Annotated in this window: 40 protein-coding genes, 1 rRNA gene and 1 riboswitch (1 of these 42 running past the window's edge); of the genes, 6 read left to right on the forward strand and 35 right to left on the reverse strand. The window is 50.9% G+C overall.

Translation table 11 applies throughout. The features are described 5' to 3' along the window. The 7 genes from H581_RS0100005 to H581_RS0100035 form a co-directional block, all read right to left on the reverse strand. Positions 1-307, reverse strand: a 16S ribosomal RNA gene (locus H581_RS0100005); the annotation flags it as partial. Positions 308-649: 342 nt separating this feature from the next. Continuing rightward, the gene (ligA, locus tag H581_RS0100010) at positions 650-2,641 is read right to left on the reverse strand and encodes an NAD-dependent DNA ligase LigA (RefSeq protein ID WP_051250375.1); all 1,992 of its coding nucleotides are present in this window, start codon (positions 2,639-2,641) and stop codon (positions 650-652) included. Between the two features lie 60 nt (positions 2,642-2,701). Continuing rightward, positions 2,702-5,098 (reverse strand): DNA helicase PcrA, encoded by a 2,397-nt coding sequence (pcrA, locus tag H581_RS0100015; protein WP_211231428.1) that lies wholly within the window; start codon positions 5,096-5,098, stop codon positions 2,702-2,704. A gap of 380 nt (positions 5,099-5,478) precedes the next feature. Continuing rightward, the gene (pcrB, locus tag H581_RS0100020) at positions 5,479-6,201 is read right to left on the reverse strand and encodes a heptaprenylglyceryl phosphate synthase (RefSeq protein ID WP_028608203.1); all 723 of its coding nucleotides are present in this window, start codon (positions 6,199-6,201) and stop codon (positions 5,479-5,481) included. 22 nt (positions 6,202-6,223) lie between these two features. Next, complete coding sequence (locus H581_RS0100025; RefSeq protein WP_028608204.1) at positions 6,224-8,746, reverse strand: U32 family peptidase; 2,523 nt, start codon at positions 8,744-8,746, stop codon at positions 6,224-6,226. 157 nt (positions 8,747-8,903) lie between these two features. Further along, positions 8,904-10,823, reverse strand: a complete 1,920-nt coding sequence (locus H581_RS0100030; protein WP_028608205.1) for a stalk domain-containing protein — start codon at positions 10,821-10,823, stop codon at positions 8,904-8,906. Between the two features lie 54 nt (positions 10,824-10,877). Beyond that, a complete protein-coding gene (locus H581_RS0100035) occupies positions 10,878-11,993 on the reverse strand; it encodes a S1C family serine protease (protein WP_028608206.1) in 1,116 nt (371 codons plus the stop codon). Positions 11,994-12,302: 309 nt separating this feature from the next. On the opposite strand from H581_RS0100035, the gene H581_RS0100040 reads away from it, so the two are divergent. Continuing rightward, positions 12,303-13,271: a sugar phosphate isomerase/epimerase family protein gene (locus H581_RS0100040; RefSeq protein WP_028608207.1), complete on the forward strand. Its 969-nt coding sequence runs from the start codon at positions 12,303-12,305 to the stop codon at positions 13,269-13,271. Between the two features lie 130 nt (positions 13,272-13,401). Here the strand turns inward: H581_RS0100040 and H581_RS0100045 are convergent, their stop codons facing one another. Then, entirely contained in the window at positions 13,402-13,617 is a 216-nt protein-coding gene (locus H581_RS0100045) for a hypothetical protein (protein WP_028608208.1), read from the reverse strand. A gap of 283 nt (positions 13,618-13,900) precedes the next feature. Here H581_RS0100045 and H581_RS0100050 point away from each other — a divergent pair, with 283 nt between their 5' ends. Together H581_RS0100050 and H581_RS32585 are read left to right on the forward strand one after the other, a co-directional pair. Next, positions 13,901-15,511 (forward strand): nitrite/sulfite reductase, encoded by a 1,611-nt coding sequence (locus H581_RS0100050; protein WP_028608209.1) that lies wholly within the window; start codon positions 13,901-13,903, stop codon positions 15,509-15,511. Positions 15,512-15,794: 283 nt separating this feature from the next. Beyond that, positions 15,795-16,616, forward strand: a complete 822-nt coding sequence (locus H581_RS32585) for a class I SAM-dependent methyltransferase (protein ID WP_051250351.1) — start codon at positions 15,795-15,797, stop codon at positions 16,614-16,616. 167 nt (positions 16,617-16,783) lie between these two features. Here H581_RS32585 and uvrA read toward each other — a convergent pair whose 3' ends face one another. The 3 genes from uvrA to H581_RS0100070 form a co-directional block, all read right to left on the reverse strand. Beyond that, on the reverse strand, positions 16,784-19,666 hold the full coding sequence (gene uvrA, locus H581_RS0100060) for an excinuclease ABC subunit UvrA (protein WP_028608210.1): 2,883 nt from the start codon (positions 19,664-19,666) through the stop codon (positions 16,784-16,786). 17 nt (positions 19,667-19,683) lie between these two features. Next, positions 19,684-21,684, reverse strand: coding sequence for an excinuclease ABC subunit UvrB (uvrB, locus tag H581_RS0100065; protein ID WP_028608211.1), 2,001 nt, complete (start codon positions 21,682-21,684; stop codon positions 19,684-19,686). Positions 21,685-21,952: 268 nt separating this feature from the next. Continuing rightward, positions 21,953-23,101, reverse strand: coding sequence for a response regulator (locus H581_RS0100070; protein ID WP_245599855.1), 1,149 nt, complete (start codon positions 23,099-23,101; stop codon positions 21,953-21,955). Positions 23,102-23,380: 279 nt separating this feature from the next. Here H581_RS0100070 and H581_RS0100075 point away from each other — a divergent pair, with 279 nt between their 5' ends. Further along, on the forward strand, positions 23,381-27,091 hold the full coding sequence (locus H581_RS0100075) for a collagen binding domain-containing protein (protein WP_051250352.1): 3,711 nt from the start codon (positions 23,381-23,383) through the stop codon (positions 27,089-27,091). Between the two features lie 70 nt (positions 27,092-27,161). On the opposite strand, the gene H581_RS0100080 is transcribed toward H581_RS0100075, so the two are convergent. From H581_RS0100080 to ftsE, 5 genes are all read right to left on the reverse strand, one after another. Next, the gene (locus H581_RS0100080; RefSeq protein ID WP_028608214.1) at positions 27,162-28,472 is read right to left on the reverse strand and encodes a PDZ domain-containing protein; all 1,311 of its coding nucleotides are present in this window, start codon (positions 28,470-28,472) and stop codon (positions 27,162-27,164) included. Positions 28,473-28,562: 90 nt separating this feature from the next. Continuing rightward, positions 28,563-30,020 carry a S41 family peptidase gene (locus tag H581_RS0100085; RefSeq protein WP_028608215.1) on the reverse strand — a complete coding sequence of 486 codons (1,458 nt, stop codon included), beginning with the start codon at positions 30,018-30,020 and terminating at the stop codon, positions 28,563-28,565. A gap of 168 nt (positions 30,021-30,188) precedes the next feature. Further along, positions 30,189-31,448, reverse strand: coding sequence for a murein hydrolase activator EnvC family protein (locus H581_RS0100090; protein ID WP_028608216.1), 1,260 nt, complete (start codon positions 31,446-31,448; stop codon positions 30,189-30,191). A gap of 12 nt (positions 31,449-31,460) precedes the next feature. After that, positions 31,461-32,378: a permease-like cell division protein FtsX gene (gene ftsX / locus H581_RS0100095; protein ID WP_028608217.1), complete on the reverse strand. Its 918-nt coding sequence runs from the start codon at positions 32,376-32,378 to the stop codon at positions 31,461-31,463. Continuing rightward, positions 32,368-33,054, reverse strand: a complete 687-nt coding sequence (gene ftsE / locus H581_RS0100100) for a cell division ATP-binding protein FtsE (RefSeq protein ID WP_028608218.1) — start codon at positions 33,052-33,054, stop codon at positions 32,368-32,370. The genes ftsX and ftsE overlap by 11 nt, the downstream gene beginning before the upstream one ends. Before the next feature lie 242 nt (positions 33,055-33,296). On the opposite strand from ftsE, the gene H581_RS0100105 reads away from it, so the two are divergent. Further along, entirely contained in the window at positions 33,297-34,736 is a 1,440-nt protein-coding gene (locus H581_RS0100105) for a VanW family protein (RefSeq protein ID WP_156889457.1), read from the forward strand. Positions 34,737-34,898: 162 nt separating this feature from the next. Here H581_RS0100105 and argH read toward each other — a convergent pair whose 3' ends face one another. The 18 genes from argH to fliD all read right to left on the reverse strand — a co-directional run bounded on the left by argH (position 34,899) and on the right by fliD (position 56,018). Next, the gene (gene argH, locus H581_RS0100110) at positions 34,899-36,314 is read right to left on the reverse strand and encodes an argininosuccinate lyase (RefSeq protein ID WP_028608220.1); all 1,416 of its coding nucleotides are present in this window, start codon (positions 36,312-36,314) and stop codon (positions 34,899-34,901) included. A 26-nt stretch (positions 36,315-36,340) separates the two neighbouring features. Continuing rightward, the gene (locus H581_RS0100115; RefSeq protein WP_028608221.1) at positions 36,341-37,570 is read right to left on the reverse strand and encodes an argininosuccinate synthase; all 1,230 of its coding nucleotides are present in this window, start codon (positions 37,568-37,570) and stop codon (positions 36,341-36,343) included. Between the two features lie 49 nt (positions 37,571-37,619). After that, complete coding sequence (gene argF, locus H581_RS0100120) at positions 37,620-38,579, reverse strand: ornithine carbamoyltransferase (RefSeq protein ID WP_028608222.1); 960 nt, start codon at positions 38,577-38,579, stop codon at positions 37,620-37,622. A gap of 31 nt (positions 38,580-38,610) precedes the next feature. Next, positions 38,611-39,816 (reverse strand): acetylornithine transaminase, encoded by a 1,206-nt coding sequence (locus H581_RS0100125; RefSeq protein ID WP_051250353.1) that lies wholly within the window; start codon positions 39,814-39,816, stop codon positions 38,611-38,613. Positions 39,817-39,821: 5 nt separating this feature from the next. Then, a complete protein-coding gene (gene argB, locus H581_RS0100130) occupies positions 39,822-40,607 on the reverse strand; it encodes an acetylglutamate kinase (RefSeq protein ID WP_036717308.1) in 786 nt (261 codons plus the stop codon). A gap of 50 nt (positions 40,608-40,657) precedes the next feature. Then, positions 40,658-41,899, reverse strand: coding sequence for a bifunctional ornithine acetyltransferase/N-acetylglutamate synthase (gene argJ / locus H581_RS0100135; RefSeq protein WP_028608225.1), 1,242 nt, complete (start codon positions 41,897-41,899; stop codon positions 40,658-40,660). A gap of 163 nt (positions 41,900-42,062) precedes the next feature. Then, positions 42,063-43,112 (reverse strand): N-acetyl-gamma-glutamyl-phosphate reductase, encoded by a 1,050-nt coding sequence (gene argC, locus H581_RS0100140; protein ID WP_028608226.1) that lies wholly within the window; start codon positions 43,110-43,112, stop codon positions 42,063-42,065. 325 nt (positions 43,113-43,437) lie between these two features. Continuing rightward, positions 43,438-44,331 (reverse strand): YitT family protein, encoded by an 894-nt coding sequence (locus tag H581_RS0100145; protein ID WP_028608227.1) that lies wholly within the window; start codon positions 44,329-44,331, stop codon positions 43,438-43,440. Positions 44,332-44,436: 105 nt separating this feature from the next. Further along, a protein-coding gene (gene prfB / locus H581_RS0100150; protein ID WP_156889458.1) for a peptide chain release factor 2 occupies positions 44,437-45,544 on the reverse strand; the annotation gives its coding sequence in 2 pieces (ribosomal slippage) (positions 44,437-45,471 and positions 45,473-45,544; 1,107 coding nt in all). Between the two features lie 68 nt (positions 45,545-45,612). Further along, complete coding sequence (gene secA, locus H581_RS0100155; RefSeq protein WP_028608229.1) at positions 45,613-48,120, reverse strand: preprotein translocase subunit SecA; 2,508 nt, start codon at positions 48,118-48,120, stop codon at positions 45,613-45,615. Positions 48,121-48,359: 239 nt separating this feature from the next. Further along, positions 48,360-48,905 (reverse strand): ribosome hibernation-promoting factor, HPF/YfiA family, encoded by a 546-nt coding sequence (hpf, locus tag H581_RS0100160; protein WP_028608230.1) that lies wholly within the window; start codon positions 48,903-48,905, stop codon positions 48,360-48,362. Positions 48,906-49,150: 245 nt separating this feature from the next. Further along, on the reverse strand, positions 49,151-49,348 hold the full coding sequence (locus H581_RS0100165; protein WP_028608231.1) for a cold-shock protein: 198 nt from the start codon (positions 49,346-49,348) through the stop codon (positions 49,151-49,153). Positions 49,349-49,467: 119 nt separating this feature from the next. Continuing rightward, positions 49,468-50,703, reverse strand: a complete 1,236-nt coding sequence (gene fliB, locus H581_RS0100170) for a flagellin lysine-N-methylase (protein ID WP_028608232.1) — start codon at positions 50,701-50,703, stop codon at positions 49,468-49,470. 100 nt (positions 50,704-50,803) lie between these two features. Next, the gene (locus H581_RS0100175) at positions 50,804-53,698 is read right to left on the reverse strand and encodes an IPT/TIG domain-containing protein (RefSeq protein ID WP_028608233.1); all 2,895 of its coding nucleotides are present in this window, start codon (positions 53,696-53,698) and stop codon (positions 50,804-50,806) included. Positions 53,699-53,781: 83 nt separating this feature from the next. Then, positions 53,782-53,867: riboswitch (cyclic di-GMP riboswitch) on the reverse strand. A 74-nt stretch (positions 53,868-53,941) separates the two neighbouring features. Beyond that, positions 53,942-54,310 (reverse strand): hypothetical protein, encoded by a 369-nt coding sequence (locus tag H581_RS0100180; protein ID WP_028608234.1) that lies wholly within the window; start codon positions 54,308-54,310, stop codon positions 53,942-53,944. Next, positions 54,307-54,696, reverse strand: a complete 390-nt coding sequence (gene fliS / locus H581_RS0100185; protein WP_028608235.1) for a flagellar export chaperone FliS — start codon at positions 54,694-54,696, stop codon at positions 54,307-54,309. The genes H581_RS0100180 and fliS overlap by 4 nt, the downstream gene beginning before the upstream one ends. A gap of 6 nt (positions 54,697-54,702) precedes the next feature. After that, positions 54,703-55,050 (reverse strand): flagellar protein FlaG, encoded by a 348-nt coding sequence (locus tag H581_RS0100190; protein WP_028608236.1) that lies wholly within the window; start codon positions 55,048-55,050, stop codon positions 54,703-54,705. 32 nt (positions 55,051-55,082) lie between these two features. Beyond that, positions 55,083-56,018 carry a flagellar filament capping protein FliD gene (fliD, locus tag H581_RS0100195; protein WP_028608237.1) on the reverse strand — a complete coding sequence of 312 codons (936 nt, stop codon included), beginning with the start codon at positions 56,016-56,018 and terminating at the stop codon, positions 55,083-55,085. 143 nt (positions 56,019-56,161) lie between these two features. Between fliD and H581_RS0100200 the strand changes: the two genes are divergently transcribed. Then, positions 56,162-57,226, forward strand: a complete 1,065-nt coding sequence (locus H581_RS0100200) for a tetratricopeptide repeat-containing glycosyltransferase family 2 protein (protein ID WP_028608238.1) — start codon at positions 56,162-56,164, stop codon at positions 57,224-57,226. A gap of 46 nt (positions 57,227-57,272) precedes the next feature. Here the strand turns inward: H581_RS0100200 and H581_RS0100205 are convergent, their stop codons facing one another. Further along, positions 57,273-57,671, reverse strand: the final stretch of a protein-coding gene (locus tag H581_RS0100205) for a flagellin N-terminal helical domain-containing protein (protein ID WP_028608239.1). The gene runs 411 nt beyond the window's last position; the window shows 399 of its 810 coding nt (coding positions 412-810); its start codon lies beyond the right edge, outside the window; the stop codon is at positions 57,273-57,275.

Consider the following 57,671-nt stretch of genomic DNA (forward strand, 5'->3'; position numbering starts at 1 on the left):
CACCCTCTCAGGTCGGCTACGCATCGTCGCCTTGGTGAGCCGTTACCTCACCAACTAGCTAATGCGCCGCAGGTCCATCTATAAGCGACAGATTGCTCCGTCTTTCCCAATCCGGTCATGCGACCAGATTGCGTATCCGGTATTAGCATTCGTTTCCGAATGTTATCCCGGTCTTACAGGCAGGTTACCTACGTGTTACTCACCCGTCCGCCGCTAAGTCACTCCCGAAGGAATAACTCCGCTCGACTTGCATGTATTAGGCACGCCGCCAGCGTTCGTCCTGAGCCAGGATCAAACTCTCCAAATTGGTTAGTTGATGACTCATTACTTCACTAGCTATTTTAAAACATTGTCGGATTTTGACGTGATCCATTTGTTCAGTTTTCAAAGAACTTGCTGTCACATTTTGTCGTGACAAGTAAATATATTATCACCCTCACTCGATGTTGTCAACAGATTAATTCATGTATAAATGATTCATTCTGTTGTCGTTGTCGAAGTGTGTCTCAGAAGCGACAAGAAATAATATATCATTTGCGAAAAAACATTGCAAGTTGAAATAAATGGATATTATAACAACATAGAAGAAGGCGCCTGAGCAGCATACAGCCCAAACGCCCTATCCCAAATCCGTCAACCGCCCATGCCCTTATTCACCCAATAAACGCAGCAGCTCGGCTTCGTCATCGATAATCGTTATACCCAGGTCTTGCGCTTTTGTCAGCTTGCTGCCGGCGCTTTCGCCCGCAATGACAAAATCGGTTTTCTTGGATACGCTGCCGGAAATCTTCGCGCCGCAGGCTTCCAGCTTTTTGGCAGCCTCATCTCTGGACATCGTAGGCAGCGTGCCCGTCAGCACGACCGTCTTGCCGCTAAATACGCTGTCCTGTCTTACAACGGTCTGCTGCTCGGCCTCGGCCTTGACGCCAAGCTCGCGCATGCGCGCTATGCTTGCGGAGGCAATCGGGTCGTTAAAATAATTGACGATGCTCTCGGCTACGATCCCTCCGACATCCGGCAGGGCGATAAGCTCCTCTACTCCCGCTTCCATGACCGCATCCAGGCTGCCGAAATGATCGGCCAGCATCTTGGTGGTTGCTTTGCCCGTGTTCGGAATCCCTAACGCGAATAGAAATGAAGCCAGCTCGCGGTCCTTGGACTTCTCGAATGCGTCAAGCAGCTTACGCGCCTTTTTCTCGCCAAACCGCTCCAGCTTGATCAGATCGTCGTAAGTCAACGCATAGAGATCGGCAGGATCCCGAACCTCGCAATCCTTATATAACTGCTCGGCGGTTGCAATGCTGAACGTGTCGATATCCATCGCATCGCGCGAGGCGAAATGCGTAATCCGGCCGATAATTTGCGGCTGGCAGCCTAGCCTGTTGTTACAGAACAAATGCGCACCGCGCTGCTCCAGCGCCGTCCCGCATGACGGGCACTCGACAGGAAAAACGATTTCTCCGCCCGGCTCCTCATCCGCCTTGCCCAAAATTTCCGGAATGACGTCATTCGAACGGCGAATGGCGACCAGCGTACCAAGCGCGTGCTTTAAATTTTTGCGTTCGATGTCGCCTATATTATTAAGCGTGCAATTCTGTACCGTGACACCTGCAAGCTCAACGGCTTCAACCCTTGCTACCGGCGTTATTTTGCCCGTGCGGCCTACCTCCCACGATACCGATTCCAGCACCGTCGTCGTTTCCTCGGCTTCGAACTTGAAAGCGACCGCCCAGCGCGGAAACTTGTCGGTATAGCCAAGCGCTTCGCGCGTCCGCATGTCCACAACCTTAATGACCGCACCATCAATGAGGAAATCAAGCTCCCCCCGCCGCTCCGTCACGAGCGCCAGTTCAGCCTGGACCTCTTCAATCGTATTCATATAACTGACATAAGGGTTCACTTTAAAACGGTTGTCTTTCAAAAACTGCTGCATCTCACGGTGATCCGCAAAAGATACGCCGTCCGCATAGCCAATATTATAGAAGAAGGCATTCAGCTTCCGTTCCGCCGTCGTCTTCGGATTCAGGTTGCGGAGGGCGCCTGCCGCCGCGTTGCGTGCGTTTTTGAGCGGCTCCGCGGCAGTTTCATTATATTTGGCCAGCACCGACAGCTGCATGATGCCCTCGCCCTGCACTTCGATAATGCCGTCCGTGAACGGAATCGTAAGCGGCACCGAACGGATCGTGCGCACCTGCTGCAATATGCCTTCGCCCACGACGCCATTGCCGCGAGTCGCCGCTTGAACCAGTTCGCCGTCCTCGTATGTCAGGTTAAGCGTCAACCCGTCGAACTTAAGCTCTACGACATAGGATGGCTGCGGCAAAGGCTCTTCATCCGGATGCTTCGTATTATAATCGTTAATCGCTCTGAGCAATCGGGTATTCCACGCAAGCAAATCCTCTGCGTCCTGCGCTTTGTCCAGGCTCCACAGCCTGGCGCGATGCTTGTAGGGCTCAAACCCCTTTAGAAGTTCGCCTCCAACCCGCTGCGTCGGCGACCCAGGCAGAATAACGCCTGTTGCAGCCTCGAGCGCGACAAGTTCATCATAGAATTTATCGTAATCCGCGTCGTCTACGGTCGGCTGATCCAACGTGTAATATTGATAATTATGCTCTGTAATGATCGCAGCAAGCTGCTGCATTCTCTCTAACTGAGCGTTCACGGGAGGCTCCTCCTTCTAATCGTCCAAAAATGGCAAACCTTACAGCTTCGTTATTGGAGCGAAGCTTGCTAGCAGTCGCTTGATGCCGGTCGGCGCGGGGAAAGCGATTTGAAGCTCCATATCGTTGCCCGTCCCCTTGACGGAAACAACGACGCCTTCCCCCCATTTGCCGTGCGCGACGCGATCGCCAGCGGCAAAATCACGCGGCGACGCGTTATCGCCCGCCGCGCCGCTGCCCTGGGCCGCCCGAGCGGCATCCTGCAGCGGCGTGCTTACCCGCACGCCGCCCCGGCCGCCCATCGCGGCCGGGGCCGTTCCCCCGATACCCGGGGAACGGCCCCCTGCGCCGGGCGCGCCGTAGGCTGGCGCGCGCCCGGCAACCCCGCGGCCGGCGGCGCTATGCGCAGCCGCGCCGCCGCTGATGCTGCCCGCGGCGGCGCCCAGACGCGCGCCTCCGCGGGAGAAGCTTCCTCCGGAAGAGGCGGATTCCCGCACGCTTTCCGGAATTTCCTGCAGGAAGCGCGAAGGAGCATTGCTGCCGGTCCTGCCGAACAGCGTCCGCATTCTCGCGCAGGTCAGGTAGAGCCGCTTCTCCGCGCGGGTGATGCCCACATACGCGAGGCGGCGCTCCTCCTCAAGCTCCTCGTTGTCGGCGAGCGCCCGGCTGTGCGGAAATACGCTTTCCTCCATGCCGATAATAAATACGACCGGGAATTCGAGGCCTTTGGCGCTGTGCATCGTCATCAGCACGACCGCGTCCTTGCTTTTCTCCGCTTCCTCTTCTTCCTTATTCAGCGTGTCGATATCGGCAATCAAGGCCAAATCCGTCAGGAAAGCGACAAGCGTCCGGTCTTCATTGCGTTTCTCGAAATCCATCGTCACGGAGAGAAACTCTTCGATATTTTCAAGGCGGGCCTTCGACTCCAGCGTATTCTCCTGCTGCAGCTCCAGACGATACTGGGACAGTTCCAGCACCTTCTCGGTGAGCTCCGTTACCGACAAGTATTCCACCATTCGCGTCAAATTGTCGATAATTTCATAAAATTCGCGAAGCAGCGTTCTCGTCCTTCCGTTCACCTCGACGCCCTGGAGGTCATTCAGCACCCGATAGATCGAAGTACCGCGCCGCGCCGCCTCCTCTGCCAGCTTCCCGACGGTCGTATCCCCGATGCCCCGCTTCGGCACATTAATAATACGCTGCAGGCTGATGTCGTCGTCCGGATTGGAGACAAGCTTCAGATAGCCGAGCAGGTCCTTGATTTCTTTGCGGTCATAGAACTTAATGCCGCCGACAATCTGGTAGGGAATATCCGATTTGATCAGTATTTCCTCTATCACCCGCGATTGTGCATTCGTCCGGTACAAAATCGCATGATCGGCGAATTTATAATGGCTGTTTACATTTTTGCGAATCTCGCCCGTCACGAAATATCCTTCGTCATGCTCCGTATCGGCTTGGTACAACGAAATGAGGTCTCCGGCGCCCTGGTCGGTCCACAGCTTCTTCGGCTTACGTCCCGTGTTCAGCTTAATGACCGCATTCGCCGCATCGAGAATATTCGCCGTCGAACGGTAATTCTGCTCCAGCATAATCGTCCGCGCTTCAGGGTAGTCGCTCTCAAAATTCAGAATGTTCGTAATGTCCGCGCCGCGCCAACGGTAAATCGACTGGTCGCTGTCGCCTACCACGCATATGTTATGATGCTTATCCGCAAGCATTCGCGTCAGCATATACTGCGCCCGGTTCGTATCCTGGTACTCGTCGACATGGATGTAGCGGAATTTATTTTGATAAAAATCAAGCACCTCGGGAACGTCTTTAAACAATTGAATCGTTATCATGATCAGATCGTCGAAATCGAGCGAATTATTGCTGCGCAGCCGCTTCTGGTATTTCTCGAACACTTGGGCCACGATGCCTTGAAAATAATCCCCGGCCTTCTGCCCGTACATCTCCGGCGAGATCAGCTCATTCTTCGCTCCGCTGATGGCGGCCTGCACCGCCTTCGGCTCGAATTTCTTCGTATCGATGTTCATATCCTTCATGCAATTTCGGATAACGGAAAGCTGGTCGGATGAATCCAAAATGGAAAAACTCGACGTGAAGCCGATCCGGTCGATATCTCTGCGGAGGATGCGCACGCACATCGAGTGAAAGGTCGATACCCAAATGTCGCGTCCCGACGGGCCGACCAGCGCGCTTACCCGGTCCTGCATTTCTCTTGACGCTTTATTCGTAAAGGTGATGGCCAAAACACTCCATGGCGCCACACGCTTCTTCTCTATTAAGTAAGCGATTCGATGCGTCAATACGCGCGTCTTGCCGCTGCCCGCTCCCGCCATGATAAGCAGCGGGCCGTCAGTCGCAAGAACGGCCTCCCGCTGCGGCGGATTGAGCTTTTGCACCGCTTGCTCGATGCCTATATGATTCAACATGCTTTCGGCTCCTTTGTTCGCATTTGTTCGCCTCTTCCCAGTGTAGACAACGGCCTCTCCCGTGTCAATTTGCAGCACGAAAAAAATGCCGCAAAAGTTGCGCCAAGCCGAAACGCCTGTCCGTGTCCTTGTCAGAGGACCCAAACCGTTTCGCGGAAAATTCCGAGCACATATAAGTGTAAAGCTTATAAAATCCTAGAATTGAAAAAATACCACCGTTCCATTTCCAGAGCGGTGGCTGTTTATTTGATTTGAACATATATCGGCCTAATCTTCGTTGAAGGCTTCGCGCCTGCGCCGAGGATAGAAGATTTTTTTGCCTATGTGAAAAAATGCGAAATGAGGCTGTTCTTCTCTCGGCATAATCGCAGCCCGCTACCTTATTCTCTTGCTGTCATCCCGCTTCCAGCTGTCTCCCGAACAGCCGAAACGGTGGACAACGCAGCCTGTAAATCGCTGTAAATAATGTTGCCGACAACGACGGTATGCGCCGCTTCAGCCGCTTGACGGGCTTTGTCCGCATCATCGATGCCGCCGCCGTAAAACACCCGAGCCTGAACAGCCGCTGCCCGCGCCCGCTTCACCAGCCGCATGTCGCCGAACCGTCCGCTGTACTCCAAATAGATGACCGGCAGACGCATGAGCCGGTCCGCCATCTGCACATGCGCAATAAGGTCAGCCTCGCTGATCGCCGTCAGTGCTCCCGTCAGCTTAGCTGCCGTCGCTTCTTCATTCAAAATAATATAGCCTTGTGCCGCAGTCTCCTCCCAAGGAACAAAGGAGCCATACTCCTTCAACCCCTCCGTCTGGCGCCCGTTAATCCATTCCGCCCGATTCGTATTCAGAACCAGAGGGACGAAATAACCGTCAAAGCCTGGAACGGCACCTTCCAGGGTAGACACCTCAAGCACGCAGTCTACCGCATACCTGCGGATGCGCGCCATGAGGTCGACAATTTTCTCAAACGTAACTCCGCTGGAGCCTCCGACGATAATCGCATCTGTGCCGGACATGCATACCGCATCCAGCGCTTCGTCGGACAGATCCCGGTCGGGATCAAGCTTAAACACATGCCTCCAGCCGGAAAACCACGCATCATTCATGAAAAGTCCTGCCTCGCTATAATTATTTAACCAGCTGACCGCGGGTAACGCCCAGCTGATTGATCGCCTTCAGGCTTCTCCAAACCTGGGTGCCGCTGATGCGGCCGTCGAGCGCGTCGCGGTAAAGCGACAGCACCTCGAGCACCTTCTCCGGCGTTTCCTCCAAAAATTCGACGCGGAAGTTCGATACGCCGAGTCCGACGAAATTGCGGATGTATTCCGCTCCCGATTGTTCAATCGCATTGTATACCGTATTGCGGCAGCCTTCATCGACGCGCACCGGGTGCGCCATGCCGATCCGGTCCTGCAGCGAAGCGCGCTGCTCCTCGCACGGCCGTCCGCAGTTCGTAAAGTCCGTCCCTTCGCTCATGAAGGTGCAGTAGACGCAGTGCTCCGTATGGAACATCGGCAGATGCTGATGGATAACGACTTCCAGCATCGAGGTGTCCGAGCTTTCAAGCAGATCGACCATTTGCTGAATATTAAGATCGTACGACGGCGTAATCAAATCCAGTCCGACCTCGGTAAACAGGTTGACCGCTTTATGGTTCGCCACATTGAGCGAGAAATCGCCGATCAGCTTAGGGAACGGCTTATTCGGATTGGCCGCGCGAGCCCGTAAATAGTAGTAAAGCGCACCCGTGTTGCGTACAAGAACCGCATCCGGCTGCAGCTTCAATATATTCGCGTGGTAGCCGTTCTCTCCCGGCATGTGAATGCGCGGCGTCGCCAGCGCGATCGGCTTGCCCGCTTCGCGCGCGGCAGCCACGGCCGCCGGAAATTGCTTAATGAATTCAAAGTCGGCATATACGTAAGACACGTCGGTCTTCACCGCTGCCTCGACCTGCTCCAGACTGCGGCAAAGCGCGATCAGATTGGCATCTTTGCCGCTGCGGGGCGCCAAAATATCCTTAGGCGCTTTATCGCTTTCGACGGCATCGGCAACCGTATTCTTCACATACAGCGGAGGCTTCGGACGCTCGCCAGCGAGCTGTTCAACCGCTTCGCGGCGAAGCCGGTTAAGCTCACGGATCGGCACGATTAAATCGCCCTGCAGGTCAACCTCCAGCTGTTCCAGCTGATAAACCGTTCCGCCAAGCCGGCCCAGTTGATCCTCAATCAGCGCGGCATCCATCGGACGCTTCTGCGCCTGCTCGAGCGGCAGCTCGGAAGCCACCTCGACGGTCGTCCCCTTCTGAACGTCCGTCCACCAGGTGCGCATCGGCTGGCCAAGCGCGCCGGTTACCCGGACATGAAGCGGAAATACGCGATACGGCTTTTCCGTTTCGAACGTCGCTCTCAGGCGTTTATCCAGCGCCGGATCGCTGGTCTTCCATACGCGGTCGCCGACATGAACCTTGCGCAAGTCCACATCGTTGCGGCCGGCTACGAGCTCAATCAACGTGCCTTCCTGCGCTTCGCCTTCGATCTTCACGCCTTGACGGCGAATATCGTAAACGCGTCCGCCCTCTTCCTTCTTCGTCGGATCGCCCGCGTCGAACACGATGCCGTCGCCGCGCTTCAGCGGCGCTTCGATCCGCAGCGTAACCGCATCGCGCATAATGCGTTCTACCCGGCCGAGGTATACCCCCCGGCTCTTAGGGAACGTCCCCTCTACAAGCTCCTTGTTGTTCGTTCCCTGCAGGAAACCGTGCGTGAAGCCGCGCGAGAAGCTCTGCTGCAGCTCACGCACGTCTTCGACCGACGGCTTCGACAGGTCGCCTTCGAAATATTTATCGATCGCGCGCCGATACTTGCTCACGACATTCGCGACATATTCCGGACTCTTGAGGCGTCCTTCAATTTTAAACGACGTGACGCCCGCTTCGATGAGCTCCGGCACGATATCGATCGCCGCCAAATCCTTCGGCGACAGCAAATACGCGATGTCTCCCATCGGCTTCACCTCGCCGTCGACCATCAGATCATACGGCAGCCGGCAAGCCTGCGCGCATTCGCCGCGGTTCGCGGAACGCCCTCCCCACATTTCCGAGGTGAGGCATTGTCCGGAATACGATACGCACAGCGCGCCGTGCACGAATACTTCCATCGGCAGCTTCGCCTGCTCGCCGATCGTGCGAATTTGCTTCAAATTATTTTCGCGCCCGAGCACAACCCGCTCCAGCCCGAACGGCTTCGTGAACTCAACAGCTTCAGGCGACGTTATTGTCATCTGGGTCGAACCGTGAATCGGGAAGTCCGGCGAAAGCTCGCGAATCAGCTTGACAAGACCCAAATCCTGCACGATCACCGCATCAACCCCGGCATCGATACACATTTCAATCAGCTTCTGCGCATCCCGCAGCTCGTCCTCGAATACGAGAATGTTAAACGTCAGGAAGCCTTTTACGCCATACGTATGAAGAAACGCCATAATTTCCGGCAGCTCCTCGCTGCGGAAGTTGTTCGCGCGGGCGCGGGCATTGAACTTCTCAACGCCGAAAAATATCGCGTCGGCCCCGTTCGCTACGGCTGCCCGCATGCAATCCCAATCGCCGGCCGGAGCCAGCAGCTCGATATCCGATCTATTTAATGTTGTTTTCATTTATTGGTTAATTCCTTTCATTCCAAGCGTAAACGGCTCACGCCGCTGTTCTTACCAGTGTATCAAACCGCGACCCGCTAATCCACCACACATTGCTGCCGGCAATCGCACAAAAAAAATACCGGCTCCCGTCAAAGGGACACCGGTATGAATAGCTTTAGTTAAAACGAATGGATTGGACGGTATCGTTGATGCGCTGTACATTACTTGGCGTTGCATTTGCGTCATAGAGCACGAAGTAATAGACTAATGGTCCGTTGGCCGTGTCGGCGATGTAGAAAATCTCGGAATAGGGCATGCCTTCATCCGGCTCAGCCGTATGACCTACAAATTTATACACCATCTTGCCATTTACCTGTATCATAGTTGACTCTTTAAGAGTCGTTCCTACTTCCGCGGCTTCGGCACTTCTCGTATATGCCGTGATATCTGCCAGAATAGATGAAGCATTACCTTCCGCCGCATAGATCGTCATTTCGCCGCCGGAGAAGGAATAGTACACTTCATCCTCGTTGAAATTATTTTGCACGCCGTACCAGTAGGCCGGAATTTCAATCGAATAGCCGTACATTGAGCTGCGTTTCGTTACTTTTTTGCTGCGGTCTACAAAATCATAATCGTTCTCTACCTGATCAAAGTTTTTCTCGATGTAAGCCGTATCGATATCCAGAGACGCCATTGCGCTATTATAAATTTCATTGCCCTTCGAACCGTTAAAGAGATCGTAATAAAAATCGATGGAATAGCGGTAATTGCCGGCTATTAGCAAAACCTCGTTGCCTTTTATCCAATTTTTCAAGTCATACGTATATTCATAGCTTAAAACAAGCGCATTCCCATCTTGAAGCTTTAATGGCGACGTCGTAATGCCCCGCACATAATTGCTCGCAAAATCGTCGCGAATGTCCGCTTCCCTGCGGGCAGCCCATTTCTCTAACGTATCGCCTTCAACCGCTGATGATAACGAAAAGTACAAGGATTCATTTTCACTGTAATAAGCCGGCTTCGCGCTCTTATTATCATTGTACCAACCGGTCGGCAGCTTAACCGTTAAGCCAAAATCAACGTCTTTAAAGGTAATAACCCCGTTTACTACCTTTGTGATATCTTTAACCGCTTTATCCGTGGCGTTAAACGAAGGCTTGAAACTGTTCAGCAATACGTCATAATTTTTCAACACCGACTTATCCGCGCCTTGTGCGCCGACGATAACGATATAGAAATTTTCGCCTTGCTGGATTCCCCGATACTCATAATGCGTTTTATCTTGCTTGGTATAAGTTACCAGCTTCTCGAAGCTTAAGCCGCCGACCGAAATCGTCCGTTCATCAACCGTATATTCATCGCCTTCAAAATAACCGTTAAGCATATCGCGCTGTTCCTCGCTTGTCAGCTCACTGTCGCCCGTATGCTCGGTAATGACGATGACTTGAGCCGCTTCCTTCGCATCCGCCCATTTCACATAGTCGCCGCTGTCGCTTTGCATCACTTGCACGAGACCTGCCGGGTAGTTCATCGACCATCCGTAGTAGCTGTCGCCGACCTTCGTCTTATTGAAATCGGCGTCGATCGACGTTCCGCCGGCATCTGACAATTGTGCGCGAGAGCCGGTAATAACCGTTTCTTTGGTTGCTTGGTCAACTGTAATAGCCGCACCGAATGCTTCAACGATGACGCGAAGCGGAACCATGGTGGAGCCCTTTAAGACAACGGGAGCCACCGCAACCGTCTTCACCGCTCCGTTTACTTTAACCGACTTGCTTCCGAATGTTAAAACGACTTTACGATCGTTGTATGTCAACGTAATGATGTTGCCGTTCTCCAGCTTAAGTCCTGCGCCAAAAGCGTTTGTAATGACCTTAAGCGGAACCATCGTTGTTCCGGCCGTTACAAACGGCGCTATGACTGTTGATGCCGTACCGTTAATTTTAACCGTCGGGCTTCCCGCTTTTAAACGAATTTCCACCTTCTCCGCAGTACCGGAGGCGAATACGGCAATCGGCATCATTGACAAGATCAGCAATGCCGGCAGCAGCAGGGTGATCATTTTTTTAAACAAGTTATTATAGTTCGACATATTATGGCTCCCTTTAAGTTGAATGATTGCAAATGATGATAATTACGGTATGGATTATTCTTCTGACAACGTCAGCTTGCGCGTGACCAGATCGCCATCGATTTGTAGCATGACCTCCACTTGCTGCCCCGGCAAATAACTCTTCAGAAGCTCGTTGAGCTCGACAATCGTCGACACTTGCTTGCCCGCTACTTTATATAGCTGATCGCCGCTCTGGATCCCGGCCTTCTTCGCCGAATCTGACGTAACGGTCTTTACCGTAAGCGGATCCGATGACGGAATGCCGATAACGGCCGACCAGCTTTCCTCCAGCCCGATACCGAGCGAGGCGCGTTTGACAAATCCGTATTTGAAAAAATGATTCGTAACGTATTGCACGGTATCCGAAGGAATGGAAAACCCGAGATTGTCCACCCCGACTTCTACGAATTTCTGGGAATTAACGCCGATGACCTCGCCTTTCATGTTGACGAGAGGTCCGCCGCTGTTGCCCGGATTAATCGCCGCATCGGTTTGCAGCAGATTATAAGCCGATGAAACGCTGCGGTTCATGCCGCTGACGATGCCGCTTGTCGCTGTGTTGCGAAGCGAGAACGATACCGGCGTACCGATGGCGATAACCGTTTCGCCTACCTGCACCTTTAACGGCGCTGCCGCGAATTTGGCAATCGGGAGTTTCGAAGCTTTTATCTTGACCAGCGCCAGGTCGCTTGCTTCATCGTAATGCGTACGCACCGCATCGAATTGCTTGCCGTCGGCGGTAACAACGACCAAATTCGTCATAGCCTCCACGACATGCGCGTTCGTTACGATCCAGCCGTCTGAGCGGATGATGACTCCGGTCCCATGAGCGAGAGCATATCGCGGATCCGCCGAACCGACATCCTCCGGCTTGCCTATTATGGCTACAACGGAAGGCGAAACCTTCTTAATGACTGACGGGATGTCTGCCGGCGTGTACGCATAGGTGTTTGTCTTTGAATCAAAAGTACCGGTTCCGCCAAGCGCCGCCGTTAACGAGCTTGCTTTGACATATACTTCGCCGTTAATTTTTGTGGCATTCAAGGCGTACGGCGCGGTCATACCGGCTCCTGCAGCCCATGCCGTTCCCGCAGCAGCAAGCGCCCCAAGGACGATGAAGCTGCATATGCGAAGCATACTGCGTTTCATGAAGTCACTCTCCTTATCTCTATACCGTGCAGCATGCCGCACGAAGCTGCCGTTTCATACAGCTATATGAAATTACAGGTAATTAGTAGTATAGAATATATTGCCAATCCTTACAACGGAAATTTACAAGATTTATAGGAAAAAAGAACGATGACAATCGACCCCCATCCCGCTGTATGCTAGTTTTGTTTTGTTATTATGCGATTTTGTCAAATGTCGTTTCGATTATGTGTTCTGCAAGCGGAAGTGGTATACTAGGAGAGACTGCTAAAACAATCCATTTGGTGGATTTAGGAGGTAAGATTATACATGAAATTAGGAGTATTTAGCGTTCTTTTTGCACAAAAGCCGTTCGAGGAAGCGCTCGACTATATTGCCTCCAAGGGACTTGAAGCGATCGAAATCGGAACTGGCGGCTATCCGGGAAATGCGCATTGCGATCTTGACGGCTTGCTTGCAGACGAGGCAAAGCTGAAAGCGTTTAAGCAGGCGGTAGAATCGCGCGGTCTTATGATCAGCGCACTGAGCTGCCATGCGAATCCGCTTCACCCGCAGAAGGCGATTTCTTCGGAACATGACGCTGTAATCCGCAAAACAATTGAGCTTGCCAACCGTCTTGAAATCTCTGTGGTGAACACTTTCTCCGGCTGCCCGGGCGATCATGAGGATGCCAAATATCCGAACTGGCCGGTTGCTCCTTGGCCGAACGATTACCAGGATATTCTGAAATGGCAATGGGAAGCAAAAGTTATTCCATATTGGTCTGAGATCGGAAAGCTTGCAGAAGCAAGCGGGGTAAAAATCGGCCTTGAGCTGCACGGCGGATTCTCCGTACACAGCCCGGCAACCATGCTGCGCCTTCGCGAAGCGGCCGGCAGCGCAATCGGAGCTAACCTCGATCCAAGCCACATGTGGTGGCAAGGAATCGATCCTGTACAGGCTGTACATATTCTTGGACGCGCGGGAGCTATTCATCACTTCCATGCGAAGGATACGACGATCGACCCGATTAACGTCAATCATCACGGCGTGACAGACATGCAATCATACGCGCTCATGCTTGACCGCGCTTGGCAGTTCCGTACTGTCGGCTATGGACATGACCTCAAAACATGGGCAGACATCCTTAGCGCGCTCCGCCTTGTCGGTTACGATTATGTTGTCAGTATCGAGCACGAGGACGGCCTGATGTCGGTAGACGAGGGCTTTACGAAGGCTGTTCAAAACCTGCAGCAAATTCTGATCCGCGAGCCGCTTGGCGAAATGTGGTGGGTATAAGCTTTAATCGGGTAAGAGGCTACCCATTAGTTGAGTAGCCGACCTCCCACACCACCGTACGTACCGTGGCGCACAAGAAAAGGTCTGCCGGACTTGTCCGGCAGACCTTTTCCTTTTTCCATTCTATGGCTTAAGCTAACCAAATCTGAGTAATCATAATAAAATCGATCAACAGAAATAACGCGAGTGCTACAAACGTAAATCCGATCGCAAACAGATTTTTCTTTGGACGAGCACTCAGCAGACGAACGAAACCGATAGCAATCAATACGGTAAACGCAAGCATGAACCAATCGAAGGTGTTAATTTTACTTGCCGCTTGAGCTGCTTCTTCTGCTAAAAACATGAAGGGACCTCCTTTTATTCGCACGTAACCTATTTTACTCTATGTTAGCTTTAACTTGCTGCCGGCGCAAGTCTGAATCCGGATTCGTAACAACTTTGTCACGATTTCCGGATAATTGCTTCAATATAATTAAAGCAAATGAATCGCATAACAAAGTCTTATGACCAGACTTCCCCCATCCATTGTAGCTATACCTAAAATATGATACCATCAACATAGTATATTCATACCAAGTTCGTCGGATTTTAAAGGTATGAATGCCACACACAAGGGGGATATACAAATGGCTTACGAACCGATTTGGATGAACGACCCTTCCAAATTGAATAAATTCGAATTTGTTAAAATGGATAAGGACGGCCTCGACGTTATCCGAACCATTATCGAGAAGTATTCCAAAGAAGGCTACTCTTCGATTCCGGAAGATGACATGAACCGATTCAAATGGGCTGGCGTCTATGAGCAAAAGCCTCGCGACGGCCATTTCATGATGCGGATTCGCATTAACAGCGGCATTATGACAACCGAACAAGCCCGCATGATCGCTTCGATCGGACGCGACTACGGCCGCGATCTTATTGACGTTACGACGCGCCAGGCGATTCAATATCACTGGTTGAAGGTTGAGGACCTACCGGATATTTTCAACCGGCTCGAGCAAGTTGGCCTATACAGCTTCGAGGCTTGCGGCGACTGCCCAAGAACGATTGTCGGTAATCCGCTTGCAGGAATCGATAAGGACGAACTCATGGATACGACCGCGATTGTCGAGGAAGTGAACAAGTTCTATCTCATGAATCGCGATTTCTCGAATCTGCCCCGCAAATATAAAATGTCCATCTCTGCCAATATCTATAACAACGCGAACGCTGAAATTAACGACCTGGCATACGTCCCTGCTACAAAAGTGATTGATGGAAAAGAAGTCATTGGATTCCATATTTTTGTTGGCGGCGGTTTGTCCGCTAAGCCGCACCTGGCGAAGCCAATCGATATTTTTGTTCGTCCGGAAGAGGTATTAAAGGTGTCCATCGGCGTAACGACGATTTTCCGCGATTACGGCTACCGCGAGAAGCGTCATCAAGCTCGTTTGAAGTATTTGGTTGCGGACTGGGGCCCTGATAAATTCAAAGAAAAGCTGATCGAGCTTATCGGCGATATGCCTTCCCGCGGCGAAGACAAAACGGTCGGTTGGCAAGCGGCTTACTTCGACGGCGTACATCCTCAGAAGCAGGAAGGCTTGAATTATATCGGTTTGAACGTTCCAGTCGGCCGTACGAATTCGGAAGAGCTGGAACAGCTTGCAGACATTGCCGAGAAATTCGGAGACGGCAAAATTCGCACGACGATGTCGCAAAACATTTTGATCGCCGGCATTCCGGACGATAAGGTCGAAGAAGCGCTTCAAGCTCCGGTATTTGAACGCCTGACGCCGAACCCTAAAAACTTTATGAGCCGCACGGTTTCCTGCACGGGAAATGAGTTCTGCAACCTGGCTATTGTGGAGACCAAGGAATACGCCCGCGTCGTTGCCCAATACCTGGATGAGAACGTCGAGCTGGATGAGAAAATCCGCATCCACTTTATTGGCTGCCCGAACGCTTGCGGCCAGAAGCATATTGCCGATATCGGTCTTCAAGGCTCGCTGGTGAAGACGCCTGAAGGCATGGTAGATGCTTACGATATCGCTGTTGGCGGTATTCTCGGACCGGATGCCAAATTCAATACTGCGCTTAAGGGCCGTGTCAAAAGCGAAGATGTCGGCAGCGTATTGAAACAGCTGATTGAATTCTATAAAGAGCAGCGCAGTGCGGGTGAAAGCTTCCATACCTTCGTCAATCGCGTTGGCGTGCCTGCATTCCAAGAAAAGCTTACTGCAATTTTAGCAGGATAAACACAATTGTAAATTCTGAAAAACCATTGACAGTCTGGCATATTGCCGATTGATCGATGGTTTTTTTGCATGTTTTCAACCTATCGATTATTCAAAAGATTAACCACTTTCTTTTAAAAATGGCTTTGTCTGTAACGGACACGAACAGTAAACTTCGACGGGCAGCATATTCCTGTTACGCTAACGTGCAGGCTAAATGTAATTGATTTAAAAAATAATCCACCAAATATTTGGTTGCTATCGTGGTACAATTCGTATTAATATTCATTGGGTGGTGAAGGGTATGAAAGATGAGGTCTATTTATATAATCACGCCCGTTGGGAAGCGTTAGCTAAAGCAAATGCTTTATTCACGCGTCCAATGACCGATCTGGATAAAGAGACGGCCCGGGATTATTTAGGATTGGATCGGTTAGGAGTAGCTGGTGATTTATCAGGAAAAAAAGTTCTTTGTTTGGCAAGTGGCGGAGGACAACAGTCGGTTGCATTTGCATTGTTGGGAGCCGTTGTATCCGTATTTGATATTTCTCCGTCCCAATTGCAACGTGATAAGGCTGGCGCGGAACATTATGGTCTTGAGGTTAGTTTATTTCAAGGCGATATGCGTGATTTATCTTGTTTCGACAACGATTCGTTTGATATAATCTGGCACCCTTACTCCCTTACTTTTGTTCCAGATTCACGAGTCGTATTTCATGAAGTATCCCGTATTCTCAAAGTAGGTGGGCTTTATCATTTAATGTGTGCGAATCCATTCTTCTTCGGACTCACACATAATGCTTGGAACGGGGATGGCTACATAATAAAGCTTCCCTACGAAGATGGAAATAGGACCACTTATCCCGATCAAGAGTGGGTTTATGACCGGTCTCAGTCCTTGGATAACATACAAGAGCCCATAGAATACAGGCAAACATTAAGCCGAATTATGAATGGTTTAATAAAAGAAGGGTTTGTTTTGGCTTACTTGTCTGAAATTAAAAGTAACGATCCTGAGTCGCTGCCTGGAAGTTGGGGGCATTTTACCGATGTGGCTCCACCGTGGTTGGAGTACATCTGGTACTACTATCCAAATTTTTTGGAGAAAATTGAAATAACTAAATAAGAACCCCGACATTTGTTCAACTAACGAGGAACGAGTTCAGTCACCGCCTTAATAAGAGGCGGTTTTCTTTTGCTCGGTAATCAACATTTAACAATAACAGTGCCTTAAAAAAAAGGGTGAATATCAGTACGAGTAACCCCTACCGAAATTCACCCTTAATCCTCTATTTATTCCGCCGCGGCGGCTACTCTTTCTTGCGCTTTATGCTGTGCGATTGTCCGTTCGCGGTCGCGCTCCAGAATCGGCTTCAGATATTTGCCCGTATAGGATTGCTCAACCTTAACCACCTGCTCGGGAGTGCCTGTTGCGACGATCGTTCCGCCGCCGTTGCCGCCTTCCGGCCCCAGATCAATTAAATAATCCGCCGTCTTGATGACATCCAGGTTATGCTCAATGACGAGCACGGATTCCCCTGAATCGACCAGACGGTGCAATACGGTTAACAAACGGTCAATATCATGAACATGCAAGCCGGTTGTCGGCTCATCCAAAATATATAGGGTTGTGCCCGTTGAGCGGCGGTACAGCTCTGCCGCCAGCTTCACGCGCTGCGCTTCGCCGCCCGACAGCGTTGTCGCAGGCTGCCCCAGCTTCATGTAACCAAGTCCAACATCCAGCAAGGTCTTAACCTTCCGATGAATACGCGGGAGGTTCTCGAAGAAGGAGCATCCGTCCTCGATCGTCATCTCCAGCACCTCTGCGATGTTCTTGCCTTTGTATTTCACTTCCAGCGTCTCCCGGTTGTAGCGCTTGCCCTTGCAAATCTCGCACGGCACGTAAACGTCAGGCAGGAAATGCATTTCGATCTTGATGATACCGTCGCCACGGCAAGCTTCGCAGCGGCCTCCCTTCACGTTAAAGCTGAAGCGGCCCTTCTTATAGCCGCGGACCTTCGCTTCATTCGTGCTGGCGTACAAATCGCGAATATCGTCGAATACGCCGGTATACGTTGCCGGATTGGAACGAGGTGTCCGGCCGATCGGCGATTGGTCGATGTCGATAACCTTCTCCAGATGCTCCAGACCGCGCATTTCTTTGTACTGCCCCGGACGCACCTTCGCTTTATTTAAGTCGCGAGCTAACGTCTTATACAAAATCTCGTTAACAAACGTTGATTTGCCTGAACCCGATACGCCCGTAACGGCGGAGAACACGCCGAGCGGAATTTTGACATTCACGTTTCGCAGATTGTTCTCCTTCGCGCCTCGGACCTCAAGCCATTTGCCGTTTGTTTTACGCCGTTCCATCGGCACCTCAATGAACTTGCGGCCGCTCAGATATTGACCGGTGAGCGAATTCTCATCCGCCATAACTTCTTTAGGCGTTCCCTGCGCGATGACCATACCGCCGTGAATGCCGGCGCCAGGCCCGATATCGATGATATAGTCGGCAGCCAGCATCGTGTCCTCGTCATGCTCGACAACGATCAGCGTGTTGCCCAGGTTGCGCATATGCTCAAGCGTCTGGATTAAGCGGTCGTTATCCCGCTGATGAAGACCAATGCTCGGCTCGTCCAAAATATAGAGGACGCCCATCAGACTCGAGCCGATCTGGGTAGCCAGTCTAATCCGCTGCGCTTCGCCGCCGGATAACGTTCCGGCCGCGCGGCTTAACGATAAGTACTCCAAACCGACATTGACGAGGAAGCCGAGGCGGCTGTTAATTTCCTTCATAATGAGACTTGCGATCACCATTTCCTTCTCGCTAAGCTTGAGACCGTCAAAATAACGGCTCGCTTCTCCGATCGACAGCGATGTGACCTGCGAGATGTTCTGCGATCCGATGGTCACCGCCAAACTTTCCTTACGCAGACGATGGCCTTTGCAGCCGGCACAGGGCTTTGCGCTCATATAACCTTCAATATGCTCGCGCATCATATCCGATGCCGTATCCCTATACCGGCGTTCCAGATTGTTCACGATACCTTCGAAAGGAACATAAGCTTCCTTGCGGTGGCCGAAATCATTTTCATAAAGGAAGCGAACCCGCTCTCCTCCCGTTCCGTGAAGCAGCTTCTTCATCTGCTCGGCGGACAGCTCCGATACCGGCACATTTTGCGGAATGCCGTAATGCTCGCAAACCGCGCTCAGAAATTGCGGATAATAGTTCGACGTGCTTCCCGCCCATGCGAGGAAAGCCCCGTTCTCAATCGCAATGCTTCCATCCGGAACTAACAAGTCCGGGTCGACGATCATCTTCACGCCTAATCCGTCGCAATCCGGGCATGCGCCGTAAGGGCTATTGAAGGAGAACATCCGCGGCTCCAGCTCGTCAATGCTGAACCCGCATTCCGGGCAAGCGAGATTCGAACTGAACAGCAGCTCCTCCTGATCGATAATATCCACCAGCACCCGGCCCTCGGACAATTTAAGCGCCGTCTCGAGAGAATCCGCCAGCCTGCTGTGAACGTCTGATCTCACAACGATACGGTCGACGACAACCTCGATGCTGTGCTTCTTGTTCTTCTCAAGCTCAATCTTCTCGCTGAGCTCTCTCAACTCGCCGTTCACGCGTACACGTACGAATCCCTGCTTCTGGACATCGGCCAGCAGCTTCGTATGCTCGCCCTTGCGTCCGGAAATAATGGGAGCCAAGATTTGAAGCTTCGTCTTCTCCGGATACTCCATGATGCGGTCGACCATTTGCTCGACCGTCTGCGACGTAATTTCGATGCCGTGCTCCGGACAATGAGGCTTTCCGATTCGGGCAAACAACAGACGCAAATAATCATAAATCTCGGTTACCGTTCCTACCGTCGAACGAGGGTTGCGGCTGGTCGTTTTCTGGTCGATGGATATGGCGGGAGACAACCCGTCGATCGAATCGACATCGGGCTTCTCCATCTGTCCGAGAAATTGACGGGCATATGCGGACAGCGACTCGACATAACGCCGCTGGCCTTCCGCATAAATGGTATCAAATGCCAACGAGGATTTGCCGGAACCGCTTAGCCCCGTCAGTACGACAAACTTGTCACGCGGTATCGTGACGTCAATATTTTTGAGATTGTGGGCGCGCGCGCCCTTAACTACGATTTTATCGCTAGCCAAATCCGTTCTCCTCCTACTTATCCCATCTCGGCGCGCAGCTCAAGCAGCGCGTCGCGCAGCTCTGCAGCGCGTTCGAACTGCAAGCTCTTCGCGGCTTCCTTCATTTCCGCTTCGAGCCTTTGCACAAGCGCGAGACGGTCTTTCTTGGACATCTTCCCGGTGTCTGCGCCGGTTAAGTAGTCGGACTTCTGCTCCGCCACCTTCGTCGCCTCGATCACGTCATGCACTTTCTTCCGTATCGTTTGCGGCGTTACGCCATGCTTCTCATTGTAAGCAAGCTGAATGGTGCGCCTACGTTCGGTTTCCTTGATCGCCCGATCCATGGAGTCGGTGATCTTGTCGCCGTACATAATGACGCGGCCCTCGCTGTTTCTCGCCGCGCGTCCGATCGTCTGTATAAGAGCGCGGTCTGAGCGCAGAAAACCTTCCTTATCCGCATCGAGAATGGAAACGAGCGATACCTCGGGTAGATCCAGGCCTTCACGAAGGAGGTTGATTCCGATCAGCACATGGAATACGCCGAGCCTCAAATCACGCAATATAGCTAATCGTTCCAGCGTCTTAATGTCGGAATGGAGATAGCGGACTTTAATGCCTACCTCCTTCATGTAGTCGGTCAGATCCTCCGACATTTTCTTCGTTAACGTCGTGACGAGCACCCGTTCGTCCTTCGCGATTCGCTCGCGGATCTCATGCAGCAGATCATCAATCTGACCCTTGGTTGGACGAACCTCGATGATCGGATCTATCAATCCCGTCGGACGGATGATTTGCTCCGTCATCCTGTCGCAGTGCTCCAGCTCGTAAGGTCCCGGCGTTGCAGAAACATAAATCAGCTGCTTCGCTTTCGCTTCGAATTCCTCGAAGCGAAGCGGCCGGTTATCCATCGCCGACGGAAGGCGGAAGCCGTGATTCACGAGCATTTCCTTCCTCGCCCGGTCGCCGTTGAACATCGCCCGGATCTGCGGCAACGAGACATGCGACTCGTCGATGACGATCAGCATGTCATCGGGAAAATAGTCGAGCAGCGTATATGGCGTCGCTCCGCGCTCCCTGAACGTAAGCGGGCCCGAATAGTTCTCGATGCCCGAGCAGAAGCCCATCTCCGCCATCATTTCCAAATCGTAGCGCGTGCGCTGCTCCAGCCGCTGCGCCTCCAGCAGCTTGCCCGCTTCCCGCAGCTCGGCAAGACGCTCCTCCAGCTCCCGCTCGATATTGACGATGGCTACCTTCATCGTATCCTCATGCGTAACGAAGTGAGAAGCCGGGAAAATCGCGATATGCTCGCGTTCGCCGACAATCTCTCCGGTCAGAACGTCGATCTCCGATATCCGTTCGATCTCGTCTCCGAACAGCTCCACCCGGAGGGCACGTTCATTATTGGCGACCGGGAAGATTTCCACGATGTCGCCGCGTACGCGGAACGTTCCGCGCGTAAAGCTGATATCGTTCCGTTGGTATTGTATATCCACAAGCTTATGCAAAATCGCGTCGCGAGGCTTCTCCATGCCTACCCGCAGCGAGAGCACCAGGCTCCCGTACTCCGTCGGCGAACCGAGACCGTAAATACACGATACGCTCGCAACGATAATGACATCGCGGCGGTCGAATAGGGCGCTTGTCGCGGAGTGCCGCAATTTATCAATTTCATCATTGATGCTTGAATCCTTCTCAATAAAGGTGTCGGTTGAAGGAATGTAGGCTTCCGGCTGATAGTAGTCATAGTAGCTGACGAAGTATTCCACGGCATTATCGGGGAAAAAGCTCTTGAACTCGCTGCACAGCTGCGCAGCCAGCGTCTTGTTATGCGCGATAACGAGCGTCGGCCGATTCAGCCTTGCGACCGTGTTCGCGATCGTGTACGTCTTGCCCGTGCCCGTTGCCCCAAGCAAGGTTTGATGCCTCTTGCCCGCCTTGACCCCTTCGACAAGCTCCTCGATCGCCTTAGGCTGATCGCCCTGCGGCGTATAATCCGATTTCAATTCGAACAGCTTCGTTGACTTAGTAAGCTCGCTCACAGCTGTCATCCACCCCCATCATCCCTTATCCTCTTAACATTATAGTCAAATCGTTTAAGAACTCTACATGACTGAATAAAATAAGAATGTTTGTTCCCGTCTATTATAGCGTTTAATGTAAGAAGGCGCAAGATCACAACCATTTGGAGAAATTTTTAACCTTGAAGACTTGATTGGCCCGCTGCAGCGGCATAAATAAAAGCAAAGGCTGCCGCGGCAGCGCTTTGCTTTTCGTTAGAACAAGGATTTATTTTCACAATACACGCACTCACCGGACCGTTCTCTTCCCCGCCCTCTTCTCAAGCCACTCCCGGTACCATAAATCGACTTGCACAGGGATCGACAGACCGAGCTCCGACTTCATTTTCTCATTCAGCTCCGCATAGTAGGCCGCCACTTTATCATACTGCCCGCTCTCATCATACAGCTGCAGCAAAATGAACCCTTCTTCCTCGTTATACGGATCGATATGCTGAATGCGCTCATAGAGCTGAAGCGTGTAAGGATGTCCGCGGTCCGCTTTTAAATAATAGCGGCCCAGCTCGCGGGCAAACGCAAGCCAAAGTCTGCGGAGACGCTCACGCTCATGCTCCGCCCAAACGTAGCCGTAATCCCGTAAATAATCGCCTTCATACTCCATTAACAGTTGAAACCGTTCCTCATGATTCGCTGAAACCTCGGTACCCAGCCTCCCAAGCCTCTCTTCCCATTGCTCTTTATCCAGAAGCGCTTCGCCCATTTCCAGAATATAGCCTTCCTGTATGTTTGAATTATGAATCGTAATTTCCATCCCCATCGCCTGCAAACATTGCCTGATTTGATAGACGGCCGTATACAGCTGAGCCATTGCCCGCTTCATGTCCATGCTGGGAAAAAACATCTCCAGGAGCATCGATTTATGCACAATCCGGCCTCTATTGTGAAGCAAGTAAGCAAACATTTCCTGCGCCTTCGCCGTCCGCCATCTTGGCAGCTCGGGCATTCTTCCTAAGGATTGGAACTTTAAGCTTTTTAAGCAATAAATGGTTTGGGGATTATTCGTTTTCGGCTTTGCTCCCTCCCAATCGACCTTGCGTTTCAAAAGGCGCTCCATCGTTTTCTCCAGGCGCGATTTGTGCAACGGCTTCAATATGTAATCGATGGCGTTCAGTTCAAATGCTTGAATGGCGTACTCGTCGTAGGCCGTTACAAAAACAATGGCAGTACGCGGACAGGAAGATTGCAGGAGCTCTGCCGCCTGCAAGCCTGATAGGCCCGGCATATGAATATCCAGAAAAACGGCATCCGGCTGAAGCTTGCTTGCCTGCTCCAGCGCCTCCGCCGGATCCTGGAACGTATCGATCACCGCGTATTCCATGGCTTGGCGGAGCATCTTTTCCAATTGAACGAGCGCCAACCTTTCATCGTCTACCAACATTATTTTCACTAATCCCACTCCTATGCTCGCCTGGCAACGAACGAACTCGTATATCGACATTGTTCTCTTAATCTTTTATATCGGGAAATTTCCAGAATCTGATAATGGCTATTTCGACTTCTTTTTTCAGATTTTGTATATTTCGGTTCATTATAATGAATTAGATGTAATAAAAAGTCGCACTTTGATGAAAAAAGGAGGTTCCCTTATATTTTAGCCCTCCGCTTTCGGAACGGCAATCATTTCAACTAATAATCGATAGGTATGGAGGTAAGAGAAGTGAGAAAGAAAACGGCAGCACTCATCATTGCATTTTTAATGATTTTACAGTATGCAAACTATTCCGGCGTTTTGAAGCAGGTAGAAGCGGCAGGAATCACTGAAAATATTTTGACGAAAGTATCGATCGTTAAAGAAGATCCCGCACGAACCGTCATTGCCTCGGTGTACGATTCCGGAACGGGCGTCATATCCAATCCCGACTTCCGTATCAATCCCGATGATCCTATCCGCTTGCATTATGAATGGGCGCTCCCGAACGATCACGGGTATCAAGCTGGCGATACGTTCAAGTTTTTACTTCCGAAGGCCTTCAAGTTGTTTAATGGCTTTACGGAGGATCTGGTATTTAACAACGAAGTGGTTGGAACGTTCACCGTTACGAAGACAAGCGACTCCAGCAGCGATAATGAAGTCGTCATGACCTTTAACGATTTGATCGAAAAGCGTTCAAACATACAAGGTCTCATTGATATTGGAACCGAATTTGAGCTAAGCGTCATCAAGAAGACGACGGAGGATATCAAATTCAAAATCGACGGCGGCGAACAAACGGCCACCCTTTTGTTCAATCCCAAGAACGCTTCACCGATCAGCAAGTCCGGCACGGCCGACAGAGTCAAAAATGCTAAAAACATCGCATGGGCGATCGATGTCAACAAAAACCTGGCCAGCGTCGCGAATGCCATGGTGACGGATCCGATCCCAAGCGGCCTTTCGCTTACAACAGGTTCCGTCAAGGTATACGACCTTAACGTCAGCATCGACGGTACGGCAACGAAAGGCTCCGAGGTCACGACAGGATTCACTATCGGCAAAATCAACAGTACGGACGATTTCACGGTCAGCTTCGACAAGATGGACAAAGCGTACCGGATCGAATTTACGACCGCGATTTTGGACGGTACGGCAGCCAGCTTCAAGAACGACGCTACCTTGTCGGGCGACAACATATCTTCTGTCCAAGCCGGGAATACCGTGCTCACGCCTCGGGGTGATCTATTGGGCAAAAGCTCCACCGGCGGCTACGATCCCGTTACGCAAACCGTCGGCTGGGCGATTACTTACAATTACGGCGAAACGATTATCGCAGCAGGCGATACCTTGCTGGAGGACCGGTTCGACGATTCGCAGCAGTTAGTTTCGAACAGCATCGTCGTTCACAAGATGAAGATTAATGTCGACGGGACCGCATCGGTAGACGGCTTGGTCGACGTTTCCGAATACTCCGTCACCCCGGTACCTGCGGCCGGAGGCAAAGAAGGCTTTAACTTTAAGTTCAACAACCAGATCGACTCCGCTTATCGAATCTCTTACAAAACAACAGCGGACGGTCACGTGTATAAAGACGAAACGATCAGCAATGATGTTACAAACGGAACGATTACGAAACCGGGCTCTTTTACACTCAGACAGCAGTTTGTCAAAAAAACGGATTCAAACTCGGATTACAACGCCAAAACCGTTAATTGGACCATCGAAATTAACGGCAATAATGCCGATCTCGGAGGCGTATCGATTACGGACAATTTCAAAGAGGGCGGGCTTGAATTCATTCCCGACTCGTTAATCGTTAAGGAAGCCGATACCGGAATGACGGTTAATTCATCGGTCTACAATGTCACTGACCCGAGAGCAGGCTTTACGCTGACCTTTAACGAAAACGTGAAAGAAAAATATATCATCAGCTACAAAACGAAGTTTAATAACGACTGGAAAAATGCTGGCGCAAACAGCAACGGAACCTTTTACAATGAAGGCACGCTGGCATGGACGTCCATAAACAGCTCGACCGCCGACGCCACGAAGAGCATCGGTTTCTCAGACACCTTCAATCCCGATACTTACACAAAAAACAACGGCTATAAAAAAGGTTCTTATAACGCGGCCACCAAAGAGCTTTCATGGGATATCGGAATTAATTACAACAACAAAACGATTGCCGGCGCGCAAGTAGCCGACAAACTCCAGTCCGGCCAGAAACTAAAAGCTGGCACCCTAGCGGTGAATCATATGACCTTGACCGGCGGGGCGAACGGTACGGCGACTGGAGCACTTGTCGATCCGAACGAATATGAGGTTATCGAACCGTCCGAAGCCAACGATAATACGTTAACGGTCAGATTCAAGAATCCCATAAACTCACCTTATCAAATTACGTTCCAAACAACGCTCGACCAAGTTTTGATTAATAACAATAAAGTAGACAATATCGCCATTCTATCAGGCGACGGCGGCTATTCGGCCAGCTTGACGCAATCAGTCAGCATCCCGCAAGGGGGAGAATATGTTCGAAAGACAGGCGTACAGGACGGAACGGATCCTAACTTCGTCAATTGGACCATACAGATCAACCGTGGACAATCCCATGTTCCCAACGCTAAAATTTTTGACGAGCCAAGCAGCAACCAAGTCTTGGACGAGGAATCGTTCAAGCTGTTTGCAACATCCGTGGACGCAAACGGAAACGTAACAAAAACAACTGAATTAACTAGAAATACCCATTATTCTCTTGTTTTTATAACTGATCCGGATGGCAAACAATCGTTTACGCTCAGCTTTATTGATCCTAATCCGATTACGTCCGCCTTTATCCTGGAGTACAGAACCGTTACGGACGCGGCCCATGGCGTCGCCGTAACGAACAAAGTCAGCTTCGAGGGTGATGGAGTAGCTCCCGTAACCAAAAGCCAGGAGTCGCCGATCGTTATCCAGCGCTCGTCCGGTTCGGGAACGGGCTCCGGCTTGACGGGAAGCCTGGAAATCACGAAGGTCGACGAAACGGATCCAACGAAAGTACTGGCAGGAGCCGAATTCGAGCTGCGACGCAAATCGACCAATGCGGTAATCAGTACCCTTACAACGAATGCAGCGGGTAAAGTCGTGTTCCCGACGCTGCTGTATTCCCAGTACATTTTAACGGAAACCAAGGCCCCGGCCGGCTATTTGATTCCCAATGATAATGTGCAAATCATAACGATCAATTCAACAGTCGCTCAATCTTTAGTGATTTCGAACGCCGTAGATCCGGCTGCGCCGACGCCAACTCCGACTCCGGTTACGCCGACGCCTAGCCCGACTCCGGATACTTCGACGCCTAGCCCGACGCCGGATACTTCGACGCCTAGCCCGGCACCGGATACTTCGACGCCTAGCCCGACGCCGGATACGTCGACGCCTAGCCCGACGCCGGATACGTCAACGCCTAGCCCGACACCGGTTACGCCGACGCCTAGCCCGACTACGACGCCGGATACGACTACGCCTAGTCCGACTCCTGTCGTAACGCCTAGCCCGACACCGGATACGACTACGCCTCACGTCATGAAGAAGGCAACGAAAGTAAATACGTCAATCACTGGCAAAGTCACTGTGCCGGATAACGGAAAAGTCACTGTCGGCGATAAACCTGCAAACGGCAGCGTGACCGTAACGCCTTCCGGCGAGTGGACTTACATTCCGAAGCCTGGATTTATCGGCAAAGATAAATTTACAGTTATCGTTATGAATAGTAACGGAAATGCAGAGGAGTTCTTCTTCGAAGTTGACGTCGAGGAAATTCCGCTCGGCACGGTCGAGGAAAAGCCGGATGTATCGGTACTGCCTAAAACGGGAGAAGACAGCTACCTGTCCTGGCAGCTGATCGGCATGATGCTGATCGTTCTAGGGGCGGGACTTTACTTCACCAGAAGAAAGAAACCGACGAACTAACCCGGTCATAAAATAAACAAGCAGAAAAAAGCGGTGGAGTCCAAATTGGGCTCCACCGCTTCACGTTTCATTAAAGTCCTGCCTGCTCTTTGCCGGCGGCTGCCGAGGCTTGGCGGCGTCTGCTCGAGGCTCTGGAGCTGCGCAGCAGCTCCAGCAGCGATGCCGGACCTGAAGCAGCGTAGAAGTTCGCCTCCTCATCCGGCGCCAGGATCACGCCGAGCTGATGATGCTCGCCTTCATACCGCGCGCGCTGCGCGAACTTAAGCTCTCCATCTATGTTTAAGACCTCGAGCTTGCAGAACGCCGAATTTTGGACCAGCGCCTCATACAGCTCTTCCTTCGTTCTCACCCGCACACCGTTAACCTTCTGCAAAACCTCTCCTGCGGCCAATCCCATCGCCTCAGCCGGCGTTCCCGGCACGATGCCTAATACGCGCAAGCCTCTAGCATCATGCACGAACAGCGGCGGTCTGGTCGATTCGAGATAACGGCTCCGCCAGACGAGCGCCTCATGCAGCAGGACGGAAACCAGCGCCGCTGCAGGAAGCAGTACGGGCTGCCACCAGGCTAAGAGAGCTGCGGCTGCCAGGAATATGCTGTACAAGAGCAGACCTCTCGCAGCATGTCTTGCCTTTTCCTTCGGAAGCATGGATCGCGTCATCTCCGTGAAGCCGATAATCATCGGCAGCGCAATAATGGTCCAGCCCTGCGACCAATCTGCTCCAAACACCGGCGTCCATGGCAATGAGATTGTCGAAGCCCCGCTGCCGGACGAAGGCACAAGCATTAGCAGCGGAACCGGCCAGAAGCCCTGCAGCATATAACCTCCGACAAGCTTGCCTCTTTTTCCTTCCAGGAACAGCGGCGTCGACAGCCGGTCTCCTTGGCGTCGTACAAGCAGCGCCTCGGCCAGATGGAGCAGCGCAACCAGCATAAGCAGTCCTGCAGCATCAATATCGGCTAATGAACCAGCAATTGAAGCGAGCCAATCCGTCCGCTCCGAAAAGTTCGTCCATCCCGACAGCCACTGCAGCAGCACAATGATTCCCGCACTGTAAGCAAAACATAAATATCGAATACGAATAAGCATGAGAATCGCCGCGACAGCCCATAGCCATAGGACGGATTCAGCCGTCAAAGCAACGCCGATCAAGGCGCCCGCCGCCGAGACGGTAATGCCGGTCGCCAAGCCCGCAAGGAGCGCTTTTCCGACCAATGCGGGCCAATAATGAAGCTTAACGGCAAATAATTGCCGCTCCAGGCGAATTTGCCTCGTATACTGTAAAATAATAAATAACACCGCGATATAATAAAACGGCTGCGCAACCAATTGGACAGCCGCTTGTCCAAGCATGCCAAGCACTTCCATTGACGTATTCATGGCCTTCCCCCTTCACTCACTCCGCTTGCACAAAAATAAAAGGCTGACTCGTTTAAGGAGCCAACCTCTTATTCATTCGACATTCGCGTATTATTTCCTGCCTACGGCCTTCACGGCTTCAAGCAGCTGAATGTCGTTATTTTTATCCTGAAGCCATTTAATGACCGCTTTCTCAAGCGCTTCCCCGGTCTTCGCATCAACCTGGCCCGTAACAGGCAATCCATGCTCGGATTGAAATTTGGTTACGGCCTGGGTCGTTTCCGTTCCGTAGTATCCATCCTCGCGTTTCGGATCATAACCAAGACCGTGAAGAATAATTTGTACGCTCTTCACCTGCTCGCCAAGCATATCCTGCTTCAGCGTCTCCGACATGGAAAGTCTGGCAACCGTGTATAAATCCGGCGGCTTCACTTCGAGATCCGGCTTAATGCCGGTCTGGTGGATCCAATTGCCGTTCGGCGTCAGCCACTTGGCAATCGTCATCTTCACGAGGCTTCCGTCGCCCAGCACCTTATTATAGCTGACCTGCACGGTGCCTTTGCCAAACGACGTTTCACCGACCAGCTTGGCGCCGGCTCCTTCTTTCAGCGCTCCGGCCAATATTTCCGATGCGCTCGCGCTTCCGTTATTCATAAGCACGGCAATCGGATACGTTTTGCTCTTGCCTTCCGACACGGTTTTCTCCCGATTCCCATCCCGATCCTCTACCTGTACAATCGTTTTGCCCTTCGGCATAAAGGATTGGGCAATGTCAATGACGACCGGAAGAATCCCGCCGGGGTTGTTGCGAACATCAAGCACAAGACCCTTCATGCCCTGTCCCTCCAGCCGTTCCAGCTCTTCCTTAAACCGGTCCGCTGTGTGCAGAGAGAATTGCCTGATCTCGATAATCCCTACGCCGTCTGGCCTCATGCTTCCGTAAACCGTTTCTACGTCGATATCGTCTCGTATGAGAACGAGCTGTATCGGCTCGGAGAAGCCTGCCCGCTGCACTTGAATTTTTGCCTTGGTTCCTTTAGGACCGCGAATTTTCGCGACGGCATCCTGCAAGTTCAAACCGTCGAGCTTCTCCCCGTTAACGGAAAGGAGAATGTCTTTAGCCAGCAAGCCCGAACGTTCGGCTGGCGAGCCTTTTATCGGAGACACGACGACGATCCGCCCGTTATCCATCGTTACCTCTGCGCCGATTCCCGTGAAAGAGCCTTCAATCGATTCCGAAAAATGCTGCGCCACGTCCTTCTCCATATAGACGGAGTACGGATCATCCAGCGACGACATCATGCCGCTGACCGCGCCGTCAAGGAGCTCGTCCCGATCAACCTCTTGGTAATACTTCGTTTCAATTAATTCGAGCACCGCGTTCAGCTTCGTCAGTTCATCTTCTTTCAGCTTGAAGCGTTCCCCTTCGCCGGCAGCCGAAGCAGCGACAGCATGCGACGAAGACTCGTCCTGCTTCAGGATCTGATCCGCCACTGTGAGCGTTATGAGCACGGAAGCAACCATCGTCAGCATGACGAACGCGAATACTGTGCGCCCTTTGAAATGCACCTCTCTACACCACCTTCTCATCTTACACGGTCTTTATTTCAAGACCAACCTAGTATATGACAAGCGGCTTACAATTATTTGCCTTATACGGTTGTAAGACATAATCCTACCATATCTGGAAGAAGGCAGCCACATGGGCTGCCTCGGAATGTAAAATAGGAGTGCTGATTATTTTAAATAGCCGCTTGGGTTAACCGGGGTTTCATTCTTCCGCACCTCGAAATGCAGATGCGGACCGGTTGAATTGCCCGTGCTGCCGACTTCGGCAATTTTTTCGCCTTTTTTGACGGAATCGCCTTTTTCCACATCGTATCCGCCGTTGCGGATATGCGCGTATAGGGTCCATAAACCGTTGCCATGGTCAATAATAATGCAATTGCCGTAGGTGCTCCACACTTGAGCGACGATGACGACGCCAGCTTCGGCTGCATAGATGTCGGTGCCTTGCGGAGCGGCGAAGTCGAGGCCCGTATGCGTATGCCTCTTGCCCGTTATCGGATGGATCCGAGTGCCGAAGGTCGAGCTTATGCGGTAGTTGTCTTTGATCGGCATGCCAAGCCTGCCGCCGGTATAAGGGTTCGCAATCCGGTTCTTCTCCGCATTCAGCTTGGATACCTCAGAAGCTTTCGCCATAAGCAGCCTCTCCTGCTCCTCGCTAATGCCTTCCAGCTCCTCAAGATGCTCGTCGATCTCTGCAAGCTTGCTGTCCAGCTCCTGAATGTTCGCGTTGTAGCTTGCAATCATCTGCTCTTTCTCTTGTTCTTTCTTCACGAGATGCGCCTGGTATTTCTCCAGCTTGTCATAGATCGCTTTCACTTCGCTGAGCTGCTTCTCCACCTCAGCCTTCTTCACGATGACGAGCTCCTTCTCTTTCTTCTGTTCCTCCAGAATTTCGCGGTCCTGCGTCAGAATCGACTGCAGCGCGTCGAACCGGTCGATAAAATCGGTAAAGCTCGTGGCGCTGAGCAGAACATCCATATAGGACACAAAACCATTGGTGTACATCAGTCTCATGCGGGATTGAAGCAGCTTGTCGCGCTGCACGACACGCTCTTCCGCTTGCTCCAGCTCAAGACCTGTCTGAAGCACTTCCTCTTCCTTTGCGTCAAGCTCCATTTGCGTCTTCGTTTTATTGATGACGACGTTATCGATCTCGGCCAGAAGCGTATTGATGGACGCTTTAGCCGCTGCCTTCTGCCCTTCAATATTGTTCTTCTCATTTGCCGCATTCGCTGCTTCGTTCTTTGCGCTTTTCACCTGATGCTGCACATTCGCCGCTTTACGTTCGGCTTCTCTCATTTCCCGCTTCGCAGCTTCAAGCTGCTTCTGAATGTCCGAGAGGGAAGCCGCTTCCCCGCCTGAAGGCTGCAGGACAAACACGGAAACCATCATCACAACGACAAACCATAACCATTTTCTCTTTTTCACGCTCTCGCCCACCTACACTTTCAAATACTTTCGTATCGAAATGGTGCTTCCCCAAATACCGATCAACGTGCCGAGTCCGACGAGAAGCGCTGCGGTCAGCAAGCCGGACTCATCTAAGGTGACAAGCTTAATCATCATCAGTGACATTTCCATTTGCGTCAGTTTCACAAGCTGCGCATAACCGATCAAAATCGCGATCGTCGTAATCACGGAGCTAATAATTCCAATAAGAGCGCCTTCGATAAAGAACGGCCAGCGGATAAACGAATTTGTAGCGCCCACCAGCTTCATAATGCCGATCTCGCGGCGTCTTGCCAAAATCGTCATTTTGATCGTATTTGAAATAAGGAACATCGCGGTTACCGATAATCCGATCACGATCACGATACCGATATTCCGTACGGCATTCGTAATTTTGAACAAGGTTTCAACCGTACCTTGCCCGTATTTGATTTTTGCGATAGGCGCCAGCTCATCCGCTTTGTTGATCGCGTCGATCTGCTGTGCCGCCGATTCAATGGTTTGCGGATCGTATACCTCAACCGTGAAGGAGTCCGGAAGCGGATTTTTTTCATTCTCATAACCTTCAAGCAAATCCTTATTGTCCTCGCCCAGGTTTTTGCGGAGAAGCTCAAGCCCCTCTTCCTTGGATACGAACGTCACCTTGCTGACTTCGGCCAGATTGCCGATCTTGTTCTGCAGCTCCGTCATCTTCGCTTGGTCGACGTTCAATTGCAGGTATACGCGAATTTGCACTTGGCTTTCCATTTGCCCTGCCATCGAATTCACGTTCAGCGCTAGTAAAAAGAAGGTTCCTAATATGAAAAGCGATATGAATATCGAGCTCATGGATGCGAATGACATCCAGCCGTTTCGGATAATGTTTTTGGCGCCTTCCCGAAAATGCCGGAGTAACGTGCTAAATTTCATAGCCGTACTCCCCTCTTGCTTCATCTCGAACGATATCGCCGTTCTCGATTGCAATGACCCGCTTGCGCATGGAGTTGACGATATCCCTGTTGTGTGTCGCCATTACGATGGTCGCGCCTCTAAAATTAATTTCTTCGAGCAAATTCATTATGCCGAGCGATGTTTCCGGATCCAGGTTGCCCGTAGGCTCGTCCGCTACGATTACGGACGGATTATTGACGATCGCCCGAGCGATCGAGACGCGCTGCTGTTCACCACCGGACAGCTGGGCCGGAAGGCTTGCGTGCTTATGCTTAAGACCTACAAGCTCGAGCACCTCCATCGTCCGCTTCTTCATAATGCGCCGGGGAGCTTCTATGACCTCCATGGCGAAAGCGACGTTTTCAAACACCGTTAATTTGGGCAGCAGCCTGAAATCTTGGAAGATAACGCCGATATTCCGGCGGACGAATGGAATTTTTCGGGGCTTCAGCTTGCCGATATTAAAACCGTTTACGGAGATTTGCCCTTTCGTCGGCACTTCTTCGCGGTAGATAAGTTTCATAAACGTTGACTTGCCTGCGCCGGACGGTCCAACCAAATATACAAATTCATTGCGATCTATACGAACTGAGACGCCTCGCAGTGCATGCGTCCCGTCGGTGTACGTTTTCCAGATGTCTTGCATCTCAATCACATTATCACATCCTGTTAAGAGTCAGTTGTACTATTTCGACAGTTTGTGCTGAATTCCTTCATAAGAAGCTGTTTTTCTCATTTCTCACAAATCTCATTATTCTATTATTTGTCGAAAACGGTTCGAACGCATGAGGCATTACTCACATCCGGCTGTTGTTATTTAGACAATCATTGCATTCAAAAAACGCATCTGCCTGCATATACATGTAAGACTGTCTTATTTCTATCGCGCAGGAAGGAGTGATTCTTATCTTAAAACGGATACACATCGGAATTATCGTTCTCTCATCGCTTCTGCTAGCAGCTGCCGTCGGTTGGGGTTTTGTATCGAATTACGCGAATCAGAGCACAGTTCCCGCCGAAGCGGATGCGGCCGGCATTCCCATTGGAGGCATGCCGATCGTCAATGCCTTGAAGCTGCTCGAGCAATACGAGGAATCGCTGATGAAGCGCACAGTTACCATTCATGCATCGACTGAGGCGAATGACAGCAAGAAGTGGACCGCCGCCGAGCTCGGCTATCGCGCTGAATTCATCGGCGTCCGTGATGCATTAGCGAAGCTGAAGGAAGGCGATCTATGGGATCGCGCCGTTCATCGTTACCGTTTCCAGAAGTCTTATGTGCTGGTGCAAAATTGGAACCGCGATGCTCTCGATGCCGCCATCCGCAAGCAGTGGAGCTGGCTCGAAAAAAATGAAGCCAAAAATGCTTCCCGCACCATAACCGATAACGATGAAGTGGTCTATGTGCCGCATGCCGTTGCTTACCGGCTTGACATTGTACCGCTGCTTGATGAGGTCGACCAGTGGATTGTGCTGGAGAAGGAAGAAATCGGGGCAGCCGTGGATGAAGCGTATGAAGCCGAGCTTCCAATTGCCGTAATATACCCTGAGGTTACGCTGGAAGGGTTGAAGGATGAGGGAATCGATCGTAAGATTATCGAATTCTCGACGGATTTCCGTACGAGCGCGGAAGGACGGGCATATAACGTCACCGTTACCGCCGAGGCGCTTCATGACTGGCATCTGGCGCCCGGTGAAGTGTTCGAATACGGCAAGCTGATCGCACGCGCGGAGGAGCTTTATGAGTATCGGGAAGCTCCGGTCATCTTGAACGGCAAGCTGGTGCCGGGGATCGGGGGCGGGATCTGCCAAGTATCCAGCACCCTTTATAACGCGGTTTTGCGCTCCGGCTTAGAAATCGTAGAACGGCGCAACCATTCCCTGCCGGTCGCCTATTTGCCGCTCGGGCAGGATGCGACTTATGCGGGCGGCGCCATCAATTTCCGATTTAAAAATACGACCGGCAAGCATCTCATTATCCGCACCGAGGTGAAGGACCGGCAGTTGACCGTGAAACTGTTTGGTACGATGCCGGATAACGTTCGTTACGATGTGGAATCGGTCACGCTGAAAACGGTTGAACCTTCTGTTCAGGAAACCGTGAATGCCAAACTCTCCCCCGGACAAAAAGTAACGGTCGAAAAAGGGAAGCCGGGCTACGTTGTGGATACCTATCGCACGCTAGTGCGTAACGGTGAAGTCGTATCGCGTGAAAAAGTTTCCCGCGACACGTACAGAGCACAGCCCACTCTCGTTGAAGTCGGACCCATGACTGGCGGACCGGCGCCGACGCCAACTCCTGAGCCGGAAGAGCCGCTGCTGGAGGACGGGGTATAGGCTGCCTTATGCCGGGATGCAGTGAATTTCACTGGCCCTCATGTCCAATTTCCGGTGTTATGCGCTTGGCCACTCCGGGAGGCCAACAATACAAAAAACAGCTCAGCTGCGGCCGAATCCGGCTGCTGCTGAGCTGTTTTTCAATACATGGCTTGCATTTGATTATCTGCTGCGCTCCAAATACTCGGTTACCCATGCGGCCGTCGTTTCAAGCGCTTGATCGGCGCGGCCGATCGCATCCTGCACCTGCGTTTTCGCCGTTCCGCCGTAAACGTTACGCGCATTGACGACCTGTTCCGGCTGCAGAACTTCATAGATCCGGTCGTCGAACAGCGTTGAGAACTTTTTGAACTCTTCCAGCGTCAGATCGAGCAAATACTTGTTCTGCTCAATGCAGTAAAGCACCGTTTTGCCGATCACTTCATGCGCTTGACGGAATGGAAGACCTTTGTTCACGAGGAAGTCCGCGATATCCGTTGCATTCGAGAAATCCTGATTGACCGCTTGGCGCATCCGGTCCTTGTTGACCTTCATCGTTGCGATCATCGGCGCGAACAGCTGAAGCGCGCCCTGCAGCGTCTTCACCGTATCGAACATGCCTTCCTTGTCCTCCTGCATATCCTTGTTGTATGCAAGCGGCAGCGACTTCAGCACGGTCAGAAGACCGACGAGATTGCCGTATACGCGGCCTGTCTTGCCGCGGACGAGCTCCGGAACGTCCGGATTTTTCTTCTGCGGCATAATGCTGCTTCCCGTGCAGAAAGCATCGTCCAGCTCTACAAAGTTGAACTCCGTGCTCGACCACATAATGAGTTCTTCGCTAAGGCGGGACAGGTGCATCATGATGATCGACGCATCCGACAGAAATTCCAGAATAAAGTCGCGGTCGCTTACCGCATCCAGACTGTTCTCGTATACGCGGTCAAACTTCAACTGGCTTGCTGTGAAATGACGGTCGATCGGAAACGTCGTCCCCGCCAAAGCCCCCGCTCCGAGCGGCAGCACGTTGATGCGTTTGTAGCTGTCCTGCAAGCGCTCGATATCGCGTCCGAACATCGATACATACGCCATCAGATGATGCGCGAACAGGATTGGCTGCGCGCGCTGCAAATGCGTGTAGCCCGGCACAATCGTGTCGATATTGGACTTTGCCTGTTCAATAAGCGCCGCTTGCAGCTTGTGCAGCATGTCGACGAATTCGACAACGCGCTTGCGCAGCCACAAGTGCATATCCGTCGCCACCTGGTCGTTGCGGCTGCGCCCGGTATGAAGCTTGCCGCCGACGGAGCCGACGTCATCGATCAGCGTCTTCTCGATATTCATGTGAATATCTTCGTCTCCGATCGAGAACTCGATATCATCGCGCTTGATGCGCTGCAGGACGCGGTGCAAGCCGTCCTTGATTTTCTCGACGTCGTCGGCCGGCAGGATGCCCTGCTTGCCAAGCATCGTCACATGCGCCAGGCTGCCTTGAATATCTTCTTCCGCCAGCTCTTTGTCGAACATAATCGAAGCCGTATATTCCTCTACCAATTGATCCGTTTTTTTCGTAAAACGGCCGCCCCATAATTTACTCACTGGTTCGTTACACTCCCTTGTCAAGCTTACTTATTCGTCACTGCGGATGATACTTTAAGGCGCAGCGCGTTCAGACGGATAAAACCGGTTGCATCGCCTTGATCGTACGCTTGCGTAGGGTCCGCTTCCATGGTCGCGATGTCGGGATTGTATAGACTAACCGGACTTTGAACGCCCGCTCCGATGACGTTGCCTTTGTACAGCTTCAGGCGGACAACGCCGCTTACATTCTTCTGCGATTCGGTTACGAGCGCTTGAAGGGCTAGGCGCTCCGGCGCGAACCAGAAGCCGTTATATACGAGCTGGCTGTATTTGGCGATTAAGGAGTCGCGAAGATGCATAACCTCGCGGTCCATTGTGAGTGATTCCATTTTGCGGTGCGCAGTGAACAGAATCGTGCCGCCCGGCGTTTCATACACGCCGCGGCTCTTCATGCCGACGAAACGGTTCTCTACCATATCGACACGTCCGATGCCGTGCTTGCCCCCAAGCTCGTTCAATGTCTTCATTACTTCTAACGGGCTGTGCGACTTGCCGTTGATTGCCGTGCAGTTGCCGGCTTCGAACGTAAGCTCTACATATTCCGCTTGATCCGGCGCTCTCTCGGGAGATACGCTCAGGACGTACATGCTCTCGTTTTCCTCGGAGCTCGGGTCAAACCATGGATCCTCCAGCATGCCGCTTTCAAAGCTGATGTGCAGCAGGTTGCGATCCGTCGAATACGGCTTAGCGGCGGATGCCGTAACCGGAATGCCGTGCTTCTCCGCATAGGCGATCATCTCCGCGCGGCCCGGGAACTGCTCGCGGAACGCCTCAAGTCGCCAAGGCGCGATAACGCCGATTTCCGGTGCCAATGCGGCAGCCGTGAGCTCGAAGCGCACTTGGTCATTTCCTTTGCCTGTAGCGCCATGGGCAATCGCCGTAGCGCCTTCCGCACGGGCGATGTCAACCATTCGCTTCGCAATTAACGGGCGTGCAATCGAAGTGCCGAGAAGATATTGTCCCTCGTACATCGTACCCGCCTGGAACATGGGATAGATAAAGTCCTTTGCGAACTCGCCCTGCAGATCATCGATGTACACCTTTGACGCGCCGGTTGCGAGCGCTTTTGCCTCCAGGCCGTCAAGCTCGTCCTTCTGGCCGATATCCGCCGTAAACGCGATGATTTCGGCATCGTATGTTTCTTTCAGCCATTTGAGAATAACCGATGTATCCAAGCCGCCGGAATAAGCCAGCACGATTTTTTCTTTTGCCATAATGATCGAAAACTTCCCTTCGAATGAATTTATTTATGCGAAAAACGAATTAGGACATAATCGCGGCCATAATCGCCTTTTGCGCATGGAGACGGTTTTCAGCCTGATCGAAAATAACCGAACTTTGCCCGTCGATAACCCCTTCGCTCACTTCTTCCCCGCGGTGCGCAGGCAGGCAGTGCATGAACAGGTAATCCTTCTTCGCGTATTTCGTTAATTCTTCGTTCACCTGGTAAGCGGCAAAAGCCATCTCGCGTTCCTTCTGCTCCGCTTCCTGTCCCATGCTCGCCCACACGTCCGTATATACGATATCCGCGTCAGCAATCGCTTCCTTCGGATCTCGGCAAATATGGATTTGCGAGCCGGTCTCGGTTGCATGGTCCTTCGTTTGCTTGATGATATCGGCATCCGGCTCGTATCCCTCCGGCGTTGCAACCGACATGTTCATGCCGAGCTTAGCCGCCCCCATCATAAGCGAGTGCACGACATTGTTGCCGTCGCCGATGTAAGCGATCTTCAGGCCATCCAGGCGGCCTTTGTGCTCCAGCACCGTCTGATAGTCGGCAAGCGCCTGACAAGGGTGAGACAGATCGGTCAAACCGTTAATGACGGGAATCGTCGCGCCGCGGGCAAGCTCAACCACTTTGCGATGCTCGAACGTCCGGATCATAATGCCGTCCAGATAACGGGACAGCACCTGCGCCGTATCCCAGATCGGCTCGCCGCGCCCGATTTGCAAATCGTTGCCGCTGAGGAATAGTCCTTGACCGCCTAGCTGGTAGATGCCAACCTCAAACGATACGCGCGTACGCGTGGACGATTTCTCGAAAATCATGCCAAGCGTTTTGTTCTTCAGCAGCTGGTGAGTCTCGCCTGCTTTCTGCTTTCTCTTCAGGTCGATCGCAAGATCGATCAAGTAACGGATTTCCTCCGGCGTAAAGTCTACCAGCATTAGAAAATCGCGGCCTTTCAAGCTTAGCGCCAATTCCTCGTTCAATGTTCCTTGCATGGAAACGCCCTCCTTCTGGTTGAAGCTCTATTTATGCGTTCGGCCGCTTTGCTTCCAGCAGCTCCGCCAAAATCGTAACAGCCGTATCGATTTCCTCTTCGGTTACAAGTAAATTCGGCAGCAAACGGATAACGTTCGGCCCGGCCGAAATCACAAGCAATCCGCGCGACTGTGCTCCATTCACAATGTCGGCAATCGGCTCCTTGCACGCAATGCCGACCAGCAGACCAAGCCCGCGAACCTCGTTCACAAAAGCATTCCCTGCCAGCTTCCCACGGAGCTGCGCCATCAAGTATTTACCCATCCGCTCGGCACGCTCAGGCAAATGATCTTCAACAATCGTCTCCAGCGTCGCCTTCACCGCTGCGGTTGCAATCGGCGTGCCGCCGAAGGTCGAGCCGTGGCTGCCTGCCGTGAAGCCTTCGCGCAGCTTCTCCTTCGCCGCCATCGCGCCGACCGGAAAGCCGCTGCCAAGCCCTTTCGCCATCGTGAAAATGTCCGGCTCAATGCCATAATGCTCGTAAGCAAACAGCTTGCCGGTACGGCCCATCCCGGTCTGAATCTCATCGGCAATGAGCAGAATGCCTTCCCGTTCGCACAAAGCGACAAGCCCCTTCATAAATGCAGGGTCAACCGGATAAACGCCGCCCTCGGCCTGCACCATTTCCAGCATAATGGCTGCCGTCTTGCCGCTGACCGCAGCTTCCAATGCCGGGAGATCGTTCAGAGGAACCGTCCTGAATCCTTCCGGCAGCGGCGCAAAGCCTTCCTTGACCTTCGCTTGGCCGGTTGCCGTCAGAGTCGCCAGCGTACGCCCGTGGAAGGATTGCTCGAACGTAATGATTTCATAACGCCCGTTGTTCAGCACCATCTGGTTATAACGCCTTGCAAGCTTGATCGCCGCTTCGTTCGCCTCGGCGCCGGAGTTGCAGAAAAATACCGCATCCGCACAGCTGTTGTCCGTAATCAGCTTTGCCGCTTCCGCCTGATTCGGAATTTGGAATAAATTCGACACATGCCACAGCTCGTCAAGCTGCTTGACCAGCGCTTCTTTCACCCGCTTCGGCGCGTGTCCAAGATTCGTTACCGCGATGCCGCTCATGAAATCGAGATATTTATTGCCCTTATCGTCCCAAAGCCAGCTTCCTTCGCCCTTGACCAGAGCCAGCGAATATCTTGCATATGTAGGAAACAAAGATTTTGCGGCAATCTCGGCCGCAGTTAACGTCTCGCTCACCAGCCTTACACCTGCCCCTCGTTCGATTGCACGATTCGCGTGCCTACGCCGCCCTCGCGGACCGCCCTCGTTAATACGCCCGACTCCTCGCCGCTGACGATCACGACCTCGCGCACGCGTCCTTGAATGCACCCAATCGCCGCGCGCACCTTCGGGATCATGCCGCCATAGATTTCTCCGCTTGCGATCATCTCTTCGATCGCTTCCACCGTCGCGACCGGAAGCACCTGCTTCCGGCCGTCCACCGTTTTCAAAATACCCGGCACATCGGTCACGACTATCATCCGCTCCACGCCCAAGTGTGATGCGACAGCGCCTGCGGCCGTATCTGCGTTAATGTTATACCGCTGTCCTTGCTTATCTATACCGATCGGCGCGATGACCGGAATATAACCCATATCCATGACGCCTTCGATAATCGCGGCATTGACGTCCGTCACGTCGCCGACAAAACCGATCTCCGCCGCATTCGCAACCGGCTGCGCTTCAATCAGCATGCCGTCCACGCCCGAGAGACCAAGCGCTTTCGCGCCGTTCGTTTGGATCTTTCGGACGATCTCCTTATTGATGCGACCGGCAAGAACCATCTCCACCACGTCAAGCACGGCGTCGTTCGTCTTACGAAGACCGTTCACGAACTCCGTCTCAATGCCGAGCTTGCCGAGCGTCTCCGAGATCGCCGGACCGCCGCCGTGCACGATCACCGGACGCACGCCCTCAAGCTGCAGCTTCCTCAGCTCGTCAAAAAAACCATCAGGAAGCGCCGCCAGCGTGCTCCCGCCGCATTTCATTACAAACCTCTGCTCCGTCACCGTTCCATACCCTCCAGCGTCCACTTTGCTTATGTGCGATATGCCGCATTGATGCGGACATAATCATAGGTCAAATCACAGCCCCAAGCCGTCGCCTTGCCGTCGCCGTTATGAAGGTCAACGCGAATCACAACCGTGTCGCCCTTCAAATATTCCAATGCCGCCGCTTCATCGAAGACGACCGGACGGGACTGCTCCAAGGTTAAAATATCGCCGAGACGGATATCGACCGTCTCCGGATTCACCGGCTGTCCCGCGCGCCCGACCGCCGCAATGATGCGGCCCCAGTTCGCGTCTGCGCCGAACACGGCCGACTTCACAAGCGAAGACCCGATTACCGTCTTCGCGATCGCCTGCGCCGAATCGTCGCTCACCGCTCCATTCACCTGCACCTCAACCAGCTTTGTCGCGCCTTCGCCGTCCCGCGCGATCGCCTTCGCCAGCACCTCGCATACGTGGCGGATCGCGGCTGCGAATGCCGCCCATCCCTCGTGCTGCGGCGTAAGCTCGCGATTGCCGGCAAGCCCGCTTGCCATCGCCACAAGCATATCGTTCGTGCTCGTGTCGCCGTCGACCGTAATCATATTAAACGTCAGATCCGTTGCTTGCCGCAGCAGCAGCTGCAGCGCCTCGCTGCCGATTGCCGCATCGGTCGTCACGAAACCAAGCATCGTCGCCATATTCGGATGAATCATGCCCGAGCCTTTGGCTGCGCCGGCAACGTGAACCCTCTGTCCGTCAAGCTCAAGCTCGACGCAGACCATCTTCTGAACGAGATCCGTCGTCAGAATCGCCTGGCAGAAATCGTCCGCGCCTTCGCGATTACCTTCCAGGCGAGCCGGAAGACCGTCGATGCCGCTTCGCACTTTATCCATCTTGAGAGACTCGCCAATAACGCCTGTCGACGCGACAGCCACATGCTCGGCCGCTACCCCGATCGATTCGGCAAACCGCGAACGCATCTCGTATGCGTCCGCTTCCCCTTGCTTGCCCGTACACGCATTCGCGTTGCCGCTGTTCACGAGCACCGCCCGAAGCACGCCGCCAGCCCCGATGCTCTCCCGCGTAACCTGAAGCGGCGCCGCTTGAAACACATTCGTCGTATAAACGCCTGCCGCAGCGGCAGGCGCCTCGCAGACGATCGCGCCCAGATCGTGGCGCGTCGTTTTTTTCAAACCGCAGTGCAATCCTCCGGCCTTAAAGCCTTTGGGAGTCGTTATCGAGCCGTCCGCGACGACCGAGAACAAGGTAGCCGATTTTTCCTGTCCCATGGTGAAATCGTATCTCCTTCACGTGTATGAATAATAAATCTAATGATTCACATCTGCTGTTGCCGCTGCGAGAGCAAAACATATTCTTACGAGTCGCCGTTGCAGCCAAAGGCAAGGCAGGCTTTCCCGGCGTACATGCATCTCCCACTTGTATGTGCCGGAATTAAGGATATACCGGAACAAACTGCAGACCCAGCGTTTCGTCCCAGCCCATCATCAGGTTCAGGTTTTGGATCGCTTGACCGGCCGCGCCTTTGACCAAATTGTCGATGACCGATACGATCGTCACGCGGCCCGTCCGCTTATCGACGGCAAAGCCGATATCGCAATAGTTCGAGCCCCATACTTCCTTCGTAGCCGGCCATTGTCCTTCCGGACGAATGCGCACAAAGCTGCGTCCCTCATAATAGGAACGATACAAGTCGATAAAATCCTTTGCGTTCCGCTCGCCTTGAATCGTTGCATACATCGTTGACATGATCCCGCGCGTCATCGGTACGAGATGCGTCGTGAACGTCGTAACGACAGGCTTGCCGGCGATATTCGACAAAACCATCTCGATCTCAGGTATGTGCTGATGCTGATTAACCTTATATGCTCTTAAGTTCTCGTTCAGCTCCGAATAATGAGTGCCCAGCGAAGCGCCGCGGCCCGCGCCGGAAACGCCCGACTTCGCATCGACAATAATCGTCGACGGATCAATCCAGCCTTCCTTCACCGCAGGGATCAGACCAAGCAGCGTCGCCGTCGGATAACAGCCCGGGTTGGAAATGAACGGAGAATCTACCGCCTGATCGCCATAAATCTCGGCCAATCCGAATACCGCCTGCTGTAAATACGCCTCATCGGCCGCTTCCTTCTTGTACCACTCCGTGTATAGAGCGGGCGACTTCAACCTGAAATCTCCGGATAGATCGATGATTTTAAGCCCCGCCTCAAGCAGCTGCGGCACAAGCTTCGATGCTACACCTGGCGGTGTTGCCAGGAACACGACGTCAGCCTTCGCTTTGATTGCCGCCGGGTCAACGTCGTCAAGCAGCTCCTCGCGAATGCCTGTCAAATGCGGATAGCCATCCGTAATCGGCGTCCCTGCGCTTGATGATGAGATGACCGACGTCACCTCGGCAAGCGGATGGGAAGCAAGCAGTCTGATTAACTCTACGCCGCCGTAGCCGGTAGAGCCGACAATCGCAATTTTCACCTTTGCACTCATGTTAATCTCTCCCCGAAACTGGACGCCGCATACCGATCTCGCCGACTGGGCCAAGCTCGCTGCAGCTCCATCTATTAGCTCTTTCCGTTAAGGAAAGGTTGTCTCTACTTCAACTTTTTATTTTACAACATTCGGCAGTTGATGGAAACACGCACGGTGTTCCGTATTATTATACATTCGTATTCATAAAAATACAACGATGATTTGAGCCTGTAAACGGTAGAATCCGCACCGCGACTTCTATTTTTACCCAAAACCTCATTCCAATAAGTATAGCCCATTTCAGCACAAAAGGGAACATACGTTCTTGATTTATAGCTTTAAATTATCCCCCCTCCAGCTTAAAGCCCTGACCAAGCACCTCTGCCGTATTGCTGATGATAACGAAAGCTCCCGCATCGATTCCCCGCACAAGCTGCTTCAGCTTCGGCACCTCATTCTGCCCTACGACGACCATCAGCACCGTTCTTCCGGCACCGGTATACCCGCCGTGTCCGTCAAGCCGCGTTAACCCGCGGTCCAAATCGTGCAGGATGGCTTCCGCTACCGCTTCGGAATGATCGCTGATAATAAAAGCCACCTTAGAGAGCTGCAAGCCGCTCTGCACAAAGTCAATCGTCTTGCTCGTGACGAACAGTCCAATCAGCGCATACAGCGCCACCTCGGGCGAAATGATAATGCCCGCAGCCGCAATGACGCAGCCGTCGAAGCAAACGATCGCCAGGCTAAGCGGCATTCCCGTGTACCGATGCAAGATTTGCGCAGCCAAATCAAGCCCGCCTGTAGAAGCGCCTCCGCGAAAAACCAGACCGAGCCCAAGGCCAATCCCGATCCCGCCGTAGATGGCCGCGAGGAGCGGATTTTCCGTTGGCGACGGCCAACCGTCGGTCAGCAATACGAATAATGGCAATAGAATCGAGCCCAGCGCCGTTTTGAGCGCAAAGCGTTTGCCCAGCAGCCACAGTCCCGCAAGAAACAACGGAATATTAATGGCCCATTGCGTAATGGCCGGAGTGATTCCGAGCAATCGCTGCACAAGAATGGACACGCCGGACACACCGCCGGAAGCGATCCCGTTCGGTACCATGAACATATTGAAGCTGACCGCCACAATAATGGAACCGATAATCAGCTGAAGCATGCTCCAAGCCGACTGCGTCCGCGGACTCAAAGGTTTCCCGCCTTTTCTTTTTTTAACCGCCGCACTTGAATCCGTCATCTCTTCAAACCCCTTATAAGCTATTTTTCATAAAAAAGAAGAGTTCCTCACTGTTATCAGTGTCGGAACTCTTCGCGAATGCTATGCGCTCATCGCCAAAACAGGCTAGTCATGACGGATCTGATGCCGCAAATAACCGTCGATGAACATATCCAAATCGCCATCCATGACGGCGCCGACGTTACCCGTCTCCACCGATGTCCGGTGATCCTTCACCATACTGTACGGATGGAATACATAGGAGCGAATCTGGCTGCCCCAAGCGATGTCGGACTGCTCGCCGCGAATTTCCGCCAGCTCCTTCATCTGCTCCTCGATTCTCCGTTCGTACAGCTTGGAACGAAGCATGTTCATCGCCTTCTCACGGTTCTGAATTTGCGAACGCTCCTGCTGGCAGGCTACGACGATTCCCGAAGGAATATGCGTAATCCGAATCGCGGATTCCGTCTTATTGACATGCTGTCCGCCTGCTCCGCTCGCGCGGTACGTATCAACCTTCAAATCCTCGCTGCGGATCTCGATCTCGATGCTGTCGTCAATCTCGGGAACCACGTCCAGCGAAGTAAACGAAGTGTGGCGACGGCCTGCCGAATCGAACGGCGAGATGCGTACGAGCCTGTGCACGCCTTTCTCCGCTTTTAAATAACCGTAGGCATTGTGGCCTTTGATCAGCATCGTCACGCTCTTGATGCCCGCCTCGTCGCCCGGCAAATAATCGAGCAGCTCGACCTTGAAGCCCCGCTTCTCCGCCCATCTGGTATACATCCGGTAGAGCATCAAGCCCCAGTCCTGCGACTCCGTGCCGCCTGCGCCCGGATGAAGCTCCACAATGGCATTCAGCTTGTCGTAAGGCTGATTAAGCAGCAGCTGCAGCTCAAACGAGCTAACCTTGTCGAGAAGCGCCTGAACGCCATTAACGATATCCGCTTCAACCGATTCGTCGCCTTCCTCTTCCGCAAGCTCCAGCATCATTTGCAAATCCTCCCGCTCGCTGTTCAGCTTGTCGAATTGCTCGACGACAGACTTCACCGCGTTCAGCTCGGAAATGACGCTTTGCGCCTTTTCGTTATCGTCCCAAAAATCGGGCATCGTCATTTTTTCCTCAAAGTTTGCGATAATCTCCTGCTTAAGATCTAAGTCAAAGAGACCCCCTAAGCTCTTGGAGCCGCCCCGCGATTTCACGCAGGTCTTGCTTTACCGTAATATCTATCATAGCGTCCGCTTCACCTCATAATAAGTCTTCGTATCTTCACCGTATGCCGCTGCGCCTCGCGTCGTTCCTTACTTCCCGTGGCACTGCTTATACTTCTTGCCGCTGCCGCACGGGCAAGCATCGTTACGGCCGACGCGCTCTTCGCGCTTTACCGGACGCTTCTCCTGCGCCTCGCCGCCGCCGCTTGTCGTCGACGTCTGACCTTGAGCGACCTCTTGACGCTCCAGGTTGCTCTCCACGCGCGCCTTCATAATGTACTTCGCGACTTCCTCCTGGATATGCTCAATCATTTCCTTGAACATCTCGAAGCCCTCGAATTGATATTCGCGAAGCGGATCGGTACCGCCATACGCGCGGAGATGGATGCCTTGGCGAAGCTGATCCATGGCGTCGATATGATCCATCCATTTGCTGTCTACGGCACGCAGAACGACGACCTTCTCGAACTCGCGCATCGTCTCCGGTCCGAGCATCTCCTCTTTCTCATCGTAAGAAGCAACGACCTTTTTAAAAATAAAGTCGATAATCTCTTCCTTCTCCTTGCGCGAAATCTCTTCCACGCTTATCGAGCCTTCCTCCAGGAACGTCGCATTCGCGTACTCGACGATGGCCTGCAAATCCCAATCTTCCGGAATGTCCTCGGCACAATGCGCTTCCACGATGCGTTCAACAACCGGCTTGATCATATCCATAACCTCTTGGCGGATATTCTCCGAGCCGAGAATGTCGCGGCGCTGCTTGTAAATAACCTCACGCTGCTGATTCATCACATCGTCATACTGCAGGACGACTTTACGGAGATCGAAGTTGTTGCCCTCAACGCGCTTCTGAGCGGATTCGATAGCTCTCGAAATCATACGGCTCTCGATCGGTTGATCATCGTCAAGACCAAGACGGTCCATCATGCCCATGATGTTCTCGGAGCCGAAACGGCGCATCAACTCATCCTCAAGAGACAAATAGAACTGCGACGAGCCCGGATCGCCTTGACGGCCGGCACGTCCGCGAAGCTGATTATCGATCCGGCGGCTCTCATGCCGCTCCGTGCCGATAATGTGCAAACCGCCAAGATCGGGTACCCCGTCGCCCAGCAAAATATCCGTACCGCGGCCGGCCATATTCGTCGCTATCGTTACGGCGCCCGACTGACCTGCACGTGAAATGATTTCCGCTTCCTCTGCATGGAACTTCGCATTCAGCACCTTGTGCGTAATGCCTTTGCGCTTCAGCATATCGGACAGCTTCTCCGAGTTTTCGATCGAGATCGTACCGACCAGCACCGGTTGGTTTTTGCTGTGGCGCTGCACGATTTCCTCAACAACCGCTTTAAACTTGCCGCTCTCCGTTTTATAGACGACATCGGCAATATCCTGCCGGATCATCGTCCGGTTCGTAGGCACTTGAATAACTTCAAGCCCGTAAATGCGTTTAAACTCTTCTTCCTCCGTCTTTGCCGTACCGGTCATACCGGCCAGCTTGCGGTACATCCGGAAGTAGTTCTGGAATGTGATTGTCGCAAGCGTCATGCTCTCGTTCTGAACCTTCAGCTGTTCCTTCGCTTCAATCGCTTGGTGCAAGCCGTCGCTGTAACGGCGTCCGGACATGAGACGGCCCGTAAATTCATCGACAATGACAACCTCATCTTCTTCGACCACGTAATCAACGTCGCGTTTCATAATAAAGTTGGCTTTCAGCGCTTGTTGAATATGGTGATTCAGCAGCACGTTGGCGTGATCGAACAGGTTCTCGATATGGAAAGCCTTCTCGGCCTTCTCTACGCCCGCTTCCGTCAGCATGACGCTTTTCACCTTTATATCGATCGTGAAATCCTCTTCCTCTTTCAACCGGCTTACGAATCGGTCCGCAGCAAAATAAAGCTCCGTCGATTTCGCAGCCTGTCCGGAGATAATAAGCGGGGTCCGCGCTTCATCGACCAGGATGGAGTCCACCTCATCGATAATCGCAAAGTATAACGGACGCTGAACCATTTGCTCCTTATAAAGGACCATATTGTCGCGCAAATAGTCGAAGCCGAACTCATTATTCGTGCCGTAGGTAATATCGCAGGCGTATGCTTCCTGCTTATCGTCATGCGATAGACCGTGCAAGTTACAACCGACAGTCATACCCAGGAACTCATAGATCTGTCCCATTTTCTCGCTGTCACGCTGGGCCAAGTAATTATTAACCGTTACGACGTGGACGCCTTTACCGAGCAAGGCATTCAAATATACCGGCAGCGTCGCTACGAGCGTCTTACCTTCACCGGTTTTCATCTCTGAGATTTTGCCTTCGTGCAGAGCCATACCGCCCATCAGCTGCACGTCGAAGTGCCGCATCCCAAGCGTACGCTTTGAAGCTTCACGCACTGTTGCAAAAGCTTCCGGAAGCAGCTGGTCGATCGTCTCGCCCTTCTCGATTCTTGCTCTGAATTCTTCCGTTTTTGCGCGAAGCGCCTCATCCGATAGACCTGTAAATTTCGATTCCAAAGCATTTATTTCATCTACCGTCCGCTGGAGCCGTTTTACTTCGCGCTCGTTTGGATCACCAAATATCTTTTTAACTAGTCCGAGCATGGAATTCCCCTTTCGTATTACGCCTCTTTGCCTTAAATTGTATCAGTTTGTCGACACCGCCGCAACGAGGGTTGCTGGAAACAAGCAGAAACGTTTGTCGGCTTTCTTGTCAGAGGACGCAAACCGTTTCGTGAAAAATTCTAAGCGTATATCAGCGTAAGGTTCATACATCCTTAGAATTTGAAAAGAGCCTTTCCCCCATAAGGAGAAAAGGCTCCTGTTGTAATTGGTTATAAGTGCTAGCCCTGCTCTATCAATCCGTACTTGCCGTCGCTGCGTTTATATACAACGTTGACCTCTTTATTGTCGACATTCGCGAATACGAAGAAGCTGTGCCCCACCATATTCATCTGCAAAATCGCTTCTTCCACATCCATTGGCTTCAAGTCAAAACGTTTGGTTCTGACCAGCTCCAGTTCGTCTTCTTCTTCCAGAATGCTTACCGCCGAGCCTTCCTCCCTGAACAGGGAGCGCACGCCATTGCCTTGACGGAACTTGCGGTTTACTTTTGTCTTATGCTTACGTATTTGTCTTTCCAGTTTGTCTGTAACCAGATCAATCGAAGCATACATATCCTCGCTTTTCTCCTCCGCTCTAAGCATGACGCCAGGAAGCGGAATGGTTACTTCAACCGTATGTTTGCCTTTGGTAACCGTTAGCGTTACATTAATGTCGGAGGCGATTGGTTCTTCGAAATATTTATCCAACCGGCTGAGTTTCTTTTCGACGTAGTCTCTCAAAGCATCTGTTACTTGAAAGCGTTGACCTCGAATGTTGTAGTTCATGTGTAACTCCTCCTTTACATGAGCTTATTATATCATATGTAGGCAGTCAGCACAAAATAGTTTTTAGTTTATTGTGAATTTTCAGATAATTATTAGAAGCTTTTGTGACAGCTGCATAATCTCATGGAATTGGGCAGGATGTCAGCTAAACTCACATCGGAATTAACAGAAAAAAGCTCCGGTTGCCCGGAGCTTGCGATGTCCTTGTCCATTAATCCCTATAGGGGGGCTGGATCAGCCGATAATTACAGTTTTACAACGTTTGCAGCTTGTGGGCCACGAGCGCCTTCAACGATATCGAATTCAACCGATTGGCCTTCTTCGAGCGTCTTGAAACCTTCGGTTTGGATTGCGGAGAAATGAACAAATACGTCGCCGCCTTGCTCAGTCTCGATAAATCCATAACCTTTCTCTGCGTTAAACCATTTAACTTTACCTTGCATGTGCAAACATTCCCTTCATCTTCAAATGCTGTGGCAATACATCGTATAACCCACAATTTGACTATAACATCGACTTCGCGGAATTGTCAAACAATTTGTTGGAAGCGGATACATTGCGATTAACTTTTCAATAATATGATCATTAACGCTAATGAATTTAAGCCTGTTTGCTCTACGTTTTCGACCAATGTTTGAAGAAAACCCCCGAAATGCTCGCTGTTTCTGGAGAAGGATTGTATAAAGCTTACGGCTTTCTCTGGAGTAAGATCGCCCTCTTCGCTGACAAGACCAATTCCAATAAGCTGAAATTTTATTAGCGACAAAATCGAAACCATTTGTATGTATTGTTGGAGAATCCCTTTTCTTTTTTCGAAAAGAAAAAGTCTTTCAAAAACATAATTGACGCAGTAGTTTTCCAATATATACTCATGTTTAACCATAAAGGGATCATAGATTTTATTCAAACCTTTAATATATTGATCCAAAACTATTCCGGCGTCGCCGCTTTCGAGCATCAATCCTTTTGATGTTTTTCCAACAAACTCAGCATAACGTTTATTTCCTCCCCCCATTTTTGCACGAGTTTGCATCATTTCGAGAAGAAGCTTTACGGATACATGAGGCGCTATTTTCACGTTGCTTAGAAAGGAATCGATCATTCTATTATCAAGCTGATGCTTAAATTGGGAAAGCAGCGCCGGAATTTTAACATATTCCTTTGCCGAATGAATGCTATCCAGCTTTTCGCAAAACATGCCTAATAGAATGACGCGTTCATTAAAACGATAGGCTCTGTTTTGCAACAGTGAAATTACGAATATGCGTAAATCCCAGAAGTAAGCCTGTAAACTCCCTTTTCCGCTTCCAATTGTATTGATTCTGTTGTTGTACATGGAATAGTGATCTTGCTGCTCGACGACATCAAACTCCATTGGACGTTCATTTAATAATGCAAGCCTTGCCGTTTCCGGGCAAGAGAGTTTGCTGCCCATTTCGATAACCCCATCGACCAAATTATTGGTGCGAGGATAAACCGCACATGTATAACAAAGCGCTTTTTCACCTAATTTGGTTTGAATCCCGCATAGCTTTTCTTCCGATAAAAAAGAACAAAATCCTTGATCGTCCAATTTCATTACCGCATACTTTTGCTCAGTAGCGTCTTTCTTTACTCGTTTCACATTCGTTTTAATTTTCTCGGTAAGCTCAGGTTCCTTCACTTTCTGATATTTTTCATATGTAGGCTTATCAATATATATATTCCAGCTCGAGCAACAAGTATCCTCACATGCGCTGCCAGTACAAGTAAATTGTTTCATGTATTGCGGCAACATATGCTTCACGACTTTATCCATTCCGGTGTCTCCTTTTTTTCAGCCTTGCTCTAATTATCGGATTAAACCTTCATTTCTGTTAATAAAAAATCCGGAGACGTCATGTCTCCGGATTTTTCAGCTAGTTGACCGTAAAAGTTACCGCATTGCTTACTTGGCCGTCGGCGTTTACGACCGTCACATCTTGCACGCCAGAACCAACTGGCACGGTCACTTTAATGCGTGTTGCACTCAAGTAAACCTTAGTTGCCAATGTCGACCCTACATATACTTTAGAAGCGCTCGTAAAGTTCGTTCCTGTAATGTAAAAAATCGAGCCGGCGCTTCCGCTATTTACGTTTAAGCTTGTAATCGTTGGCGCAGGAGCAAGAGGGCCGTTATCGTAAGTTAACACTGTTGATGCCGATTGGCCATTCGCTAACGTAACCATCAATGGCACAACGCCTGTTGTTGGACTTGCCGGGATTGTCACTTTCAACGACGTTGGACCAATAAAGGCGAAAGTAGCATTCACGCCATTGACCGTCACCTTTGCCGAAGCTTCAAAGTTAGTTCCATACACATAGACAATGTCTCCGCCCGCTTTATTCGCATGATCCACTGAAAGCCCTGTGATAGTAGGCTGTACTGCCGTATACTCATAAGCGCTAATAAGCGATGCCGTCGCACCATCTTTAGTCGTTACAGTGACATCAACAAAGCCTGTGGTTGAAGAAGCAGGAGCAACTGCTTTCAAACGGGTATCGCTCAAAAAGGTAGCATTCACTTGTGCTGTTCCAAATGTAACGACAGCACCGCTGTTGAAGTTTGTTCCGTCGATATAGATCGTGGTTCCGCCAGTTGTAGGACCTGTGTTAGGAGAAATACCTGTTATGGTGATTGGCAAAACAACTGGATTTGTGTATTCGTATGCTTGTGCCGCAACCGCTTCCTGCTCTACATTCGTAACTTTAACATCTACAAAGCCTGCAGCGTCGCCTGCTGGAACAATAACTTTAAGGCGTGTATTACTCAAGTAAGTGGAAGAAGCTTCTTTACCTCCAATAAATACTTTTGTCGTTTTACTTATGAAATTAGTGCCGTTAACATAAATGCTTTCACCGCCATTGACCAAGCCTTGATTTGGCGATACGGACGTAATGGTCGGCACTGGATGTTGAATAGCCGTGTATGTGAATGCGGCCGGCAAAGTGAGAATATTGCCGTTTCCGTCATTCAGTATAACATCTACAACCCCCGGAATATCAGCAGCAGGAATTGTTACTTTTAAGCGGGTATCCGATAAAAATGTTGTTGTCGCTGCCTTGTTTCCGATGGAAGCTTTCATCGCATTCGTTAAGTATTTGCCTTCTATATAAGCAGCTATTCCGCCCGCTACCGTATCTGTTGCAGGCGAGATCGAATTAATCACTGGGTCAGTCTTTGGAGGCTCATTATAACGGAATGCGTCAGAAATCGTCACGCTTGTGCCGTCTGGATTCGTAATTGAAATTGGCACCAGTCCCGGCGTTAATGCCATTGGCGAAGTAACTTTCAAATAAGTTGCGGAAGCGTTAATAACTATCGTTGCCGGAATTTCGCCAAATTTCACCGACAAGCCCTTCATAAAGTAATTGCCGTTAAATATTACGGTCGTTCCTCCCTCTAACGGGCCATTATCAGGAGTAATCGCCGTTACAATCGGATCGGCTTTATATTGGTAAGTTCCAGTAGCTTTTTGTTTATCCGGATTTGTAACCGTTACATTAACCGTACCTTGAACGGATGCAGGAGCAGTAACCGTAATTTGCGTCGGGCTTACGACTGTAACATTAGTGGCAGTAGCAGCTCCTAAAACGACTGTTGCCCCTGGCACAAAATACTCGCCATTAATGGTTACTGTTTCACCGCCGTTAGGATGCCCGGAAGGTTCAACAATCGATGTAATGATTGGTGCCGGAAGCTTTACGGTAACATTTGCGCTAGGAACAGCCTTCGTACGCTGCGCGCCTGCATAGTCTTTATAATTAATGACCGAATCGGCAGTTGAAACGGCGAAAGTACCTGTTTTCGTTTTATCGACTGGACGAATTTTATAAGTAAAGTTCAACTCGCTGTTTTTCAGCTCTTTGAAGGACCAAGTTAATTCGTTACCGTTAATAGTCGGCTTAGGAATGTTTGCATCAGCCGAACCATGAACTAGCTCGAAATTTGGATCAATTACATCCTTTACTACGACATCGTATGCGCTAGCTTGTCCAATCTCTTGAACGATTGCCGCATAAATCTCACTCAGTCCGGTAGAGCCCAGAACAAAATGATGGTGAGCCGCAGTTGTAGCCATATCCTTCAAAAGCTTATTAGGACCGCTCGTATCCGGATTATCGTTTGGATTCAGCAAGGCAATCGTATAAAATACAATGCCTGCTTCTTTCGCTTCTAACGCTTTTTGTATCGCATATTCATAGGCCGTCCCTTTCGGTTCCGTTGCATCGCCATCTGTCAGGATGACTATAACCGGCTGTGCCTCTGGACGATGATCCGCAAGCATCCCCGTTGCTACGCTAATTCCATCGCCTGTCGCTGTACCGCCGTTCGATTGAATACCGGAAATATAATTTTTTACAGCTGTTTTATCTGTGGATAGCGGGTATGATCCAATCATGCCTGTAGAAGAGAAATCGACGATGCCGACCCGATGCTTCGTCAAGTCCATCAAGTCAATAAAGCCTTTTGCCGCTTCCTTGGCATTAGTCATTTTATCTTCGCCTTGGTTTGGCTGATAGGTAGGTGCCATACTACCCGATTTATCAATAATTAGAATAACATCGTTAGGAACAATTACGTTAACTGGAGGTGTACCTTTAATCGTTAGATTAACCTGGCTTTCCTCTAATACCGTGATCGAGGCGGGATTTACCGTTTTTGTAATGTTTACGTAGTCGACTGTCGCAGCGCTAGCAACTGGTGCAAGCAAGCCGCATAAAACAAGTACAACCGACATCATTATGCTTATCATCTTCTGTCTCTTTTTCATCAAAATCCCTCCCAAAATATTAGTTGACAAAGAAAAACAATAGCTCCACTGTATATGGATGCTATTGTCGAATAACCAAACATTTGGGCATCCTGGCGATCTTGCGCATTCATACGAAAGACCCATGGCTTTGCGTCACTATATCACTATAGTTTTGCCAAATATTCAGTTTTCTTTGATTCTAAATTACTATTATTATACAATAGATTTATGATTTCATCAATTACAATAGTTAAATATTCCTCATTTTGATTTGCTGTCAATAAAATAGCCGTTAATTTGTGTCGCTTCCTGTAAATAGGCGTTTCTAGTAATTTTGCCATTCGCGATTAGCGATAATTCACGATTGGCTTGTTCACTCAAATGGCGGAAAACTTCAAGCAATTGTTTCTCTAGTCCCAAACATTCTGCTAAAATAGATTTCTCGGCGTCCGTATACGTTCTGCGCTCACTGATCAGGCCTTCATCCACTCGCTCGCGCAGTTCCGATTGTTCGACCTGAAGAAGAAGAAGCAAATTGAAATTCGCCTCTTCCTCTAAGTCTAATTGCAGCAATTCGGTCGATATATCTTTCATCCTGCTAAGCAACGATTCCACTGCAGCCTCACTCATGTGTTCGAAGCCACCTTATCCTGTTTAGCCAGCTTTAACGCTTCTGCCCATGTGTCTCTAAGCTCTGTTATTAAATTCAAGCTTTCATTTGCTGCCGCTTTATCCTTCTTGGCATTCGCTTCAAACAGTTTGGATTGAATATAATCGTAGAGACTAACCAAATTACGAGAGATCTCATAATTCATATCTAACGTCGCTTGCAGCTCATCCACTATGTTTTGCGCCTTAATAAAATTCATATGCTTGCTGTTCATATCTTTTTGCTCGATTGCGGCTATGCCTAGTTTAATGAAGCGAATAGCACCGTTATACAACAATAATGTAAGTTCTCCTGGAGAGGATGTCTGAACCTTAGTGTTTTGGTATTGATTCTGCGCGTGAAGCAATCCTCTTCACCTCTTCTCGTCGATGATAGCACCTACAGTTAGTTCTTTCAGCTTCTCAACCAGCTCGATGAACTTCTCGGAAGGCAGTTCATGAACCACCTCATGCGTTTCTTTATTGAGAACTTGAACGATCACCGCACCTGTTCCTTCATGAATTTTATAATTAAATTCATGAATGGTTACTTGAACCGCTTTATTGGCCTTATCAATCGAGCTAAGCAACGCTTGCTCGCTGACAGATAAAATCGCGGATTTGCTTTTCACTTTTAGTTCCTGATACTCGCCGACAACCTTTATGGGAATACGCGACGACTTTTCATACGTGCTCGCTTTTGAGGTTGTATTTATTTCCATTTTCAATCCCGCCTCCGGTCCGATTCGTATCATTATCCGAATTGACTCTGGAGCCAGCTCATCTGTGCATTCCCGTTTGCAATTGCTTTCTCCATCGTACTAAACATCAAATAGTATTTATCTTCTTTCTTATTAATTTTAGCATTTAAAATATTGATTTTTTTCTCGATATCCGCTTCAATTTTACCTAGTGCAGTTGAAACGTTATTGTAGACCGAACCTGCTGAGCCCGCTTTAGACGAAATTTTTGCTATCGTATTCGTCGTTTCTGTGAACATCTTCTGAGCGACGCCGCCAAATAGTTCGATTACTGCTTTCGGATCCGCTTCAATAGCAGCCTTCAGCTTTTCAGAATTCACATATAGTTTCCCTGCAGTAGATGGGTTACTTCGATCGTAGATACCTGTAGTTATGCCAACGTCCGCCAACGAATCCGGTTTCGCGGGATCCGTGATGCTTTCTACATCCGAAGTTGCTATGCTTCTAAAATTTGAATAGGCATCGGTCAATATTTGATCGCTCCCAAGCAACCCCTGTTTCGCTTTCTGCTCCCAATTTTTGATGTCATCTTCGCTCATCGCTTTTTTCTCTTCACTTGTCAGAGGCTGATAAGCCCTTTCGGCTTTCTCGCTGAGCTTACCCTTTATCGTAATGCTGGAGTCATTATAAGATTTCACAAAATCAGAAATCTTATTGTAGATCGCATCCTTGTCGGCTTGCGAATATACCTTCGTACCTGTTGCGTCTATCGTGCCAGATGGCCAGTTGTAGGAATATTGCAATTGCTGCGCCGTATCACGCAAAGGATATATGCTGGTATTAATGGCTCGATAGGCATCCTGCAGCCATTCATTCTTAACTTTCTTGGCGTTCAACTTGTTTAAAGGCACCCGATCCACTTCGAGCATCTTATTAACCATGCTTTCAATGTCCATACCAGAGCTTAGACCTGTCATGCGCATTACCATAACATTCAACTCCAATCTTAATTTTTCCCTTATTATGTTTATCGAACAAATCTTCGATATTATTTATAGTGAATTATCGAACAATCGATTAAAATTATAAATAATAAATGATTAACAACCTTTTATGAAGCGAGGAACCCTTTATGACCACCTTATCGCTAGCTATGATCGTTAAAAACGAAGGAAAAGTAATTGAGCGCTGTTTAAACAGCGTCAAGCATATGGTCGATGAAATGATCGTTGTTGATACGGGTTCAACCGATTCTACAAAACTTATCGCTGAGAGATTAGGCGCTAAAGTATTTGATTTTAAATGGATTGATGATTTTGCCGCAGCCAGAAATTTTTCAATCGCATGCACGACCGGCAACTGGATTCTAGTGCTTGATGCCGACGAATATTTCGAGGAGGATTACACCGTACAGCTTCGACAGTTCATTAATCAACCCCTGGACCGAATCGGTAAAGTAACGATTATCAGCAGTTATTTGGACAACGGTCAATTACGTACCGCGAAAAGCGCAGCATCCAGGCTATTTCCGCGTTCGGTATCCTATACCGGGATCATTCATGAACAGTTGGCAAGCTCATTCGAACGGACAGACACTCCGCTTATTTTTTTGCATGACGGCTACTATGAGACTGATAAATCAGAGCGTAATCTATCTCTTCTTTTGAAAGAACTGGCATCCAAACCGGAAGACTCTTATCTTTTATTCAAAATAGGAAAAGAATATCACCGAAAAAAAGATGCCGTTCAAGCAGAAGCTTTTTATACTAAGGCACTCAGCAATCTTCAAAACCATAGCACTTATTCCGAAGAACCGATCGTCGACTATCTATATTTACTTCTCGAAACGAAGCAGTTGGACAAAGCGTTGGCTGCATTGGAAGTCCACTTCGTTCGACTGCAACATGTTTCCGATTATTATTTTGTTTGCGGACTCATCTATTTAGAGCTTGCCCTTCAGCAGCCCGATGAGGCATTGCAGTTTGTGGAAATGATCGAAAATAGCTTTCAATACTGTCTTCATTTAGGACAACAATCAGCCACAGAGTATGTTATCGGTACAGCCTCATATCTAGCCGCTTACAATTTAGGATTGTTATATGAAATGTTCGGCCAAACCGAAAAGGCAACCGCCATGTATCGCCTTTCCTCCTCTTCAGGCTATGAACCGGCGCGCGATCGATTGAACTTCATATAAACAAGAAAGACCCTTCGCAATGAAGGGTCTTTCTTGTTTATAGCGATTAACGAAGCAATTGCAGTACGCCTTGTGGAGCTTGGTTCGCTTGCGCCAGCATAGCTGTCGAAGCTTGTTGCAGGATGTTGAATTTTGTGTATTTCATCATCTCAGCAGCCATGTCCGTATCACGAATACGCGATTCAGCAGCCTGCAGGTTTTCAGCGTTAACGCTAATGTTGTTGTAAACATGCTCCAATTGGTTTTGGAACGCACCCAGCGTCGAACGAGCTGTGTTTACAGTGTTGATCGATGTATCGATCTTAGCCAGTGCAGCTTGTGCATTTGCAACAGTGTCAATCGTACCAACATCAAGAGCAGAAATGTCGACTGTCGTAAGGTCAATTTCAACTTTGTCAGCCAGATTACCGCCTACTTGAATGTTCAACGGAGTAGTTACGGAGCC

Source organism: Paenibacillus harenae DSM 16969, assembly GCF_000422465.1.
GTDB lineage: Bacteria > Bacillota > Bacilli > Paenibacillales > Paenibacillaceae > Pristimantibacillus > Pristimantibacillus harenae.

Excerpts from the sequence above, each read along its gene's own strand:
- pcrB (WP_028608203.1), bottom strand. The coding sequence starts at position 6,201 with ATGAATGATGCGTGGTTTTCCGGCTGGAGGCATGTGTTTAAGCTTGAT.
- argC (WP_028608226.1), bottom strand. The coding sequence starts at position 43,112 with ATGAGTGCAAAGGTGAAAATTGCGATTGTCGGCTCTACCGGCTACGGC.
- H581_RS0100035 (WP_028608206.1), bottom strand. The coding sequence starts at position 11,993 with ATGAAACGCAGTATGCTTCGCATATGCAGCTTCATCGTCCTTGGGGCG.
- argB (WP_036717308.1), bottom strand. The coding sequence starts at position 40,607 with ATGAAATGCGGCGGGAGCACGCTGGCGGCGCTTCCTGATGGTTTTTTT.
- H581_RS0100030 (WP_028608205.1), bottom strand. The coding sequence starts at position 10,823 with ATGTCGAACTATAATAACTTGTTTAAAAAAATGATCACCCTGCTGCTG.
- fliB (WP_028608232.1), bottom strand. The coding sequence starts at position 50,703 with ATGGATAAAGTCGTGAAGCATATGTTGCCGCAATACATGAAACAATTT.
- H581_RS0100115 (WP_028608221.1), bottom strand. The coding sequence starts at position 37,570 with ATGGCAAAAGAAAAAATCGTGCTGGCTTATTCCGGCGGCTTGGATACA.
- pcrA (WP_211231428.1), bottom strand. The coding sequence starts at position 5,098 with ATGTTGAATCATATAGGCATCGAGCAAGCGGTGCAAAAGCTCAATCCG.
- H581_RS0100165 (WP_028608231.1), bottom strand. The coding sequence starts at position 49,348 with ATGCAAGGTAAAGTTAAATGGTTTAACGCAGAGAAAGGTTATGGATTT.
- H581_RS0100200 (WP_028608238.1), top strand. The coding sequence starts at position 56,162 with ATGACCACCTTATCGCTAGCTATGATCGTTAAAAACGAAGGAAAAGTA.
- H581_RS32585 (WP_051250351.1), top strand. The coding sequence starts at position 15,795 with ATGAAAGATGAGGTCTATTTATATAATCACGCCCGTTGGGAAGCGTTA.
- H581_RS0100080 (WP_028608214.1), bottom strand. The coding sequence starts at position 28,472 with ATGAATACGTCAATGGAAGTGCTTGGCATGCTTGGACAAGCGGCTGTC.
- hpf (WP_028608230.1), bottom strand. The coding sequence starts at position 48,905 with ATGAACTACAACATTCGAGGTCAACGCTTTCAAGTAACAGATGCTTTG.
- ligA (WP_051250375.1), bottom strand. The coding sequence starts at position 2,641 with ATGCAGCAGCTTGCTGCGATCATTACAGAGCATAATTATCAATATTAC.
- secA (WP_028608229.1), bottom strand. The coding sequence starts at position 48,120 with ATGCTCGGACTAGTTAAAAAGATATTTGGTGATCCAAACGAGCGCGAA.
- H581_RS0100190 (WP_028608236.1), bottom strand. The coding sequence starts at position 55,050 with ATGGAAATAAATACAACCTCAAAAGCGAGCACGTATGAAAAGTCGTCG.
- H581_RS0100040 (WP_028608207.1), top strand. The coding sequence starts at position 12,303 with ATGAAATTAGGAGTATTTAGCGTTCTTTTTGCACAAAAGCCGTTCGAG.
- H581_RS0100025 (WP_028608204.1), bottom strand. The coding sequence starts at position 8,746 with ATGAAAACAACATTAAATAGATCGGATATCGAGCTGCTGGCTCCGGCC.
- ftsX (WP_028608217.1), bottom strand. The coding sequence starts at position 32,378 with ATGAAATTTAGCACGTTACTCCGGCATTTTCGGGAAGGCGCCAAAAAC.
- argF (WP_028608222.1), bottom strand. The coding sequence starts at position 38,579 with ATGCAAGGAACATTGAACGAGGAATTGGCGCTAAGCTTGAAAGGCCGC.
- H581_RS0100045 (WP_028608208.1), bottom strand. The coding sequence starts at position 13,617 with ATGTTTTTAGCAGAAGAAGCAGCTCAAGCGGCAAGTAAAATTAACACC.
- H581_RS0100070 (WP_245599855.1), bottom strand. The coding sequence starts at position 23,101 with ATGTTGGTAGACGATGAAAGGTTGGCGCTCGTTCAATTGGAAAAGATG.
- fliD (WP_028608237.1), bottom strand. The coding sequence starts at position 56,018 with ATGGTAATGCGCATGACAGGTCTAAGCTCTGGTATGGACATTGAAAGC.
- H581_RS0100145 (WP_028608227.1), bottom strand. The coding sequence starts at position 44,331 with ATGACGGATTCAAGTGCGGCGGTTAAAAAAAGAAAAGGCGGGAAACCT.
- H581_RS0100180 (WP_028608234.1), bottom strand. The coding sequence starts at position 54,310 with ATGAGTGAGGCTGCAGTGGAATCGTTGCTTAGCAGGATGAAAGATATA.
- argJ (WP_028608225.1), bottom strand. The coding sequence starts at position 41,899 with ATGGGACAGGAAAAATCGGCTACCTTGTTCTCGGTCGTCGCGGACGGC.
- H581_RS0100050 (WP_028608209.1), top strand. The coding sequence starts at position 13,901 with ATGGCTTACGAACCGATTTGGATGAACGACCCTTCCAAATTGAATAAA.
- H581_RS0100175 (WP_028608233.1), bottom strand. The coding sequence starts at position 53,698 with ATGAAAAAGAGACAGAAGATGATAAGCATAATGATGTCGGTTGTACTT.